Annotated in this window: 51 protein-coding genes and 1 riboswitch (1 of these 52 only partly in view); of the genes, 24 read left to right on the top strand and 27 right to left on the bottom strand. The window is 69.5% G+C overall.

The window, feature by feature from the left end:
• The 14 genes from corA to Taqua_RS04790 form a co-directional block, all read left to right on the top strand.
• A protein-coding gene (gene corA, locus Taqua_RS04855; protein WP_144325249.1) for a magnesium/cobalt transporter CorA crosses the window boundary here: on the top strand, positions 1-191 show its 3' portion. Its footprint begins 796 nt before the window's first position; 191 of the gene's 987 nt are visible here — the last part of the coding sequence; its start codon lies off the left edge, out of view; its stop codon occupies positions 189-191.
• Positions 192-325: 134 nt separating this feature from the next.
• Entirely contained in the window at positions 326-2,743 is a 2,418-nt protein-coding gene (locus tag Taqua_RS04850) for an adenosylcobalamin-dependent ribonucleoside-diphosphate reductase (protein WP_144325247.1), read from the top strand.
• Positions 2,744-2,962: 219 nt separating this feature from the next.
• Positions 2,963-3,082: riboswitch (guanidine-I (ykkC/yxkD leader) on the top strand.
• Between the two features lie 46 nt (positions 3,083-3,128).
• On the top strand, positions 3,129-4,127 hold the full coding sequence (locus Taqua_RS04845; RefSeq protein ID WP_144325245.1) for an ABC transporter substrate-binding protein: 999 nt from the start codon (positions 3,129-3,131) through the stop codon (positions 4,125-4,127).
• Positions 4,128-4,135: 8 nt separating this feature from the next.
• Positions 4,136-4,945, top strand: a complete 810-nt coding sequence (locus tag Taqua_RS04840; RefSeq protein ID WP_144325243.1) for an ABC transporter permease — start codon at positions 4,136-4,138, stop codon at positions 4,943-4,945.
• Positions 4,946-4,947: 2 nt separating this feature from the next.
• Complete coding sequence (locus Taqua_RS04835) at positions 4,948-5,796, top strand: ABC transporter ATP-binding protein (RefSeq protein ID WP_144325241.1); 849 nt, start codon at positions 4,948-4,950, stop codon at positions 5,794-5,796.
• Positions 5,797-5,824: 28 nt separating this feature from the next.
• Entirely contained in the window at positions 5,825-6,562 is a 738-nt protein-coding gene (locus tag Taqua_RS04830; protein WP_144325239.1) for an urea amidolyase associated protein UAAP1, read from the top strand.
• Positions 6,563-6,596: 34 nt separating this feature from the next.
• Positions 6,597-7,271: an urea amidolyase associated protein UAAP2 gene (locus tag Taqua_RS04825; protein WP_144325237.1), complete on the top strand. Its 675-nt coding sequence runs from the start codon at positions 6,597-6,599 to the stop codon at positions 7,269-7,271.
• 76 nt (positions 7,272-7,347) lie between these two features.
• Positions 7,348-10,986 carry an urea carboxylase gene (gene uca / locus Taqua_RS04820; RefSeq protein ID WP_144325235.1) on the top strand — a complete coding sequence of 1,213 codons (3,639 nt, stop codon included), beginning with the start codon at positions 7,348-7,350 and terminating at the stop codon, positions 10,984-10,986.
• A gap of 31 nt (positions 10,987-11,017) precedes the next feature.
• Entirely contained in the window at positions 11,018-12,829 is a 1,812-nt protein-coding gene (gene atzF, locus Taqua_RS04815) for an allophanate hydrolase (protein WP_144325233.1), read from the top strand.
• Positions 12,830-13,066: 237 nt separating this feature from the next.
• Entirely contained in the window at positions 13,067-14,455 is a 1,389-nt protein-coding gene (locus Taqua_RS04810) for a cytochrome c (RefSeq protein WP_144325231.1), read from the top strand.
• 4 nt (positions 14,456-14,459) lie between these two features.
• On the top strand, positions 14,460-15,683 hold the full coding sequence (locus tag Taqua_RS04805; protein WP_144325229.1) for a hypothetical protein: 1,224 nt from the start codon (positions 14,460-14,462) through the stop codon (positions 15,681-15,683).
• A 34-nt stretch (positions 15,684-15,717) separates the two neighbouring features.
• On the top strand, positions 15,718-16,143 hold the full coding sequence (locus tag Taqua_RS04800; RefSeq protein WP_221933916.1) for a c-type cytochrome: 426 nt from the start codon (positions 15,718-15,720) through the stop codon (positions 16,141-16,143).
• 11 nt (positions 16,144-16,154) lie between these two features.
• A complete protein-coding gene (locus Taqua_RS04795; protein ID WP_246094624.1) occupies positions 16,155-17,525 on the top strand; it encodes an FCSD flavin-binding domain-containing protein in 1,371 nt (456 codons plus the stop codon).
• A 17-nt stretch (positions 17,526-17,542) separates the two neighbouring features.
• Entirely contained in the window at positions 17,543-18,274 is a 732-nt protein-coding gene (locus tag Taqua_RS04790) for a c-type cytochrome (protein WP_144325227.1), read from the top strand.
• On the opposite strand, the gene Taqua_RS04785 is transcribed toward Taqua_RS04790, so the two are convergent.
• Positions 18,271-19,479, bottom strand: a complete 1,209-nt coding sequence (locus tag Taqua_RS04785) for a sigma 54-interacting transcriptional regulator (protein ID WP_144325225.1) — start codon at positions 19,477-19,479, stop codon at positions 18,271-18,273. The two genes, Taqua_RS04790 and Taqua_RS04785, sit on opposite strands and share 4 nt — an antisense overlap.
• A gap of 206 nt (positions 19,480-19,685) precedes the next feature.
• On the opposite strand from Taqua_RS04785, the gene Taqua_RS04780 reads away from it, so the two are divergent.
• Genes Taqua_RS04780 through Taqua_RS04770 form a run of 3 tightly spaced genes read left to right on the top strand, consistent with a single transcriptional unit; the run spans position 19,686 to position 21,535 of the window.
• Positions 19,686-20,075, top strand: a complete 390-nt coding sequence (locus Taqua_RS04780; RefSeq protein WP_144325223.1) for a DUF6858 family protein — start codon at positions 19,686-19,688, stop codon at positions 20,073-20,075.
• Positions 20,076-20,094: 19 nt separating this feature from the next.
• A complete protein-coding gene (locus Taqua_RS04775) occupies positions 20,095-21,084 on the top strand; it encodes an arsenic resistance protein (protein WP_144325221.1) in 990 nt (329 codons plus the stop codon).
• 49 nt (positions 21,085-21,133) lie between these two features.
• Positions 21,134-21,535 carry a group II truncated hemoglobin gene (locus Taqua_RS04770; protein ID WP_144325219.1) on the top strand — a complete coding sequence of 134 codons (402 nt, stop codon included), beginning with the start codon at positions 21,134-21,136 and terminating at the stop codon, positions 21,533-21,535.
• On the opposite strand, the gene Taqua_RS04765 is transcribed toward Taqua_RS04770, so the two are convergent.
• The 12 genes from Taqua_RS04765 to Taqua_RS04710 form a co-directional block, all read right to left on the bottom strand.
• Complete coding sequence (locus Taqua_RS04765; protein WP_144325217.1) at positions 21,510-22,112, bottom strand: hemerythrin domain-containing protein; 603 nt, start codon at positions 22,110-22,112, stop codon at positions 21,510-21,512. The genes Taqua_RS04770 and Taqua_RS04765 overlap by 26 nt on opposite strands.
• Positions 22,109-22,738, bottom strand: coding sequence for a nitroreductase family protein (locus Taqua_RS04760; protein ID WP_425472581.1), 630 nt, complete (start codon positions 22,736-22,738; stop codon positions 22,109-22,111). Before Taqua_RS04760 ends, Taqua_RS04765 begins: the two co-directional genes overlap by 4 nt.
• Positions 22,739-22,774: 36 nt before the next feature.
• Complete coding sequence (locus Taqua_RS13465; RefSeq protein WP_144325214.1) at positions 22,775-22,990, bottom strand: hypothetical protein; 216 nt, start codon at positions 22,988-22,990, stop codon at positions 22,775-22,777.
• A gap of 47 nt (positions 22,991-23,037) precedes the next feature.
• The gene (locus tag Taqua_RS04750) at positions 23,038-23,493 is read right to left on the bottom strand and encodes a hypothetical protein (RefSeq protein ID WP_144325212.1); all 456 of its coding nucleotides are present in this window, start codon (positions 23,491-23,493) and stop codon (positions 23,038-23,040) included.
• Between the two features lie 32 nt (positions 23,494-23,525).
• A complete protein-coding gene (locus tag Taqua_RS04745) occupies positions 23,526-24,809 on the bottom strand; it encodes an NnrS family protein (protein WP_246094623.1) in 1,284 nt (427 codons plus the stop codon).
• A gap of 9 nt (positions 24,810-24,818) precedes the next feature.
• Entirely contained in the window at positions 24,819-26,021 is a 1,203-nt protein-coding gene (locus tag Taqua_RS04740) for an NAD(P)H-dependent flavin oxidoreductase (protein ID WP_144325290.1), read from the bottom strand.
• 76 nt (positions 26,022-26,097) lie between these two features.
• Positions 26,098-26,919 (bottom strand): peptidylprolyl isomerase, encoded by an 822-nt coding sequence (locus tag Taqua_RS04735; RefSeq protein WP_068607849.1) that lies wholly within the window; start codon positions 26,917-26,919, stop codon positions 26,098-26,100.
• Between the two features lies 1 nt (position 26,920).
• Positions 26,921-27,625 (bottom strand): respiratory nitrate reductase subunit gamma, encoded by a 705-nt coding sequence (gene narI, locus Taqua_RS04730; RefSeq protein WP_144325210.1) that lies wholly within the window; start codon positions 27,623-27,625, stop codon positions 26,921-26,923.
• Between the two features lie 21 nt (positions 27,626-27,646).
• On the bottom strand, positions 27,647-28,324 hold the full coding sequence (narJ, locus tag Taqua_RS04725) for a nitrate reductase molybdenum cofactor assembly chaperone (protein WP_143969044.1): 678 nt from the start codon (positions 28,322-28,324) through the stop codon (positions 27,647-27,649).
• Between the two features lie 27 nt (positions 28,325-28,351).
• Positions 28,352-29,884 carry a nitrate reductase subunit beta gene (gene narH / locus Taqua_RS04720; RefSeq protein ID WP_144325208.1) on the bottom strand — a complete coding sequence of 511 codons (1,533 nt, stop codon included), beginning with the start codon at positions 29,882-29,884 and terminating at the stop codon, positions 28,352-28,354.
• Positions 29,885-29,923: 39 nt separating this feature from the next.
• A complete protein-coding gene (locus Taqua_RS04715; protein WP_143969045.1) occupies positions 29,924-33,709 on the bottom strand; it encodes a nitrate reductase subunit alpha in 3,786 nt (1,261 codons plus the stop codon).
• Positions 33,710-33,734: 25 nt separating this feature from the next.
• Positions 33,735-35,093 (bottom strand): MFS transporter, encoded by a 1,359-nt coding sequence (locus tag Taqua_RS04710; RefSeq protein ID WP_144325206.1) that lies wholly within the window; start codon positions 35,091-35,093, stop codon positions 33,735-33,737.
• A gap of 257 nt (positions 35,094-35,350) precedes the next feature.
• On the opposite strand from Taqua_RS04710, the gene Taqua_RS04705 reads away from it, so the two are divergent.
• Genes Taqua_RS04705 through Taqua_RS04695 form a run of 3 tightly spaced genes read left to right on the top strand, consistent with a single transcriptional unit; the run spans position 35,351 to position 37,875 of the window.
• Positions 35,351-36,616: an MFS transporter gene (locus tag Taqua_RS04705; RefSeq protein ID WP_144325204.1), complete on the top strand. Its 1,266-nt coding sequence runs from the start codon at positions 35,351-35,353 to the stop codon at positions 36,614-36,616.
• A 3-nt stretch (positions 36,617-36,619) separates the two neighbouring features.
• Positions 36,620-37,567 (top strand): sodium-dependent bicarbonate transport family permease, encoded by a 948-nt coding sequence (locus Taqua_RS04700; protein ID WP_144325202.1) that lies wholly within the window; start codon positions 36,620-36,622, stop codon positions 37,565-37,567.
• The gene (locus tag Taqua_RS04695; protein ID WP_144325200.1) at positions 37,564-37,875 is read left to right on the top strand and encodes a P-II family nitrogen regulator; all 312 of its coding nucleotides are present in this window, start codon (positions 37,564-37,566) and stop codon (positions 37,873-37,875) included. Before Taqua_RS04700 ends, Taqua_RS04695 begins: the two co-directional genes overlap by 4 nt.
• A gap of 28 nt (positions 37,876-37,903) precedes the next feature.
• On the opposite strand, the gene Taqua_RS04690 is transcribed toward Taqua_RS04695, so the two are convergent.
• From Taqua_RS04690 to Taqua_RS04650, 9 genes are all read right to left on the bottom strand, one after another.
• On the bottom strand, positions 37,904-38,644 hold the full coding sequence (locus tag Taqua_RS04690) for a response regulator (RefSeq protein ID WP_144325198.1): 741 nt from the start codon (positions 38,642-38,644) through the stop codon (positions 37,904-37,906).
• Positions 38,641-40,587, bottom strand: coding sequence for a type IV pili methyl-accepting chemotaxis transducer N-terminal domain-containing protein (locus Taqua_RS04685; protein WP_144325196.1), 1,947 nt, complete (start codon positions 40,585-40,587; stop codon positions 38,641-38,643). Before Taqua_RS04685 ends, Taqua_RS04690 begins: the two co-directional genes overlap by 4 nt.
• 43 nt (positions 40,588-40,630) lie before the next feature.
• Entirely contained in the window at positions 40,631-41,383 is a 753-nt protein-coding gene (locus Taqua_RS04680; protein WP_144325194.1) for a 5'-methylthioadenosine/adenosylhomocysteine nucleosidase, read from the bottom strand.
• A gap of 25 nt (positions 41,384-41,408) precedes the next feature.
• A complete protein-coding gene (locus tag Taqua_RS04675; RefSeq protein WP_144325192.1) occupies positions 41,409-43,124 on the bottom strand; it encodes a long-chain-fatty-acid--CoA ligase in 1,716 nt (571 codons plus the stop codon).
• A 104-nt stretch (positions 43,125-43,228) separates the two neighbouring features.
• Complete coding sequence (locus Taqua_RS04670; RefSeq protein ID WP_144325190.1) at positions 43,229-43,750, bottom strand: GlcNAc-transferase family protein; 522 nt, start codon at positions 43,748-43,750, stop codon at positions 43,229-43,231.
• 120 nt (positions 43,751-43,870) lie between these two features.
• Positions 43,871-45,601, bottom strand: coding sequence for a phosphoenolpyruvate--protein phosphotransferase (gene ptsP / locus Taqua_RS04665; RefSeq protein ID WP_144325188.1), 1,731 nt, complete (start codon positions 45,599-45,601; stop codon positions 43,871-43,873).
• On the bottom strand, positions 45,598-45,867 hold the full coding sequence (locus Taqua_RS04660) for an HPr family phosphocarrier protein (RefSeq protein ID WP_144325186.1): 270 nt from the start codon (positions 45,865-45,867) through the stop codon (positions 45,598-45,600). Before Taqua_RS04660 ends, ptsP begins: the two co-directional genes overlap by 4 nt.
• Positions 45,868-45,910: 43 nt before the next feature.
• The gene (locus tag Taqua_RS04655; RefSeq protein ID WP_144325184.1) at positions 45,911-46,318 is read right to left on the bottom strand and encodes a PTS sugar transporter subunit IIA; all 408 of its coding nucleotides are present in this window, start codon (positions 46,316-46,318) and stop codon (positions 45,911-45,913) included.
• A gap of 9 nt (positions 46,319-46,327) precedes the next feature.
• The gene (locus tag Taqua_RS04650) at positions 46,328-46,909 is read right to left on the bottom strand and encodes a hypothetical protein (RefSeq protein WP_144325183.1); all 582 of its coding nucleotides are present in this window, start codon (positions 46,907-46,909) and stop codon (positions 46,328-46,330) included.
• Between the two features lie 26 nt (positions 46,910-46,935).
• Between Taqua_RS04650 and Taqua_RS04645 the strand changes: the two genes are divergently transcribed.
• The gene (locus Taqua_RS04645) at positions 46,936-47,376 is read left to right on the top strand and encodes a thioredoxin family protein (protein ID WP_144325181.1); all 441 of its coding nucleotides are present in this window, start codon (positions 46,936-46,938) and stop codon (positions 47,374-47,376) included.
• Positions 47,377-47,382: 6 nt separating this feature from the next.
• Here Taqua_RS04645 and Taqua_RS04640 read toward each other — a convergent pair whose 3' ends face one another.
• The 4 genes from Taqua_RS04640 to Taqua_RS04625 are packed head-to-tail and all read right to left on the bottom strand — an operon-like array spanning position 47,383 to position 54,125.
• Entirely contained in the window at positions 47,383-48,345 is a 963-nt protein-coding gene (locus Taqua_RS04640; protein WP_144325179.1) for a diguanylate cyclase domain-containing protein, read from the bottom strand.
• Positions 48,332-49,552 (bottom strand): response regulator, encoded by a 1,221-nt coding sequence (locus Taqua_RS04635; RefSeq protein WP_144325177.1) that lies wholly within the window; start codon positions 49,550-49,552, stop codon positions 48,332-48,334. The genes Taqua_RS04640 and Taqua_RS04635 overlap by 14 nt, the downstream gene beginning before the upstream one ends.
• Positions 49,553-49,570: 18 nt before the next feature.
• Positions 49,571-53,713: a PAS domain S-box protein gene (locus Taqua_RS04630; RefSeq protein ID WP_144325175.1), complete on the bottom strand. Its 4,143-nt coding sequence runs from the start codon at positions 53,711-53,713 to the stop codon at positions 49,571-49,573.
• 19 nt (positions 53,714-53,732) lie between these two features.
• A complete protein-coding gene (locus tag Taqua_RS04625) occupies positions 53,733-54,125 on the bottom strand; it encodes a response regulator (RefSeq protein WP_185969557.1) in 393 nt (130 codons plus the stop codon).
• Positions 54,126-54,206: 81 nt separating this feature from the next.
• Here Taqua_RS04625 and Taqua_RS04620 point away from each other — a divergent pair, with 81 nt between their 5' ends.
• Positions 54,207-54,701 carry a TlpA family protein disulfide reductase gene (locus tag Taqua_RS04620; protein WP_144325171.1) on the top strand — a complete coding sequence of 165 codons (495 nt, stop codon included), beginning with the start codon at positions 54,207-54,209 and terminating at the stop codon, positions 54,699-54,701.
• 24 nt (positions 54,702-54,725) lie between these two features.
• Here Taqua_RS04620 and Taqua_RS04615 read toward each other — a convergent pair whose 3' ends face one another.
• Complete coding sequence (locus Taqua_RS04615; protein WP_144325169.1) at positions 54,726-55,172, bottom strand: c-type cytochrome; 447 nt, start codon at positions 55,170-55,172, stop codon at positions 54,726-54,728.
• A gap of 116 nt (positions 55,173-55,288) precedes the next feature.
• Here Taqua_RS04615 and Taqua_RS04610 point away from each other — a divergent pair, with 116 nt between their 5' ends.
• Both Taqua_RS04610 and Taqua_RS04605 read left to right on the top strand, forming a co-directional pair.
• Complete coding sequence (locus tag Taqua_RS04610; RefSeq protein ID WP_144325167.1) at positions 55,289-55,966, top strand: cytochrome b/b6 domain-containing protein; 678 nt, start codon at positions 55,289-55,291, stop codon at positions 55,964-55,966.
• A 43-nt stretch (positions 55,967-56,009) separates the two neighbouring features.
• On the top strand, positions 56,010-56,592 hold a 583-nt coding region (locus Taqua_RS04605; protein WP_185969556.1), incomplete at its 3' end, for an AAA family ATPase.

Below are 56,592 nucleotides of genomic sequence, written 5' to 3'. Positions count from 1 at the left end.
TCATCAAGATCTTCTCAGTGGCCAGCGTGGCGCTGCTGCCGCCCACGCTGATCGCCAGCATCTACGGCATGAACTTTCAGTACATGCCCGAGCTGGAGTGGCGCCTGGGCTACCCGTTCGCGCTGGCGCTGATGGTGGCCAGCGCCGTGGGGCCAATGCTGTACTTCCGCAAGCGCGGCTGGCTCAAGTGAGCGGGTGAGGGGGCCGGGCGCCGCCGGCATCGACCGTTGGGAATAGGCCAACGGAAGGATGCGCCGGCGTGGCCAGATCGTGCCGGCGGGTGTCCAATAGGGCCTGTCGTCAACCGGCACCTCGCCCGATCGCCATGGACCGCTGTCTGCCCCCCGACCCCACGCCGCCGCTGCCGCCCCAGCCCATCAGCCAGGACGTGCTGCGGGAGAAATACCTCAAGCCCGGCGAACGGGGACTGGACGATCTGCTCGACCGCGTGGCGCACGCCCTGGCCACCCCCGAAGCTCCCGAGCAGCAGGCGCAGTGGGCAGCGCGCTTTCGTCAGCATCTGGCGCAGGGGGCGGTTGGCGCCGGACGCATCATGAGCGCCGCCGGCACCGGCATCCAGGCCACCCTCATCAACTGCTTCGTGCAGCCCGTGGGCGACTGCATCCAGGGCATGGACGACGACGGCTACCCCGGCATTTACGAGGCGCTGCGCGAGGCTGCCGAGACCATGCGCCGCGGCGGCGGTGTGGGGTACGACTTCTCGCGCATTCGCCCGCGCGGGGCGCGGGTGCGCGGCACCGCCTCCACCGCCAGCGGCCCGTGCAGCTACATCAACGTGTTCGACCAGTCGTGCGCAACGGTGGAAAGCGCCGGCGCCCGCCGCGGCGCGCAGATGGCGGTGTTGCGCATCGACCACCCCGACGTGCTCGACTTCATCACCGCCAAACGCACGCCGGGTCGGTGGAACAACTTCAACGTCTCGGTCGCGGTGCCGGATGCCTTCATCCAGGCCGTGCAGGCCGACGCCGAGTGGGAGCTGGTGCACCGCGCCGAGCCGTCCGACGAACTCAAAGCCGCCGGGGCGGCGCGAAAGGCCGATGGCCTGTGGGTGTACCGCCGCCTGCCGGCGCGCGAGCTGTGGGACACCGTCATGCGCTCGGCCTACGACTTTGCCGAGCCGGGCGTTCTGTTCCTCGACACCATCCAGCGCGACAACAACTTGCGTGCGGTCGAGCACATCGAGGCGACCAATCCCTGCGGCGAGCAACCCCTGCCCGCCTACGGCTGTTGCTGCCTGGGGCCCCTGATTCTGCCGCGCTTCGTGCGCCATCCGTTCGGGCACGGTGGGGCGGCTCGGTTCGACTTCGACACTTTTGCGCAAGCGGTGGCGGTGCAGGTGCGGCTGCTGGACAATGTGCTGGACGTGACGCACTGGCCGCTGCCGCAGCAGCAGGCCGAGGCGCGCGCCAAGCGCCGCATCGGCGTCGGCTTCACCGGGCTGGGCGATGCGCTGATCATGCTCGGGCTGCGCTATGACCGTGACGAAGGCCGCGCGATGGCCAGCCGCATCGCCCGAACGATGCGCGACGCGGCCTACCGCGCCTCGGTGGCGCTGGCGCGCGAAAAAGGGGCCTACCCCCTGTTCGACGCCGATGCCGTGCTGGCCGAAGGCACCTTCGCCAGCCGCTTGCCCGACGAATTGAAGGCGGCCATCCGCGCCCATGGCCTGCGCAACAGCCACCTGCTGTCGATCGCGCCCACCGGCACCGTCAGCCTGGCGTTCGCCGACAACGCCTCCAACGGCGTCGAGCCGGCCTTCGCGTGGACCTACACGCGCCGCAAGCGCGAGGCCGACGGCAGCGTGCGCGTCTACGAGGTGCAGGACCACGCCTGGCGTCTGTACCGGGCGCTGCATGGACCGCAGACCCCCTTGACCGAGGCCTTCGTCAGCGCCTTGGAGATCGCGCCCACCGACCATGTGGCGATGATGGAGGCGGTGCAGCCCTACATCGACTCGGCCATTTCCAAGACCGTCAACGTCCCGGCCGACTGCCCCTACGAGGCGTTTCGCGACCTGTATCTGCACGCCTGGCGCGCCGGCCTCAAGGGGCTGACCACCTACCGGCCCAACGCCATCGTCGGCGCCGTGCTGAGCACCTCTGGAGAACCCGCCGCGACGGCACCGGCGACCACGGCGACCGACCCGATGCGCGCGGTGATCGAGAAACGTCCGCGCGGCGCGCTGGAGGCCGTGGCCGAAAAAGTCGAATACTGGACCGCCGAGGGCCCCAAGACGCTGTATCTGGTGGTGTCGTTCCTGCCGGTGACGCAGGCCGATGGCACCCCGCGCAGCCGGGCCATCGAGTTCTTCATGCCGGTGGGCCAAAGCGGCGAGTCGCAACAGTGGATCTCGGCCAGCATGCGGCTGCTGTCGCTGGCGGCGCGCGGGGGCTTCCTGGAGCGGGCGCTGGCCGACATGCGCAAAGTGGTGTGGGACCGCGGCCCGGTGCGCCTGGGCGAGCGCGTGCGCGAGGACGGCGCCCGCGTGCCCCTGTGGCACGACTCGGAGGTGGCCGCCATCGCCTACGCGATCCAGCAGATCATCGAGCGCAAAGCGCGCCCGGCCACTCCCCCGAATGCGCCCGGCGCGGCCGCCGCGATCGGCGCAACGCCCGCACCCCTGCCCGGGCGCAAATGCCCCGAGTGCGGAGCGCGCGCCGTCATCCGGCGCGATGGCTGCGACCACTGCACCGCCTGCGGGCACATGGGCGCGTGCGGTTGAGGGCCTGACCGATGTGTGCCCGGCCTTGGTGCGCATGCACCAGAGCCGCACATGTTCCGTGCCAGGGAAGGCATCATCACCACCTGAGTCGTGACGAGGCTTCGGCCTCCCCTTGGAGGATTCCGCGTGGCTTTCGCGGGCGGGTCGGGCTCTGCACCCCATGGGCCTACAGTTGGCATGGGGATTGCATGCACCGATGATGCGCGGGGGCGGACGACGCCCCAAGACCGCTAGGGTTCCGATCGCGCCGCTGTTCCGGCGGCCGGTGCCTGGTCCGAGAGCGGTCGGCCGCGGCTGGGTGCAGCCGGGGCTACACGGCGGGACAAAAGCCCGGGAGGTCGCAGCGACACGTTCGCCCTGCGCCCTTCCCATCCAGGAGCCCGCCATGCCTCTGCCCACCTTCGCACGCCGCACCTTCGTGACACTGGCCCTTGCGGCCGCCGCCTTCACCGCTCCCCTGGCCGCACAGGCCACCGTCCGCGTCGGGGTTTCCGACTGGCCCGGCTGGGTGGCCTGGTACGTCGCCGAGCAGAAGGGCTTCTTCAAGAAGCACGGCGCCGATGTCAAGCTGGTCTGGTTCGCCAACTACACCGACTCGATCGCCGCGCTGTCGGCCGGCCAGCTCGACGCCAACTCGCAGACGTGGAGCGACACGATGGCGCCGCTGGCCAAGGGCGTGCCGCTGAAGGCGATCCTGGTCAACGACAACTCGGCCGGCAACGACGCCATCATGGTCGGCCCGCGCATCAAGTCGTTCGCCGACCTGAAGGGCAAGAAGATCGCACTGGAGGAGTTCAGCGTCTCGCACTTCCTGCTGACGGTGGCGCTGAGCCGCCACGGCCTGACGCTGAAGGACGTGCAGGTGGTCAACCTTGCCGCCGGCGATGCGGCCGCCGCCTTCATGGCCGGCCGCGTGGACGCCGCAGTGGTGTGGAACCCGTGGATCGCGCGCATCGAGGCCAGCGGCAAAGGTAAGGCCTTGTTCACCTCCAGGGACCTGCCCGGCATGATCCCGGACCTGCTGGTGGCGCACGACAAGGCGCTGAAGGACCCCGCCAAGCGCAAGGACTTCATCGGCATGGTACGCGCCTGGTACGACGTGCAGGCCTTCATCCGCGCCAACCCGGCCGAGGCGGCGCAGATCATGGCCAAGGTGGTCGAGATGGACCCGAAGGAGTACGCGGTCTTCCTGGCCGGCACGCGCTTCTTCGACCAGGCCGACAACCTGAAGGCCTTTGGTCCGGCCAGCGAGCCGACCTCGCTGCTGGCGGTGGCGCCGACCATCGTGCGCTTCCTGCAGGACAACAAGCTGATGGAAGGCAAGGTCGATCCGGCCAAGGGGCTGGACGCCTCGCTGGTGCGTGACGTCGCGGGGGCCAAGTGAGCGCACCCATGCCTTCATCCGGCCGGCGCCGCAGCGCCTGGCGACTGCGCGCCCCGATCGGCCGCCGCGCGTACTGGTGGTACGCGAGCCTAGGCCTGCTGGTGCCGCTGGCGCTGTGGTGGGCACTGGCGGCGCTGCAGGTGGTCGACCGCGTGTTCCTGCCCTCGCCGCTGGACGTGGCCGCGCGGCTGGTGACTTGGTGGCGCGAGGATGGGCTGCTCGGCGACCTGCTGATCAGCGTCTACCGCGTCGGTGCCGGCTTCGTGCTGTCGGCGGTGATCGCGCTGCCGCTGGCGCTGCTGATCGGCACCTTCCGCCCGGTGCAGGCGCTGCTGGAGCCGCTGACCGACTTCATCCGCTACATGCCGGCGGTGGCCTTCATCCCGCTGGTGATGCTGTGGGTCGGCATCGGCGAAGCGTCCAAGATCGCCATCATCTGGATAGGCACCTTCTTCCAGATGGTGCTGATGATGGCCGAGGACGTGCGCCGCGTGCCGATGGCGCAGGTGGAGGCGGCGCAGACCATGGGCGCGCGCACCGGCGAGATCATCCAGTGGGTGATCCTGCCGGCGGCCAAGCCGGCGCTGCTGGACACGCTGCGCGTGACGATGGGCTGGGCCTGGACCTACCTGGTGGTGGCCGAGCTGGTGGCGGCCAACTCCGGGCTCGGCTACGCCATCCTGAAGGCCCAGCGCTTCCTGCAGACCGACAAGATCTTCGTCGGCATCCTGCTGATCGGCGCCATCGGGCTGGTGATGGACCAGCTGTTCCGCTGGGCGCACCGGCGCGCCTTCCCGTGGCTGTACCTGAGGGGCTGAGCATGGCGGCCGAAATCGAGATCCGCGCGCTGGGCAAGTGGTTCGGCGAGGGCGCCCGGCGTGTCGAGGCGCTGCGCGCGATCGACCTGGACGTGGCGCACAACGAGTTCGTCACGCTGGTGGGCGCCTCGGGCTGCGGCAAGTCCACGCTGCTGCGCGTGCTGGCCGGCCTGGAGACCCACGACGAGGGCACCATCCACGTCGGCGGCCAGCCGGTGCACGGGCCGGGCGCCGACCGCGCGATGGTGTTCCAGCACTACAGCCTGTACCCGTGGCTGACGGTGGAGGACAACGTCAAGTTCAGCCGCCGCCTGCGCCACGGGCGCGAGAACCTCACGCTGGCCGACGTGGAGGCCGCCTCCGGCCGCGCCGATGCGCTGCTGGCGCTGATGGGGCTGGCCGGCGTGGCGCGCGCGTGGCCGAACCAGCTCTCCGGCGGCATGCAGCAGCGCGTGGCCATCGCGCGCGCGCTGATGGGACGCCCGCGCATCCTGCTGATGGACGAGCCGTTCGGCGCGCTGGATGCGCAGACGCGCGAGGTGATGCACGACCTGATCCGCCACGTGCACCGCGTCGAGGCCACCACCATCGTGTTCGTCACGCACGACGTCGAGGAGGCGATCTACCTGGCCGACCGCGTCGTCGTGCTGGCGCCCCGCCCGGGGCGCATCGACACCGTCTACCCGGTGCCGCTGCCGGCGCAGCGCGACCCGGACATGAAGCACGCGCCGGAGTTCCTGGCGCTGAAGAAGGAGATCCTGGCGCGCATCCGCGCCACCTCCGGCATGAAGACCGACCAGGGCCTGCTCGAGCGGCTCAACGGCGCCGCCGAGCCGGCCACCAGCCCCTGATCCACCGCCCAACGACGAGGTTTGCCCGATGGCCCAGCACCTGCATCCCCTGCCCCCCGAGCGCTTCCTGTGGGAGGAGCGCCTGCCCGGCGGCTGCCACTGGTCCGGCGTGATGCGCCGCGGCAGCGCGCTGCGCCTGACCGACCTGGACGGCCGCGCCAACGTGGCCGCCCTGTTCTTCAACGCCGACGAGAAGCTCGAGCGCTACAACATGGCCGACACCCTCAAGGCGCAGCACACCGCGTACCTGACCGCCGGGCACGTGTGCTACTCCGACATGGGACGGGTGCTGTGCTCGATCGTGCGCGACACCAGCGGCTGGCACGACACCGTCTGCGGCGTGGCCGACGCCGCGCTGGTGCGCGCCAAGTACGGCGTGGCCACCTACCAGACACACCGCAACGCGATGCACCGCAACGGCCGCGACGGCCTGCTGATCGAGCTCGGCAAGTGGGGGCTGGGCAAGCGCGACCTGGTGCCCAACGTCAACTTCTTCAGCCGCGTGATGGCCGACGAGGAAGGCCGCCTGACCTTCGACCTCGGCCACGGCAAGGCCGGGGCCTGCGTCGACCTGCGCTTCGAGATGAACGTGCTGGTGGTGCTGTCGGCCGCGCCGCACCCGCTGGATCCGCGCCCCGACTACGCCCCCGGCGACGTGATGCTGACCGCCTGGCGCGCCGACCCGCCCGGGCCGGACGACCGCTGCCGCAACCACTGCCCGGAAAGCCAGCGCGGCTTCTACCTGACCGAGATCCTGTTCCGCTGACGGCGCGGCCACCGCGCCCCCAGGAGCCTGAACCATGACCGCATTCCAACTCGTCGAAAGCCCGCTCGATCCCGCCACGGCCGTCTTCGACGCCGTCGTCGAGGCCGGCGACTACTGGATCCACCCGGTGCGCCGCGGCCAGACGCTGCGCATCGTCGACCTCGAGGGCAACCAGGCCGTCGACACGCTGTTCTACAACCTGCACGACCCGCAGGAGCGCTACTCCGCCGCCGACACCGTGCGCGCGCAGCAGGCGCTGTACCTCACCGCCGGCAGCCGGCTGATCTCCAGCGAGGGCAACGTGATGCTGACCATCACCGCCGACACCTGCGGCCGGCACGACACGCTGGGCGGCGCCTGCGCCTGCGAGAGCAACGCGGTGCGCTACAGCCTGGACAAGAAACCGATGCACGCCTGCCGCGACAGCTTCCTGCTGGCGCTGGCGCACTGGGACGGCGACGGCACCACCGGACCGCTGACCAAGCGCGACATCACCAGCAACATCAACTTCTTCATGAACGTGCCGGTCACGCCGCAGGGGCGGCTGACCTTCGCCGACGGCGTCTCGGCACCGGGCAAGTACGTGGAGCTGCGCGCCGAGATGGACGTGCTGTGCCTGATCTCCAACTGCCCGCAGCTCAACAACCCCTGCAACGCCTACAACCCGACCCCGATCCGCGTGCTGATCTGGGACGCCCCATCGACCTGAGCCCCCTGCAACCCCGCTGCGGGACGGCCCGCAGCGCGACCCCGACGCCGGCGGGACGGCCCGCCCCGAGGAGCGCATGTTCGACACGGTGCTGATCGCCAACCGCGGCGCGATCGCCTGCCGCATCATCCGCACGCTGCGCCGCATGGGCATCCGCAGCGTGGCGGTGTACTCCGAGGCCGACCGCGACAGCCTGCACGTGCGCCAGGCCGACGTAGCGCTGCCGATCGGCCCGGCGCCGGCGGCGCAGAGCTACCTGCGCATCGAGCGCATCCTGAAGGCCGCGCGCGACGCCGGCGCGCAGGCCATCCACCCGGGCTACGGCTTCCTGTCGGAAAACGCCGCCTTCGCCGAGGCGTGCGCCGCCGTGGGGCTGACCTTCATCGGCCCGACGCCGCAGCAGATGCGCGCCTTCGGCCTGAAGCACACCGCGCGCGAGCTGGCACAGGCCCACGGCGTGCCGCTGCTGCCCGGCTCCGACCTGCTGGCCGACGCCACGCACGCGCTCGCCGAGGCCGCGCGCATCGGCTACCCCGTGCTGCTGAAGAGCACCGGCGGCGGCGGCATCGGCATGCGGCTGGTGCGCGCGCCGGACGAGCTGCGCGAGGCGTTCGATGCCGTGCAGCGACTGGCGCGCGGCAACTTCCGCGACGGCGGCATCTTCCTCGAGAAGTACGTCGAGCGCGCACGTCACATCGAGGTGCAGATCTTCGGCGACGGCCGCGGCCACGTCGTCGCGCTGGGCGAGCGCGACTGCTCGGTGCAGCGCCGCCACCAGAAGGTGCTGGAGGAGACCCCCGCCCCGGGGCTGCTGCCAGCGCAGCGCCGCGCGCTGCTGGAGGCGGCCGAGCGCCTGGGCCGCGCGGTCGGCTACCGCAGCGCCGGCACGGTGGAGTTCGTGCTCGACGCCGACAGCGGCGCCTTCTATTTCCTCGAGGTCAACACCCGGCTGCAGGTGGAGCACGGCGTCACCGAGGAGGTGCTCGGCATCGACCTGGTGGAGTGGATGGTGCGCGAGGCCGCCGGCGAGCTGGATCTGGCCGGCTGGACGCCGCAGCCGCGCGGCCACGCGATCCAGGCACGCGTCTACGCCGAGGACCCGGCGCGCGACTTCCAGCCGTGCGCCGGGGTGCTGACCGAGGTCGTCTGGCCCGACGGCGTGCGCGTGGAGACCTGGGTCGAGCGCGGCACCGAGGTGCCGCCGCACTACGACCCGATGCTCGGCAAGGTCATCGCGCTCGGCGCCGACCGCGCCGAGGCGCTGCGCCGGCTCGACGCGGCGCTGGCCGCCACGCGCCTCGCCGGCATCGAGACCAACGTGGCCTACCTGCGCCGCATCCTGGCCGACGCGACGTTTGCCGCCGGCGCGGCCACCACGGGGCTGCTGCGCACGCTGCCGCACGCGCAGGACGGCATCGAGGTGCTGGAGCCGGGGTTGCAGACCACCGTGCAGGACTGGCCGGGGCGACTGGGCCTGTGGGCGGTCGGCGTGCCGCCGTCCGGCCCGATGGACGCGCTGGCGCTGCGGCTGGCCAACCGCCTGGCCGGCAACCCCGAGGGCAGCGCGGCGCTGGAGATGACGCTGACCGGCCCGACGCTGCGTTTTCACCGCGCCTGCGTGATCGCCCTGGCCGGCGCCGACATGGGCGCCGAGCTGGACGGCCGGCCGCTGGCCAACTGGAGCCGCCACGCCGTGCCGGCCGGCGCGACGCTGCGCCTGGGCGCGGTGCGCGGCCCCGGGGCGCGTGCCTATCTGGCGGTGCGCGGCGGGCTGGACGTGCCCGAGTACCTCGGCAGCCGCGCCACCTTCACGCTCGGCCAGTTCGGCGGCCACGCCGGCCGCGCCCTGCGCGGCGGCGACGTACTGCACCTCGGCCCGGCGCCGGCGCGGGACGAGGACGGATTGCCGGCCAGCGTGCCGCCGGCCCAGCGACCGGCCTACGGCCGCCACTGGACGCTGGGCGTGCTGTACGGCCCGCACGGGGCACCAGACTTCTTCACCGACGCCGACGTCGAGATGCTGTTCGCCACCGACTGGGAGGTGCACCACAACTCCAGCCGCACCGGCGTGCGCCTGGTCGGCCCCAAGCCCCAGTGGGCGCGGCCGGACGGCGGCGAGGCCGGCCTGCACCCCTCCAACATCCACGACAACGCCTACGCCATCGGCGCCATCGACTTCACCGGCGACATGCCGGTGATCCTGGGCCCCGACGGACCGAGCCTGGGCGGCTTCGTCTGCCCGGCGGTGGTGGTGCAGGCCGAGCGCTGGAAGCTCGGCCAGCTGCACCCCGGCGACACGGTGCGCTTTTTGCCGCTGACGGCCGACGAGGCCGCCGCGCTGCAGCAGGCGCAGGATGCCTTCGTCGCCACGCTGGGCGCCCCGCCCCCGGCGGGCCCGACGTCGCCGAAGCCGGCGCCGCGCCAGGACACCCGGCTCGCCACGCCGATCCTGCTGCAGCACCAGCCGCCGCAGCATCCGGTCGGCATGGCCGTGCGCCAGTCCGGCGACGACTACCTGCTGGTCGAGTACGGCGAGCAGGTGCTCGACATCGGGCTGCGGCTGCGCGTGCACGCGCTGATGGAGGCGCTCGAGCGCACCGGGCTGCCCGGCATCCTCGATCTGACGCCGGGCATCCGCTCGCTGCAGGTGCACTACGACCCCGCGCGCCTGCCGCGGCGGCGGCTGCTGGACGAGCTGGCCGAGCTGGACGCGGCGCTGGGCGTCATCGACGACTGGGAGGTGCCCAGCCGCATCGTGCATCTGCCGCTGTCGTGGGACGACGCCGCCACCCGGCTGGCCATCGAGCGCTACATGCAGACCGTGCGCCGCGACGCGCCGTGGTGCCCGTCCAACCTCGAGTTCATCCGCCGCATCAACGGGCTGGACTCGATCGAGGACGTGCGCCGCATCGTCTTCGACGCCCGCTACCTCGTGCTCGGCCTCGGCGACGTCTACCTCGGCGCGCCGGTGGCCACGCCGCTGGACCCGCGCCACCGGCTCGTCACCACCAAGTACAACCCGGCGCGCACCTGGACGCCGGAGAACGCCGTCGGCATCGGTGGCGCCTACCTGTGCATCTACGGGATGGAAGGCCCGGGCGGCTACCAGTTCGTCGGCCGCACGGTGCAGGTGTGGAACCGCTGGCGCGACGCGCGCCACGGCGCCACCGCCTTCGAGCCCGGCCGTCCGTGGCTGCTGCGCTTCTTCGACCAGATCCGCTTCCATCCGGTCAGCGAGGAAGAGCTGCTGGCGCTGCGCGCCGACCTGCCCAGCGGCCGCTACACGCCGCGCATCGAGCCGACCACCTTCAGCCTGCGCGCCTACCGGGCGTTCCTGGCCGAGCACGCCGGCTCGATCGCGGCCTTCAAGGCGCGCCAGCAGGCCGCCTTCGAGGCCGAGCGCGAGCGCTGGCGCACGCTCGGGCTGGATGCGCCGATGGAGGCCGCCGCGCTGCGCGACGTCGCCGTCGACACCGAGCTGGACCTGCCCCCGGGCGCGCGCGTCGTCACCAGCCACGTCGCCGGCAGCGTCTGGAAGGTGGAGGCGGCCCCCGGAACGGTGGTCGACGCCGGCCAGACGCTGGCGGTGGTCGAGTCGATGAAGATGGAATTCGCCGTCACCGCGCCGCACGCCGGCCGCGTGCACCGCGTGCTGTGCCGCGAAGGCGCCACCGTCGCCGCCGGCCAGGAACTGGTGGTGCTGGTCGACGCCTGAACCCACGCCCCCGCGAGGAAAGGACACCCCGATGCTGCCCCCACTGAACCTGCCGCGGCTGCGCGCCGCTTACCTGGCGCGCGAGCTGACCCCCGTCGACCTCGTCGAGCGCCTGTGGGAGGCGCTCGAGGCCGAGGGCGACGCCCACGGCATTTGGATCACGCGCGTCCCGCGCGAGGCCCTGCTGGCGCGCGCCCGCGCCCTGCTCGACCTCGACCCGGCCGCGCTGCCCCTGTACGGCGTGCCGTTCGCGGTCAAGGACAACATCGACGTCGCCGGTCTGCCCACCACCGCCGCCTGCCCGGCGTTCGCCTACCAGCCGGCGCGCCACGCCACGGTGGTGCAGCGGCTGCTGGACGCCGGCGCGATCCTCGTCGGCAAGACCAACCTCGACCAGTTCGCCACCGGGCTCAACGGCACGCGCTCGCCGTACGGCGTCTGCCGCAACGCCTTCGATCCAGCGTGGATCTCGGGCGGCTCCAGCTCCGGCTCGGCGGTGGCCGTCGCGCTCGGGCTGGCCAGCTTCGCGCTCGGCACCGATACGGCCGGCTCCGGCCGCGTGCCGGCGGCCTTCAACCACCTGGTCGGCCACAAGCCGACGCGCGGCGTCATTCCCGCCTCCGGGGTGGTGCCGGCCTGCCGCACGCTGGACTGCGTGTCGATCTTCGCGCTGACGGCGGAGGACGCCGCGCAGGTGCTGGCGGTGGCCGCCGGGCCGGACGGCGAGGACCCGTACGCGCGGCCGCTGGCAGGGCTCGGCGGGGACTTCGCCGCGCGGCCCGGCTGGCGGCTCGCCGTGCCGCGCGACGAGGATCTGGCGTTCTTCGGCAACACGGATGGCGAACGGCTGTGCCGGCAGGCGGTCGAGCAGGCCCGCGCGCTGGGTGCCAGCTGCGTCCCGTTCGACCTGCGGCCGTTCCTGGAGGTGGCGCGGCTGCTGTACGAAGGCCCGTGGGTGGCCGAGCGCCACGCGGCCATCCGTGCCTTCTTCGACGCCCACGCCGACCAGGTGATCGAGCCGGTGCGCAGCATCATCGACGGCGCGCGCCGCCACGACGCCACCGACGCCTTCGAGGCCCAGTACCGCCTGCAGGCGCTGCGGGTGGCGTGCGACGCGCTGTGGGACCAGGCCGACGCGATGCTGCTGCCCACCGCCGCCCGGCCGCACCGCATCGACGCGATGCAGGCCGACCCGGTGCGGCTCAACAGCGAGCTCGGCCGCTACACCAACTTCGTCAACCTGCTGGATCTGGCCGCCACCGCGGTGCCGGCCGGCCTGCAACCCGACGGATTGCCGTTCGGCGTGACGCTGATCGCGCCGGCGCACCACGACGCCGGGCTGCTGCGGCTGGCGGCCCGGCTGCACCGGCGCCTGGCCGACACGATGGGCGCCACCGGCTGGCCGCTGCCGCCGCAGCCCGACGAGGCCCTGCTCGCCGCGCTGCCGAGCGGGATGGTGCAGGTGGCCGTGTTCGGCGCCCACCTGTCCGGCCTGCCGCTCAACGGCCAGCTGCGGGAGCGCGGGGCGCGGCTCGTCGCCGAAGCCCGCACCGCCCCGCGCTACCGCCTGTACGCGCTGCCGGACGGTCGCCGGCCCGGCCTCGTGCGGGTCCGCGAGGGCGGCCAGCCGATCGCGTGCGAGGTGTGGGAACTGCCGGCGACGGCCTTCGGCTCCTTCGTCGACCTGGTGGCCGCGCCGCTGGCCATCGGCAAGGTCGAGCTGGACGACGGCCGCTGGGTCAACGGCTTCGTCTGCGAGGCCGCCGGCGTCGAGGGCGCCACCGACATCACCGCCTGCGGCGGCTGGCGCGCCTGGCTGGCGAGCCGGGCCGCGGCGATCTGACAACCCAATCCGTCTGCCAAATACGGCAGCAATGTCTGCCAACCTAAAGCAAAAAGACCGGAGCCCGCACGGCCGAAGTCGCGCACGTCGAGAGGTTGGCCCAGACGGCGGTTGATACAGATCAACCGCCGATTTGGCACGCTTTTTGTAACGGGATCCGGTATCCGGACGATACCCGTCGCGGTATGGAACGGCATCCCCCGCTTCCAGCCCGTCCCGCAACAGGAGCAAGGACCCATGGACCTCATCGGCTTGTACCCGACCTGGCTCGACACCAGCGTGGGCAGCGGATGGATCGTCGGCCTCATCGCCACGGCCCACGTGCTGTTCTCCCACACCTCGGTGGCGGCCGCGATCTTCTTCGCCTGGCTCGTCAACCATGCCTACCGCACCCACCAGCCCGGGCTGCTGGAATTCGTGCGGCGCTACGGCATGTTCCTGCTGGTGTTCAGCTACGTGCTGGGCTCCATCACCGGCCCGGGCATCTGGTACTCCACCACCGTGGCCAGCCCGCGCGGCATCTCGGCGCTGATCCACAGCTTCGTGTGGATGTGGGCCACCGAGTGGGTGTTCTTCGTCATCGAGATCGCCGGCGTCTACCTGCTGGTGTACCTGGTCGGCAAGGTCGACGTGCGCACGCACACGCGCATCGCCGTGATCTTCGGCCTGGCCTCGTACACGACGATGCTGATCATCGTCGGCATCCTGAGCTTCATGATGTGGCCGGGCCGCCCCGAATGGGCCGAGACCGGCGGCGTGCTCAACGCCTTCTACGGCGGCAACACCTTCGCGCACCTGGGCATGCGCACCGCCTTCATGTTCACCATCATGGCGGTGGTGGGCGGCATCGTGGCGGCACGCTTCGAGGACGCCGAGCTCAAGCGCCGCGTCGCGCGCACGCTGTCGGTGGTCGGCATCGTCTCGGCGCTGGCCGGCGTGGCGATGCTGCAGTGGTACCTGAGCACGCTGCCGGAGACCGCCGCGATCGTGCTGGAAAACCGCCTGCCAGAGCGCTTCCCGCTGATGCTGGGGGTCGCGGTGGGCGGCACGGTGCTGTACTTCGCCCTGACCTGGGCGCAGCCGCGCCTGCTGATGCCAGGGCTGGCCGCCGCGATGACGGTGGCGATCCTGGTGGTGGGCCTGTGGCCGGAGGAAGTGGCGCGCGAGTCGGTGCGCAAGCCGTGGGTGGCCGGGCAGTACGTCTACTCCAACCAGATCGTCGGGCGCGACGTGCCGGGCATGGGCGTGAAGTCCGAGATCCCCAAGCTCGAGGCGCACGGCTGGCTGGCCACGCACGCCTTCATCCCGCAGGAACTGCGCACCGTGCGCGACGGCAACCGCGTCGAGGCCGGCCGGGCGCTGGCGCTGGCGGCGTGCTCCAACTGCCACTCGCTGTCGGCCACCGGCATGCGCCCGCTGGCGCGCTACTTCAGCCCCACCGCCAGCGAAGGCGAGGTCGCCGAATACCTGCAGGCGGCGCTGGCCAGCGGCAACACGCTGTACATGCCGCAGATCCCGCTGCGCGCCGACGAGGCGCAGGCGCTGGCGGCCTACATCCTGTCCACCCTGCCGGGCCGCGCCACCGCCACCGCGGCGGCCACCGCCCAGGCCCCCGCCAAGGAGTGATGCCATGACCCCGGAAATGCTCTACGCGCTGCGCGACCAGGCCGGGGTGCCCTCGCACCCGGTGCTGTTCCTGATCCTGGGCGTGCTGACGTTCGCGCTGCACATCGCGGCGGTGCAGGTGATGCTGGGCGCCTCGGCGCTGACGCTGCGCGGCGCCTTCAGCGCCGAGACGCACTGGCGCCGGCTCGCCGCGGCGATGCTGACCACGGCCAAGATCGCCGTCTCGGTGGCGATCGTGCTGGGCGTGGCGCCGCTCCTGTTCGTGCAGGTGATCTACGACCCGTTCTGGTACACCTCCAACGTGCTGTCGGCCTGGTGGGTGATCGGCTTCATCGTCGCGCTGATCGGCGGCTACATGGCGATGTACCTGTTCTACTGGCGCAACCACGACCTGGTGCGCGACGGCGCGCGCGGCACGGCGTGGATGGTGCTGTCGGTGGCGCTGCTGCTGGTCGGCTTCATCGTGCACAGCCTGACCAACCAGATGCTGTTCCCGGAGGCGTGGATGCAGTGGTACGCCCCGGGCGGCGCGATCGACCCGAGCGGCCGCAGCCTGCACTACTGGAACCTGCCGCGCTTCGGCTTCTTCATCGCGCTGTCGGCGCCGGTGACCGGCGCGTGGCTGTACGCCTACCGCCGCTACCTGATCGGCGCCGGCGAGGGCGACGCGGTCTACCTCGACTGGGTGCGCGCGCTGGCGCAGCGCCTGATGGTGGCCGGCGGCGTGGTGGCCGTGCTGCTGGGCGCGCTGTGGATGGCGACGCTGCCGGCCAAGATGGCGTGGTTCGCCACCTCGCCGTGGGTGTGGCTGGCGCTGGCGGCGCTGCTGGCGGTGGTGGCGCTGCCGCTCGTGCTGGGGCCGCAGCTGGACCGGGGCTTGTGGGGCTACGGCATCTTCGGCGCCGGTGCGGTGGCGCTGATCGTCGTCGGTGCCGCACGCGAGGCGCTGCGCTACGTCACCCTGCTCGGCACGCACGGCTACGACGCGCTGGACTACCGCATCCAGATGGACTGGTACAGCACCGTGCTGTTCTTCGTCACCTTCGCCGTCGTCGGCGGCGTCACGCTGGGCTACCTGCTGACGGTGGCGTGGCAGGCCGGCCAGCAGCGCCAGGGCACCTACACCCCGGGGCCGCGCGTGACGGCGCTGGGCCAGTGGTCGGTGCGGCTGCTGGTGCTGTGGACGCTGGCGTACTTCGGCGTCGGACTGTGGGTGTGGCTGCGCTGAACGGCCAGCGCCCCCGCCAAGGAGTGAGCAAACCATGAGCGAACGCAAACAACCCGCCTGGCGGCGCACGTTGTGGCCGGTGCTGCTGGCCGCCGGGCTGACCAGCGTCGGCGTGGCGGTGGCCACGGTGGCGCAGAAGACCGCCGCCTCCGCCAGCGCCCCCACCGCCCCCGCAGCGGCGGCGGCCGCCCCCAGCCCGCTGAATGTGGCCAGCGACGAGCCGCTGCGCGGCGACGTGATGGCGCACAGCTGCGCCGCCTGCCACGGCACCTACGGCCAGCTCGGCGACGAGGCCTTCATGCCGCTGGCCGGCATGCCGGTGGAGCAGTTCGTGCGCACGATGAAAGATTTTCGTGACGGCAAGCGGCCTTCCACGCTGATGGGCCACGTGGCGCGCGGCTTCACCGACGCGCAGCTGCTGGCGATGGCCGAATTCTTCGCAGCGCAGAAGCCGCTGTAAGGGGGATAACCATGACGACCCTGCATCCCGCCACCGGCGGCGCCACGCGCCGCGCCTGGATGGGCCAGGCGCTCGGCCTGCTGGCCGCGGCCACCGCGCCGACGCTGGCCTTCGCCAACGAGAAGGCGCGCATCGTCATCGTCGGCGGCGGCGTCGGCGGCGCCACCGCGGCCAAGTACCTCAAGCTCTTCAACCCGGCGCTCGACGTCACCGTGATCGAGCGCAACCCGATCTACATCCGCCCCTACGGCTCGTCGGAGGTGCTGACCGAGCACATCACGATGCGCGACCTGGAGGTGCGCTACGACACGCTGCGCGACAAGTACGGCATCCGCTTCGTGTTCGACGCCGCGGTGGCGCTGGATCCGGTGGCGCGCGTCGTCACCACCGCCGGCAAGCAGCGCATCGGCTACGACCGGCTGATCGTCTCGCCGGGCATCGAGCTGCTCTACGACGCCTACCCCGGCTACAGCGAGCAGGTGGCGCGCACGGCGGTGCCGTCGGGCTGGATCCCGGGCGAGCAGACCGCGCTGCTGGCGCAGCAGCTCAAGGCCATGCGCCCGGGCGGCGTGTTCGTGCTGGCCGCCCCGCCGAACCCCTACCGCTGCCCGCCAGGGCCTTACGAGCGCGCGGCGCTGGTCACCGAATGGCTGCTGCAGCGCAACCCCACCGCCAAGGTCATCATCGCCGACCCGAAGGATGCCTTCGTCACCGACGAAACGATGATGCTCGGCTGGAACCGCCTCTACGGCTTCAACCTGCCCGAAGACTACGCCAAGAAGATGGCCGACAAGGTGGAGTTGAAGACCCACAGCAAGCCGAGCATGATCAGTTGGATCCGCGGCAAGGACGGCGGCCGGCCGCTGAAGCTCGACGCCAGGCGCATGCGGCTGGAAACCGAGGGCGAGACGATCCAGGCCGACGTCATCAACATCATCCCGCCGATGCGCGCCGGGGCGATCGCGCGCACCTTCGGCCTGACCGACGGCAGCGGCTTTTGCCCAATCGAACGGCGCACGTTCGCCTCGACGCTGGTGCCCCACGTGCATGTCATCGGCGATGCCAGCATCGCCGATGCGATGCCGAAGAGCGGTTTTTCCGCCAACACGCAGGCCAAGGTGGTGGCGCGCGCCATCGTCGAGGAGCTGGCCGGCCGCAAGGCGCCCGAGCCGCTGTGGGAAAACACCTGCTACGCGCTGGCCGGCAAGGATTACGGCCTGTTCGTCGCCGACGTGTTCCGCATCCTGCCCGACGGCAAGATCGGCCGCGTCAACGGCAAGGAGCGCTACCTCCCGCTGGACGCCTCACCGGTGCAGATCCGACTCGGCGCGCGCTACCAGCAGGCGTGGCTGCGCACCTTCACCCAGGACTGCTTTGCCTGATGCGAAAGGAGCGCACGATGCGACGCACGATCCCTTCCCTGCTGGCGGCTGCGCTGCCGGGCATCGGCGCCGCCGCAGGCGCCGCCCCCGCCGCGCACGAGGCCGCCCCCACCTCCGCCTGGACCAGCGCCAGCCTGCGCCAGGCGCTGGCCGCGCTGCCGCCGGGTGACGCCAAGCGGGGCGAGCAGGTGCACCGCCAGATGTTCTGCGCCTCCTGCCACGGCGAGGTTGGCGTGGCGCCGACGCTGAACTGGGCCCACCTGGCCGGCCAGAAGGCCAGCTACACCGCCAAGATGCTGTTGGACTACCAGCAGGGCCGGCGGCTGGAAACCGAAGGCGCGCGCCTGATGCGCGACGTGGCGCAGATGATGACGCCGCAGCAGATCGCCGACGTGGCGGCCTACTACGCCAGCCTGCCGCTGCCGCGCGACGACGGCACGCCGCGGCCCGCGAGCAGCGTCACGCGCGCCCAGGCCGAGCAGCTGGTGCGCAAGGGCGACCCGCAGCGCCTGATCACGCCGTGCGCGAGCTGCCACGGCGTCGGCGGCCAGGGCGGCAAGCTAGAGGCACCGGCGCTGGGCGGCCAGAACCCGGTCTATTTCGTGCGCACGATGCTGCACTACCACGGGGGCGAGCGCCACAACGACGTCGCCAAGGGCATGCGCTTCTTCGCCGAGCGGCTCAGCCGCGCCGAGATCGAGGCGCTGGCGGCCTACTACGCCGACCTGCCGGCGGCGCGGCGGCGCTAAGGCGACGCCGCCGCGGCGGGCCCGGGCGCCTCACCGAGCAGCCCGTGGGCCTTGAGCTTGCGGTAGAGCGTGCGCTCGCTGATGCCCAGGCGCGCCGCCAGCGCCGCGCGGCTGCCGTGGTGCGCCTGCAGCGCGCGGCGCAGTGTCTCACGCTCGCGCTCGCGGCGGGCCGTCGGCAGCGGGGCTTCGTCCGGCGCCTCCGCCTCCAGGCCATCAGACCCGGCCGGCGGCGCCACCGTCGCCGCCGCGCTCGCCGGGGCGGCCCGCCGGCCGGCGGCCAGCGCCTCCTCCACGTGCTCCGGCAGGATCTCGTCGCCGTCGCACCACAGCGCGGCGTGCTCCAGCACGTTGCGCAGCTCGCCCACGTTGCCCGGAAACGGGTGCGCCATCAGGCGCTGCAGCGCCTGCGGGTGCAGCGTCAGGCGCAGCTCGGTGCTGCCGACGCGCCGGTAGGTGCCGGACTCCAGCAGCCGCAGCAGCTTGACCTGCATCGGCGGCGGGATGTCGCCGACCTCGTCAAGGAACAGGGTGCCGCCATTGGCCGCCTCCACCAGGCCGATCTTGGTGTGCGTCGCGCCGGTGAAGGCGCCTTTCTCGTGGCCGAACACCTCGGACTCGAACAGCGTCTCCGGCAGGCTGGAGCAGTCCACCACCACCAGCGGGCGCGAGGCGCGCGGGCTGCCTTCGTGGATGGCGCGCGCCACCAGCTCCTTGCCGGTGCCGGATTCGCCCAGCAGCAGCACGCTGGCCTTCGCCGAGGCCACGCGCGCCACGCGCGCCAGCATGCGCTGGAACGCCGGCGAGCGGCCCACCAGCGCCGCCCCCTCGTCGCCGCGCGGGCGCACACTGGGCAGCGTGGCCACCTTCTCGACGAAGCCGTGCAGCCGACCCTGCGCATCCGGCAGCGGCGTCAGCTCGATGTTGACGTACTCCTCGCCCTTGGGCGTGTGGTGCAGGTGCAGCACCCGCTCGCGCCCGCCGGAGCGCAGCGACTGCGCCAGCGGGCACGACTCGCCGGCCTGGTCGCACGGCCGGTCGAAGTGGTGCGACACCTCGTAACAGCGCCGCCCGACCACCTCGTCGTTCGGGCTGAACGCCAGCCGGTAGGCGCTGTTGGCCGCCAGGATGCGGTAGTCCCGGTCGAACAGGATGTGCGGCTCCGGCAGGCTTTCCAGAAAGGCGGCGAGTTCGGGCAGCGCGTCCATGGTGGCGAGTGGATGTCTGCCATGATTGTCAGTCAAAACCGCGTCGGTCACGGCGCGCGAGGGCTTTTGGAGGCCACAGCGCCGGCCGACAGGGCGGTGCCCCGAGCGAAGACGGCTGGCACGGCTTGTGCAGAAACACGGCGCTTGGCACGCGGACGCCGCATCCGGCGCCCGCCGCCTCTCCATCGGTTCACCTGGCATCCACCATGAAATCGCTGCACTTTCAAGAGAAATACCCCATCACCGTGCTCGACCTCGACAAGCGCGAGACGACCTACCGCAGCGCGGAGGAGATCGCGGCTTACTTCCGCCAATGCATCGAGCGCACGCCGCGCGTGACCTACCTCGGCACCTTCGACCACCTGGCGCACACGCGCGCCATCGGCGGCGAGGTGGCCCCCGACATCCAGGCCGCCGTCAACGTGCTGTTCTGCTTCGGCCACGCGCTGCCCAACCCGCAGGTGCTGGCGGTGCGTCCGCGCTCGATCGGCATCGCCGACACCGGCTCGCACTTCGTCATCAGCTTCATGGACGCGCCGATGAAGCCCGCCAACGACGCCATGCAGGCGTGGGCGCTGGCGCTGCGCAACGCCTGACCCGCACCGGAGGCCGCCCATGTGGACGCCGCTGCAGTGGTTGCAGAAAAACCTGGTCTGGAGCATTCCCGGCGCGATGGCGCTCGGCCTGCTGCTGGGGCCCTGGCTGCCGGAGCCGGCGCTGCGCGCGCTGATCCTGCCGCTGACCTTTCTGATGGTCTATCCGATGATGGTCGGCGTCGATCTGCGCGAGCTGCTGCGGCCCGGCGGGCTGCGGCTGCAGGGCGTGACGCTGGCGGTCAACTTCGTGCTGCTGCCGGCCATCGGCTACGCGCTGGGCCTGCTGTTCTTCCCCGAGCAGCCGATGCTACGCCTAGCGCTGCTGCTGACCGCGCTGCTGCCGACCTCGGGCATGACCATCTCGTGGACCGGCATGGCCAAGGGCAACGTGCCGGCCGCCGTGCGCATGACGGTGATCGGCTTGCTGGCCGGCTCGCTGCTGGCTCCGCTGTACCTGCGCGCGCTGCTCGGCGCGGTGGTGCCGGTGCCGCTGCTGCAGGTTTTTGCGCAGATCGCGCTGATCGTGCTGCTGCCGCTGGCACTTGGCACCGCCACGCGCCGCTGGCTGGTGGCGCGGCATGGCGAGGCGGCGTTCAAGCAGCGGCTCGCGCCGCGCTTCGCGCCGCTGTCCACGCTGGGGGTGCTCGGCATCGTCGCGGTGTCGCTGGCGCTCAAATCCAGCGACATCGTGGCCCACCCGGCGCAACTGCCGGCGCTGCTGGTGCCGCTGCTCGTGCTCTACGGCGTCAACTTTGCGCTCAGCACGGCGCTGGCGCGCGGGCTGTTCGCCCGCGGCGACGGCATCGCGCTGGTCTATGGCACCGTCATGCGCAACCTGTCCATCGCCCTGGCCATCGCGATGGGGGTGTTCGGCGCCGCCGGTGCCGAAGCCGCGCTGCTGATCGCGCTGGCCTACGTGGTGCAGGTGCAGGCGGCCGCGTGGTACGTGCGGCTGACGCCGCGTCTGTTCGGCCCCGCGCCCGAAGCGGGTGTGCAGCGCGTCGCCTGACCCGGCCCGGACGCTCCCCGACCGGCCCCTTCCCGTGGAGGACTTCACCATGAACCACGCCCCCACCACCCCCTACGCCGCGCTCGGCGGCGAGGCCGCCGTGCGGCGCCTGGTCGACCGCTTCTACGACCTGATGGACGAGCTGCCGGAGGCCTACGCGGTTCGCAAGCTGCACCCCGACAGCCTGGACGGCGCGCGCCAGAGCCTGTTCGAGTTCCTCTCCGGCTGGCTGGGCGGCCCGCCGCTGTATGTGCAAAAGCACGGCCACCCGCGCCTGCGCATGCGCCACCTGCCGTACGCCATCGGCCCGCGCGAGCGCGACCAGTGGATGCTGTGCATGCGCCTGGCGCTGGCCGAGGAGGTGGCCGACGAGGGCCTGCGCCACGCGCTCGGCGAGGCGCTGCAACAGCTGGCCGATCACATGATCAACGTGGCACCCGCGACGGCTTGAGTGCCATCGCCCTCGCGGGGGGAGCACCGATTGCCCGGCGAACCATCATGTCCTCGGACATGACCGCCCGATCGGCGGCGGTCATGGCATGTTCGGCTGCCACGAAGACCTCGCCCTCCTCGGTGGCAATGTGGCACTCGTAGCGCCGCACGAAGCGCGTCAGGCATTCCCGATCATCGCTGGACCAGCGCCAGCCCGCGTCGCCCACGGCTGCCTGCAAGCGCAACAAGACCGGGCGCAACTGTGCCCAATCATCTGCCATGGCAGCATGATCCGCCTGCAGGCGCTGCACCAGAGCGTCTAAGCGTGCGTCGCACATCGCGCGCACGCGCGGAAAGACGTGCAGCTCCTCATCCTCGTGATGCAACGGGGCCGCCCGATCGAAGTAGCGCTGGACCTGGGCAGCGGCCTGCGCTGAGGAAGTGTCGGCGCCGTGGCCATCCACATGAGCCACCAACCGCTGCAGCAAATCGAGCGTGCGCTCGACCCGGTCGTGGCAGGCCCGCAACCACTCGAACGGATGCTCGTGGTCTGCTTGTGGCTCCTTCCCGCCCCCGACCCAAACCGGACTGGTCATGACACCCCCCCGATAGGTAAGCTCGGTGTCCAGACCGAAAACAGCTGCGCCGGCGCCGGACGGGCACGCGGAGCGCGCGCCTGGCACACCGTGCCGATGCTCAGGAAGCACACCGGCATATCGGCATCGGACAGCGCAAATGCCTGCCGCAACACGGCCGAATCCAGCGCCTTGCCGCTGGTCAGCGCCGACCCGTAGCCCATCGCCATGGCCATCAACATGATGTTTTGCACGGCGCAACCCGCACTGATGAGCCGCTCGCGCACAGGCACGTCCTCGGTACGCGGGCGGGCATCGACAACCAGCAACCACAACAGCGGAGCACGGCGCGCTTTCTCGCGGGCCTGAGCCTGCTGCTCGGTGGTCGCCGCCGGGTCGCGCTCCCGCAAGGCCTGGGCGAACACGTCCCCCAGTGCCTCGCGGGCAGCGACCGGCACGTCGATGAACCGCCAAGGCAGCAGCTGTCCATGGTCAGGCGCGGCGGCCGCCGCGGTCAGCAACCGCTCGATCTCGGCGCGGCTTGGCCCCGGAGCCACCAATCGCTTGGGCAGAACGGTCTGGCGTCGGGTGATCCACTCCAGCGCCCAATCGGCGCCCTCCACACAGAGGCCCACAGCGGGCGCCACGAGTGGTGCGTTGTCCATATTCCTCCTCGGAATCTCTCAAGTCCGGACATGCCGGAGTTTGAAGCGGTTGATCTGCTGACGCAACGCCTGAACCTGGTCGTCCAGCGTTTTGACCGCCGCCGTGTTTTCTTCGACCAGCGCGGCGTTGCTTTGTGTCACATCGTTGAGCTGCTCGATGGCCTCGTGGACCTGCGCATCGTGCATGCGCGCCAGCACATGGTGTAAGCGCTCCTGCATGGGGTGGATGTGCATCAGCAAATCGGCCACCTCGTCCCGCCCATGTACCTCGGCGGTGACGGTCAGATCGCCCTGGGCAGTAGCACTGGTCGCGCGGTGCGCCTCGGACACGCTGTGGCGCGCCGAGGCCACGAGCGCCGCACCGAAGCAAAATCACTGCGAACACCAGCACGGTGGTCGCCCCCGCCGTGACGATCAGCCCCCACATCGCGCTCTGACGCCACCGAGGCGCCCCCCAACAGCCAGTGCGTCAAGCCTAGATGGGTCCGTTTGGCGAGGATGGCGTCGCCGATGGTGCGCGCCACATCGGTCCCCCGCTTCGCAATCACGGCAGCGTTCCATTCCCGCCAGCGTTGTTGAACCCGCAAGCCCAGCGCGGCCATCAACGACAGGACAAGCATCGCCCCCTTCAACATCAGCTTGGCACGCAGGCGCAGCCGGCCCAAGATGCCCTGAACCGGCCGAACCCACATCGGCAAGCCGCGCGCATCCACGTACTCGAGTGTCGAAGGCCTCATGGTTCACCCCATCCTGTTCATCCATCGGGGTGTCAGCCCGGACGGCCATCGGGTCGCGGCCGGCCATACCACGACAGCAGTCGCACGCCCCATGGCCCGAGCGCGCCCAACCACACCAGCATCGCCAACAGCAGGCCCAAGGATTCGTTGGGCCACGCGGCACTGCCGACACGCAGCACGACCGCCAGCTGCAGCGCCCAGAAGCCCCACCAAGTCGCGTCATCGGCCAACAGCTTGCGCCCCCCGTGGCCACAGGAGACGCGCGTGACCATGGCGTACAGGATCGACCCCACAAAGCCCATCGTCAGCGCATGCCAAGCCCCCAGGCCGAGCAATGGCACCCCCTGCCGCAGGCCCAGCAACTGGGCGGCGCCCAACAGGCAATAAGCCAGCCCCAGCCACAGCACCCCCAGATGCAGCATGGCGAGCAACCGAATGCTCAACGCCTGGACCAGCCCCCACACGAGGGCCAGCCACAACACGATGCTGCCCACCACCAGTTCGAACAGACCGCGGCTGAGCATCCACCCCCGCGAGGGCCCCTGCCCCTGCAGCCAGCCGCCCCACTCGAAAGTCGCCTCCGCCACCGCGGCCGCCAACAGCACGATCAGCACCCACCATGGACGCCAGACCTCGACCATCGGCAAGGCGCTGGAGGTAAAAAACGGAACCAATCGATGCAACGCCGCGACGAACACGGGGATCACGTACAGCCAGACCGCCGAGCGCACCACCACCAGGGCCAGAGGAATCGCTTCGCCCATCAGGGCGAGTGCCAACGCGACCAGATGGACCACCCCCATCCACGCAGCCACCGCAATGATGGCGGCATGCCAGCGGTCCTCCACCCGGCTGCATCGCAGCAAAACCGTGAAGCGCGCCGCCACCCACGCCTGCCCGGTCGCGGCCAGTGCCAGCCCAGGCACGGCCCACCCCATGCCCCAGTGCCCACCAAACAACCATGCCAGCCAGCCAGCCAGCTGCAGCACCACCGGCGGCAGCAGTGCCTGCGCGGGTGGCGCAGCCACCGCCAGCCATTTGGGCCCGGCGGTAAATTGGAAACCAGCCACGAACAGCGGGATGAAACCCAGCGTCATCACCACCCCGTGCACCAGAATGGGAGCGAGCCGCAACGATGGCAACCCCAATGGCCACACGCGCAACAGCAGCATCCAACCCCACCACAGCGACGCAACGAGCAAGACTGCCATCGCCGCCGCAAACCCCAGTCGGTGCGGTGCCTGCCACAGCGTGCGCCAATGCCAACGGTCATCGTGCGGTGCGGCCGGTGGAAACGGGGAGATGCGGGCGGGCACGGTGCCTCCTCAGCCAGCCGCCGCATCCGCCACTGGCTGGCCGAGCAGCCAGCGCAACAGATCGCGCACGGGGCGAATCGCCTCCCCAAACGGCAGCCGCCCGGCCCCGCGAAAAAACAGTCCGCGCGCCACGTCACCCTGTAACGCATGGCCCAGCTGCTGGTCGATGCAGAACTGCCCCATCTCGGGTACGCCATCGCGCAACCCACACCGCGCCAAGCAGTCAAAACCCATGTTGCAGCGGCGTTTGGGGTGGGCCATGGCCTGCATCCGCGGCTCCAGGCGCAGGTATTTTTCCAGCCACGGTGTCCGCACGGCACGGGCCGGCAGGCCGGCGACGCTGGTGAACTCCACCACGTCCTCGGGTCGAGCGCTCACCAACACCCGCTTGAACGCTTCGGCCGCATCGGATTCGGCCGTGACCGCAAAGGCGGTGCCGAGTTGGACGGCTGCCGCCCCCAGTCCTTGCAGGCGCCGGACATCGTCGTGGGTGGAGATGCCACCCGCAGCGATGATCGGTATGTCTCGCTCGATGCCTTCGCGCGCCAGGAATGCCAACACCTCTGGTATCGCGACGTCGAAATCGAAACGCCGATCGGTCAGATCGGCCACCCGGGCCGCCCCGAGATGTCCGCCGGCCAGTCGGGGATGCTCCAGGACGATGGCGTCGGGCAGACGCCCGCGTTTCATCCAGCGCCGCACCACCACCTGCACCCCACGTGCATCGGACAGAATGGGAATCAGCGCCACCCGCGGGTGGTCCTGCGCCAGCTCGGGCAGGTCCAGCGGCAGCCCTGCCCCCACCACGATCGCATCGGCCCCGCTGGCCAGGGCCTGCCGGACGTAGTCCGCGTAGGCCGACAAGGCGCGCATCACGTTGACCGCGATCACGCCATGCCCTGCGGCCAGGCGACGGGCGCGGCGGATCTCGCGGTCCAATGCCTCCAGATTGGCGGCATCGATGCGGGCGCGCACGTCCGGGGCCTTGTGGTCCAGGTGGCTGGTTTGCGCCATGAGGTCCGGATGCAGTCGGCGCAGGTCGACGGAGGAAATGGTTCCCACGGCGCCGGCCGCAGCGACGGTGCCGGCCAAGCCTCCAGCCGACACCCCCACGCCCATGCCCCCCTGCACAACGGGCAGCAAGGTGCGGCCGCCCAAGTTCAGCGGCCTCAGGCCACTGTCGGCCAGCCAGCGGCGGCTCTGTGGTGGCATCCCGATCGGGCCGGTCTGCGGCACCACGTCGGGCATCGGGTTGGGGGTGAGGTGGGAATTCATCCAGCACCCCTGTTCACTGCAGCAGCGGCCCGTCAGAAGCACCCAGATCGACCCCACAGACACGGGCGTCCGCGGCCAGCCGGTGCAGATAGTGTCGCAGCGCCACCGCACGGGCGCGCAGTGACAGGTCGCGTTCGATGCGCGGGCGCGCCTCCTCGAAAGGAATGCGCTTGCCTGGCCGGCGCCCCATGACACGCACGATGTGCAAGCCAAAGCGGGTGCGCACCAGACGCGGATGCACCCCCAGGGCCAGAGAGGAGTCCTGCTGATAGAACAGTTCATTGGCCAGTTCGGGAGCACAGTCGGCCGGCCCGATCCAGCCCAGATCGCCCCCCTGCGCGCCGCTGGGGCAATTGGACAGTTCGGCCGCCATCTGCTCGAAACGCCCGGGCGGCGCATCGGGACGCAAGAGCTCGAGCAGCGCCTGCTCGGCGCGGCGGGTGAGCGCATGCACATCCACCCGAGGGGTGACCGCAAACAGGATGTGCCGCACATGCAACGCCTGTCCCTCGACGAAGCGGCGACGGTTGGCCTCGTAATGGCGGCGGCAGGCCGCCTCGTCGGGCTCTGGCGTCTGCAGCTCGCGCGCGAGCAGGGCGTCGATGGCGGCGTGCTCCTGTGCCTCGAGCTCCGGAGCAACGGCAACCAGGCGTGCCGGCAGCAGTCCGGCAGCGACGGCGCGCTGCCGCAGCAACTCGCCCCAGGCACGCTCGCGCAGTTCTTCCGGCGTCAGGGTCTCGTGCGGCCCGTGCAGGGCGACGCCATTGATGCTGGCCCCGCCGGGCCCGGCTTCGGCCCCGGTTGACGGGGAGGAGGAGATCAGGCGCGCCTGCATGTCACCGCCCTCCGTGGGTGCCCAGCCGCCGGCTGCGCACGATCTGGTACGGGCGCCACAGGTACGCCACTGAGGCGAACCCGCTCCACACATGCACCAACCGCGTGAACGGGAAGATCAGAAAGATCGTCATGCCCAGAACCATGTGGACCTTGAATACCCATCCGACGTCGGCCACCAGCTCGGCCGTGCCGGAACGGAAAGTCACGATGCGCTGCGCCCACTCGTCCAGCATCAACATCACGCTGCCGTCCAGATGCTGGGCCGAGAAGGGGATGGTTGCCAGACCGAGGGCAAACTGCGCCCACAACAACCACAACAACACGATGTCGCTGGTGCGCGAGGTGGCGCGGATACGGGGATCGGTCAACCGACGGTGCAGCAGCAGCGATACCCCCACGAACCCCAACACCCCAAAGAGCCCACCCGACACCATGGCCAGCACCTGCTTCGTGCCCGCGCTCATGAACGGCTCGTAGACGAAGTGCGGAGTCAGCATGCCCACCGTGTGCCCGAAGAACAGGAACAAGATGCCGGCATGGAAGAGGTTGCTGCCCCAGCGCAATTGCCCGGCGCGCAGCAACTGCGAGGAATCGCTCTTCCAGGTGTACTGGTCGCGATCGAAGCGCAGCAGACTGCCAAGCAGAAAAACGGTCAGACAGATGTAGGGATAGACGCTGAAGAAAAAGGCATTGAGCGCGTTCATGGCCTGCTCCGCTGAAAGACATCACACGACGGACGCCGTCGCCTCGGATCGACGGCGAACGAATCGAATCGGCCGCTCGCTGCCCGACGCGGCCGAGCTGGGACAACCGCCAAAAGCCTGGGGTTCGGACCAACTCGCATCCAACGCCGGCTCATCATCCGGCTCGGCGGGCTCGACCCGCTGGCCACACGCTTCCAGCACCGCGATCAACACGTCCGCATAGGCGCTGCGCCGGCGTTGCAGAGCGCCGATCAGGGCATTGACGATGTGCGCCACCTCGCCGACCAGGCCACGGGCGACGTCGGCTGGCTGCGTCGAGGCAAACTCCAGCAACACGGGCAAATGGTCCGGCAACTCGTGGCTGTGCAGGCGCAGACCGGCCGCCTCGTAGGTCTGCAACAGATCGATCATGGCCGGCCCCCGCTCGCGCGAGTCGCCATGCACATGCTCGAACAGATGCAGCGACGTGCTGCGCCCGCGATCGAAAGTCTCGACGTACTCCGCCTCGACTTCGTAGCCGTCCCTGTGCAGCCATGCGTCCACCCAGGCCCGCAGGCGCCGCAACCGCTCGGTGGGCACGACGCCCTCTGCGGCGAGGGCTTGCACGGCTTGGGGCGCAAGAGCACGGGTCTCCTGATCGGGATAGCGCAACAAGAAGGCCAGCGCACGCAGGGTATAGGTCAGTCGTGGGGTTTTCATGGTCGTCTCACTCCGTGGGGGGCGGGCTCAGGCCTCGACCTTGATGGGGATGGTGCGTTTGCGCTGACCACCGAACAGACTGGTCTCGGTCTGCCCCTCGGAGCAGCCGTTGCCAAACGAAAAGCCACAGCTGCCTCTCAGGTCGAAGGCGTCCTCGGCGTATTCGCGGTGGGTGGTGGGGATGACGAAGCGGTCCTCGTAGTTGGCGATGGCCATGATGCGGTACATCTCCTCCACCTGGACGGGGGTCAGATCCGCCTCGGTCAGCACGAGGCGGTTTTCCACCCCCTCGACGTGCTTGGCCCGCTGGTAAGCCCGCATGGCCAGCATGCGCCGCAGCGCCAGCACCACGGGACGTGTATCGCCCGCCGTCAGCAAATTGGCCAGGTACTGTACGGGGATGCGCAGCTGCTCGACGTCCGGCAGCTCGCCATGGGCCCCGATATGCCCGGCATTGGCCGCGGCCGAGATCGGTGACAGCGGCGGCACGTACCACACCATCGGCAGTGTGCGGTACTCGGGGTGCAGGGGCAGGGCGACCTTCCAATCGATCGCCATCTTGTAGACCGGGCTGCGGCGCGCCGCCTCCAGCCACGCCTCGGGCACACCATCGGCCCGCGCCTGCGCGATCACCTTCGGGTCGTTCGGGTCCAGAAAGATGTCAAGCTGCGCCCGGTACAGATCGCGCTCGTTCTCGACGCTGGCGGCCTCGGCGATGCTGTCGGCGTCGTACAGCATCACCCCCAGGTAGCGGATGCGGCCGACGCACGTCTCCGAACACACGGTGGGCTCCCCGGCCTCGATGCGGGGATAACAAAAGACGCATTTCTCGGCCTTGCCGCTTTGCCAGTTGTAGTAGATCTTTTTGTACGGACAGCCCGAGACGCACATCCGCCAGCCGCGACACTTGTCCTGATCGATCAGAACGATGCCGTCCTCCTCGCGCTTGTAGATCGAGCCGGAGGGACACGACGCCACGCAAGCCGGGTTGAGGCAGTGCTCGCACAGCCGCGGCAGGTACATCAGGAACGTGTTCTCGAATTGGCCGAGCATGTCCTTCTGCACCTGATCGAAACCGCTCAGATTGGCGTCCTTGCTGCGTTTGGCAAACTCGCCACCGAGGATTTCCTCCCAGTTCGGCCCCCACTCGATCTTGTCCATGCGCTGGCCGGTGATCAGGCTGCGCGGGCGCGCGGTGGGTGCCGCCTTCGACGACGGTGCATGGTGCAGATGCTCGTAGTCGAAGGTGAACGGCTCGTAGTAGTCGTCGATCTGCGGCAGGTTGGGGTTGCTGAAGATCTTCATCAACAGCGACCATTTGCCGCCCTGGCGCGGCACGAGTGCGCCATCGGAACGGCGCTTCCAGCCCCCGTTCCAGCGGTCCTGGTTCTCCCATTCCTTGGGATAACCGATGCCGGGCTTGTTCTCGACGTTGTTGAACCAGGCATATTCCATCCCGGGACGGTTGGTCCACACGTTCTTGCACGTCACCGAACAGGTGTGGCAGCCAATGCACTTGTCGAGGTTGAGCACCATTGCGATCTGGGCGCGCACTTTCATGGTGGTTCTCTCCTGGGTTCGTTGCGCGGGAATGGCGCTTCAGGCCTGCACGGCGTCGCGACGCTCACCGTCGAGCCAGTCGATGCGGCGCATCTTGCGCACGATGACGAACTCGTCGCGGTTGGTGCCGATCGTTCCGTAGTAGTTGAAGCCGTAGCTGAACTGGGCGTAGCCGCCGATCATGTGTGTGGGCTTGAGCACCACGCGCGTGACCGAGTTGTGGATGCCACCGCGGGTGCCGGTGATCTCGGAGCCCGGGGTGTTGATGATCTTTTCCTGCGCGTGGTACATCATCACCATGCCCGGCATGACGCGCTGACTGACGACGGCGCGCGCGGCGATGGCCCCGTTGACGTTGAACAGCTCCACCCAATCGTTGTCGGCAATGCCCGCACGGCGGGCATCGTCCTCGGACAACCAGATGACCGGCCCGCCGCGGTTGAGGGTGAGCATCAACAGGTTGTCGCTGTAGGTGCTGTGAATGCCCCACTTTTGGTGCGGCGTGATGAAGTTGAGCAAGATCTCCGGATGGCCGTTGGATTTGCGCGCCATCAGCTCGTCTACCGCCTTCATGTCCACCGGCGGACGGTAGCTGCTGAAGTTTTCGCCAAACGCCGTCATCCAGGGGTGGTCGAGGTAGAACTGCTGGCGACCGGAGAGGGTGCGCCATGGGATCAGCTCATGCACATTGGTGTAGCCGGCGTTGTACGAGACCTTCTCGCTCTCCAGTCCAGACCAGATCGGCGAGCTGATGATCTTGCGCGGTTGCGCCTGGATGTCGCGGAACCGAATCTTCTCGTCCTCCCGATGCAGCGCCAGGTGGGTGTGGTCGCGCCCGGTCACCCTGGACAGCGCCTCCCACGCCTTCACCGCCACATGGCCGTTGGTTTCGGGCGCCAGTTGCAGCACCACCTCGCAAGCGTCGATATCGGTGTCGATGCGCGGGCGGCCCTGGGTCGGGCCGTCGGCCTGTACGGCACCGTTGAGTTCGGCAAGCTGGCGCACCTCCTCCTGCGTCGGCCACGCCATGCCTTTGCCGCCGTTGCCCAGTTTGTCCATCAGCGGGCCCAAGGCCGTGAAGCGCGCGTAGGTGTTGGGGTAATCGCGCTCGACGACTTGGATCTGGGGGGCCGTCTTGCCCGGCACCAGCTCGCATTCGCCACGCTTCCAGTCGCGCACATCGAAAGGCTGCGCCAGCTCCGCCGGTGTGTCGTGCAGCAGGGGCAGCAAAACGACCTCCTTCTCCACCCCCAGGTGTCCCTGGGAAGCCTCGCTGAATGCCTTGGCAAATCCCTTGAAGATCTCCCAGTCGCTGCGGCTCTCCCAAACGGGATCGACCGCCGCCGACAACGGATGGATGAAGGGGTGCATATCGCTGGTGTTGAGGTCGTTCTTCTCGTACCAGCTCGCCGTCGGCAGCACGATGTCCGAGTACAGACAAGTCGTACTCATGCGAAAGTCCAGCGTCACCAACAGATCCAGCTTGCCCTCCGGGGCCTGGTCACGCCAGACGACCTCCCGCGGGCGTGCAGCGGGATCCGACAGCTCGCCCCCTTGCACACCATGCGTGGTGCCCAGCAGATGCTTCAAGAAGTACTCGTGCCCCTTTCCACTGGAGCCGAGTAGGTTGGAGCGCCAGACGAACAGGTTGCGCGGCCAGTTGTCCGGGTGATCCGGGTCCTCCCAGGCCATGCGCAGCTTGCCGGTGCGCAGCCCCTGCGCCACGTAGTCCTTGGGATCCATTCCCTGAGCGGCCGCATCGCGGGCCACCTGCAGCGGATTGGTCTGCAGCTGCGGATTGGCAGGCAGCCAGCCCATGCGGGCCGAGCGCACGTTGTAGTCGATGAACGAACCCTTCCACTGCTCGCGATCCGCCAGCGGCGACAGAATCTCGTCCACCCCCAGGCGCTCGTAGCGCCACTGATCGGTGTGCACATAAAAGAAGCTGGTGCTGTTCTGGTGGCGCGGTGGCCGCACCCAGTCCAGCGCGAAGGCCAGCGGCGTCCAGCCCGACTGCGGGCGCAGCTTCTCCTGCCCCACATAATGCGCCCAGCCACCCCCGCTTTGCCCGATGCAGCCGCACAGCATCAGCATGTTGATGATGCCGCGGTAGTTCATGTCACTGTGGTACCAGTGGTTCATGGCCGCACCGATGATCACCATCGACTTGCCGTGCGTTTTGTCCGCGTTGTCGGCGAACTGGCGTGCCACGGCAATGGCCTGCTCGCGCGGCACACCCGTGATGCGTTCCTGCCACGCCGGGGTGTAGGGGGCGTCGTCGTCGTACGAGGCGGCGCCCGTGTCGCCCGGCAGGCCGCGCGGCACGCCGTAATGCGCCGCCGTCAGGTCGAACACGGTGGCGACGAGGGCGTGGCGCTCCTCGCCCGCCTTGCCGAGCTTGATGCGACGCAAGGGCACCGTGCGCAGCAGCACATCGCCGTCCTGCGGATTGGCGGCAAAGTGCGGGTTGTGCACCCCGCCGAAGTACGGGAATGCCACCTGCCCCACGTCGTATTGCGCCCCCTGGCCCTCCATCACGCTGAGCTTGAGGCGCACCTCGCGGCCGTGGAGGGCCTCCTTGTTCTCCAGGTTCCACTTGCCCAGATCGCTGCGCCCCTCCGGCCCCCACCGGAAGCCGACCGATCCGTTGGGCAGCACGACCTTGTCCGCCTCGTCGAAGGCGACCGTCTTCCACTCGGGGTTGTTGTCCTGGCCGAGCTTGCCGTTGAAGTCGCTGGCGCGCAAATAACGCGCCGGCACCAAGGCCCGGCGTCCGTCGGGCAGGCTGTGCTCTTCCAGCAGCACCAGCAGCGGCAGGTCGGTGTAGCGGCGCACATAGTCGTCGAAATAGGTGCTGCGCCGCTCGACGTGGAATTCGCGCAGGATGACGTGGCCCATCGCCATCGCCAGCGCCGCGTCCGTGCCTTGCTTGGGATGCAGCCACAAATCGCAAAGCTTGGAGATCTCGGCGTAGTCGGGCGTGATCGCCACCGTCTTGGCGCCCTTGTAGCGCACCTCGGTGAAGAAGTGGGCGTCCGGCGTGCGCGTCTGCGGCACGTTGGATCCCCAGGCGATCAGGAATGTCGAGTTGTACCAGTCGGCGCTCTCGGGCACGTCGGTCTGCTCGCCCCAGATCATCGGGCTGGCAGGCGGCAGGTCGCAGTACCAGTCGTAAAAGCTCATGCACACGCCACCGATGAGCGACAGATAGCGCGTACCCGCGGCATAACTGATCATCGACATCGCCGGAATGGGCGAGAAACCCACCACCCGGTCCGGGCCGTAGCGCTGGATGGTGTAGACATTGGCCGCGGCGATGAGCTGGTTGACCTCCTCCCAGGTGCTGCGCACGAAGCCGCCCAAGCCGCGCTGGCTCTGCCACTCGCGGCGGGCATCGGGGTTCTGCACCACGCTGGCCCAGGCATCGACGGGGCTTTTGGCCACGGTGAGCGCCGCGCGCCAGTGTTTGAGCAGCGCGCCGCGCACCATGGGGTACTTGACCCGGTTGGCGCTGTACAGGTACCAGCTGTAGCTGGCCCCACGCGCACAGCCGCGAGGCTCGTGGTTGGGCAGATCTGGCCGGGTTCGGGGGTAGTCGGTCTGCTGCGTCTCCCACGTCACGATGCCCCCTTTGACATAGATCTTCCACGAGCACGACCCGGTGCAGTTCACCCCATGCGTGCTGCGGACGATCTTGTCGTGCGCCCAGCGGTCGCGATAGGCGGCCTCCCAGGTGCGATCCTCGGCGGTGGTCACGCCATGCCCATCGGCGAAGGACTGGGTCGGCAGCGCAAAATGCGTCAGGCGGTCGAGAAAGTGACTCATCGGTGTGCTCCTGGTTATCCTGGGCTCAGCAGGGGTTGGCGGCGCCACGGCGGGCATACATCCACCAGTTGAGCGCGACGTTGAAGGCAAAGAAGGCCGCCAGCCCCCAAAACACCGGTGTGGCGGCTTTGTAGGTGGCAAAGGCCCAAGCGAACAGCATTCCGAACAAGAAGGGCCCATAGGCCGCCACGGCGGCGGTGAAGCCGATCACGCCACCAGCCTGGCGAGGCGCAAACAGCATCGGCATTTGCTTGAAGGTCGACGCATTGCCCACCCCGGCAAAGAAGAACAGGGTCAACATGCCGGCAACGAACATCGGGAAGCTCTCCAGCCCCGTCGGCTGCGTCAAGGTGGTCACCCACAGGGCCGCGCCCAGCATGCCCAGACCCGCCCAGTGCGTCACCCGCGCCCCGCCCAACTTGTCGGACAGCGGCCCGGCCACCACGCGTGAGGCCGAACCCACCAGCGGCCCCCAGAACGCCCAGGCGAGCGGATCGGGCGCCCCGGGAAACTGGCCATAGATCTGCTTGATGAGCAGGGGGAACGTCGCCGACAGCCCCGAAAAACAGCCGAACGTCATGATGTAGAGCGACGTCATCGACCAGGTATGGCGGGAGCGGAAGATGTCGAATTGCTCGGCGAAGTTGGCCTTGACCGGCACCGACTTGAGCAGCAGCCACGCCGTGATACCGAAGACGGCGACCACGGGGATCATGACGGCGGGCGCGTTCTGCAACCAGACCTGGCTGGTCACCCCTCCCTTGACCAGCGTCTGGCTTCCCCCCATCCAGGCCGCGCCCCCCAGCAGCGGGAAGCTGATCACCCACGGTGTCAGAAACTGCACGATCGACACCCCGAAGTTGCCGATGCCCGCCTGGATGGCCAGGGCCGTACCTTGCAGCCGTTTGGGGAAAAACAGACTGGTCGAGGGCATGAAACTGGAGAAGTTGCCCCCGCCCAGCCCGGCCAGAAACGCCAGCGACATCAACACCCAGTACGGCGTGGTCGGGTTTTGCACGGCGTAGAACCAGCCCACCAGCGGGATCAGCAGCGAGAGCGTGGACAGGCTCACCACGTGGCGCGTGCCCACCATCGGCGTCAAAAACATGTGCACCAGGCGCAAGGTGCCCCCGGCCAGGCCCGGCATGGCCGCCAGCCAGAACAACTGGGTGGAGGAGAACTGAAAGCCGATCTGCGGCAGGCGCACCACCAGCGCCGACACCAGAAACCACGCCATGAAGGCCATGGTCAAACACAGAGTGGTGACGGTCAGTGTGCGCCAAGCCAGGCCGGAGGCGCCGTTGCGCCAGAACGCATCGTTCTCGGGCTCCCAGCGCTCCAGCCAAGTGCCATCCTGGGTGGTGGGACCGGTCGTCGTGGTCATGGAAATTCCTTCTCGGGTCGTATCAGGACAGCACGCACTGTGCCTGCGTCGGCCAGCCCTGCCTATCCACCGATCGGCACCCTCCCCCGCTTCCGATGGGCGATGCCCATCGGGTGCGCATCCTCCGTTCGGAGGATGGCGATGGCCAGACCCGTCCTCCGGATGACCGTCCGCGCCTCCCCGTCCGGTGGATAGGCAGCCCGCCATCGGCTGCCTACAGTGCCTGCCATCCCTACACGGTATGGAGGACGCTTGTCATGACCCCCTCCCCCACCCCCCACAGCCGCCAGGCCTGGTCGGTGCTCGTCGTCAGCACGCTGGCCTTTACGGTGTGCTTCATGGTCTGGATGATGTTTGGCGTCATCGGGATTCCGCTGAAAAAAGAGCTCGGACTCAACGCCACCCAGTTCGGGCTGCTCACCGCAACGCCGGTGCTCACTGGCTCGCTGGTGCGGGTGCCGCTGGGCATCTGGACCGACAAATACGGGGGGCGCATCGTCTTCACCCTGTTGATGGCGGTAACGGTGCCGGCCATCTGGCTCATGGCTTACGCGACCGAGTTCTGGCACTTTCTGGTGATTGGCCTGTTCGTCGGTCTCGCGGGCGGGTCGTTCTCGGTGGGCACCCCTTACGTCGCGCGCTGGTTCCCCAAGCAGCGCCAAGGCATGGCCATGGGTATCTTCGGTGCCGGCAACTCCGGTGCGGCGGTCAACAAATTCGTCGCCCCAGCCCTGGTGGTGGCCTTCGGTTGGACCATGGTGCCGCAGGTGTACGCCGCCGTCATGCTGGGTACGGTCATCCTCTTCTGGCTGTTCAGCCACCACGATGCATCCCACCTGGTCCCGAGCCACACACGCTTCGTCGATCAGCTCAAGGCCCTGAAAGACCCGACCGTGCTCAAGTACTGTCAGTACTACAGCATCGTGTTCGGTGGCTACGTGGCGCTGTCGCTGTGGATGGTGCAGTACTACGTCGGTGAATACGGACTGGACATCCGCGTCGCCGCGCTGTTGGCGGCGTGCTTCTCGCTGCCGGGCGGCGTGCTGCGTGCCATCGGCGGCTGGCTGTCCGACAAGTACGGTGCCCACACCGTGACGTGGTGGGTCATGTGGGTGAGCTGGATCTGTCTGTTCCTGCTCAGCTACCCGCAGACCGATTTCACCATCCAGACGGTGGAGGGTCCGAAGACCTTCCACATAGGGCTCGACGTCTACACCTTCACCGCGCTGATGTTCGTGCTGGGCATCGCCTGGGCATTTGGCAAGGCCAGCGTGTTCAAGTACATCTCGGATGAGTATCCCAAGAACATCGGCACCATCTCCGGCATCGTCGGGCTGGCCGGCGGCATGGGCGGCTTCATTCTGCCGATCCTGTTCGGCGCGCTGCTCGATGTGACGGGCATCCGCTCCAGTGCCTTCATGCTGATGTACGGCGTGGTCTGGGTTTCCCTGATCTGGATGTACCTGACCGAGGTGCGTCGGCATGACGTCCTGAAGCACAACCCCGACGCCCGGAGTGCCTAAACCATGGCGATCGTGGACCCGGTGGTGGGTTTCTTCGTGCTGGGCCTGATCGCGGGCTTGCTGCGCTCGGACCTGAAGCTCTCCGGCGGGTTGTACGACACGCTCACGATCTACCTGCTGATCGCCATCGGCCTCAAGGGCGGCTTCGAGTTGGCCAGCAGCGACGTAGGCGCATTGATCGTGCCCACGCTGGTCATCGTCGCCGCGAGCGCCGTCACCCCCATGGTGGCCTACCAGGTGTTGCTGCGCCTGGGTCGGCTGCCCCATGCCGACGCGGCCTCGATCTCGGCGCACTACGGCTCGGTGTCGGTCGTCACGTTTGCGGTCGGTGCGTCGTACCTGGGCCGCCAGGGCTTGGGCTATGACGGCTACATGTCGGTGTTCCTGGTGTTTTTGGAGTTCCCGGCCCTGATCGTCGGGGTGTTGCTGGCCAAGGGCCTGAAGGCCGATGCCGCCTGGCGGCGCCTGGCCCATGAGGTACTGACCGGCAAGGCGATCGTGCTGTTGCTGGGGGCACTGGTGATCGGCTGGGTCTGGGGCCGTGACGGGGGCGCGGCCCTGGTGCCGTTCTTCGAGGGGTTGTTCAAGGGTTTTCTGGCACTGTTTCTGTTGGGCATGGGCGTGACGACGGCGGCCCGCCTGGCCGACCTGCGACGGGTGGGCCTTTTTCTGGTCGGCTTTGGTATCCTGATGCCCATCGTATCCGCCGCGGGGGGCGTGCTGGTGGGCTGGCTGCTGGGCCTTCCGATAGGCAACACCCACCTGCTCGCGGTGCTGTACGCCAGTGCCTCGTACATCGCCGCGCCGGCCGCCATGCGCATCGCCATCCCGGAAGCCAACCCGGCGCTGTCGATGGGGGCGTCGCTAGGGGTGACTTTTCCGTTCAACGTGGTGGCAGGCGTGCCGTTGTACTTGGCCATGACCCAAACCTTCTACCGGACGATGGCATGAACACTGCGGGCTGCGTTCCCTCGCCGCACTACGGCGTCGTCGTGGTCGTGATCGCCGAGGCGGAGCTGGAATCCGTCCTGTGCGACGACATCCTGGCGGCCGGCGCAAAAGGCTACACGGTCAGCGAAGTGCGCGGGCGCGGCAACCGTGGCCTGCGCGACGATCGGCTGCTGTTGTCCAACAATGTGCGCTTCGAGGTGCTGTGCGACGAAGCCACGGCGCGCAGCGTTCTGGACACCGTGCTGGGCCGCTACGGCCGGCATTACGGCATCGTCGCGTACGCACTGCCCACCTGGACGCCACCGTAACGGGCGGGCAGTCCCCATCCTGCCGGGTTCAACCCAACCCGTGGTTGACGGCCACCACCGCGGCCTGCACGCGCGAGGTCACGTGCAGCTTGCGCAGAATGTGCTGCACATGGATTTTGACCGTGGTCTCGGCAATGTCGAGCGCGCGCGCGATCATCTTGTTGCTCTGCCCGCGGGCGATCAGCGCAAGGATCTCACGCTCGCGCTCGGAAAGAGCCTCCAGCGCGGACGGCGGTGCGGGGGCGGGCGCGGGTGGCGCTGATGGTGTATCCCCCGCGACAGGCTCCACCGACGCCACGGCCCGTGCGCCATCGCGGCACGACGGCTCCGCCATCGCGGGCTCGGGTTGGCGCATCAGCGTCACCAGCTTGTTGAGCATCGGCGGGCTGATGACGGAGTCGCCCGCCACGACACGCTCCACGGCGTCGCAGAGCTGGTCGAGCTCGGTGGTCTTGAGTAGATAGCCGTCCGCCCCGGCTCGCAGCGCGGCGGCCAGATCCTCGGCTTCCTCGCTGACCGTGAGCATGAGAATGCTGGCACTCGGCGCCGCCTCGCGCAAAGTCCCGATGGCCTCGACCCCGCGCACACCGGGCAAATGGTTGTCGAGCAGAATGACGTCGGCGTCGGCCTCGCGCAAGTGGCGCAAGGCCTCGCCCACGTCCCCCGCCTCGCCGCAGACTTGCAGGTGCGGTGCCTGGCCGAGCAGCGCACGCAACCCCCGGCGGAACAGGGGGTGGTCATCCACCAGCAACAAACGGATCGGTCTCATGGAACGCAAGGGACGGTATCGGGCGCGCGGGGGGGTTGCGGGTCGACCGGGGTCGGGGACCGCTCCTGCACTGCAGCATCCACCGGCACGCTCAGCTCCACCGCGGTTCCCTGTCCCGGCGCCGAATGCACCGTGAGCCGGGCGCCGATGGCGGCAGCGCGCTCTTGCATGATACGCAGTCCGATGTGGGTTTCCTGTGTGTGATGCACGGGGTCGAACCCCACACCGTCATCGCGCACGACGAAGCGCCACGGCGCCCCCTTATGCACATGCACGACGACCGAATGGGCTCGGGCGTGCTTGCGCACGTTGGACAGCGCCTCTTGCACCACATGCAGCACCTGCAATTGCACATCGGGCGGCAGGTCCACGGCTCCGCCATGCACCTCTACATGCGCGGTCAGGCCGGTTTGGTGCCGAAACTTGGTCACGGTCTCGTGCAGGGCAGTCACGATGTCGCCGTCGTGCGTGCGGGTGCGAAAGTGCATCAGCAGCTCGCGCACATCGACCAGGCTTTCCTCCAGCCCGGTTTGCAACTCGGCCACATGGCCCTCTGCCGCTGCGGAATCTCCACGTCGCAAAGCGCCCTGCAGCAGTTGAACCTGGATCTTCAGGAACGCCAGCGACTGGGCGATCGAGTCGTGCAGCTCCCGTGCCAGAAAGTTGCGCTCCTGCGCCACGGCCGCCTCACGCTCGAGCGCATGCACGCGCAGCCCCTCGACGGCATTGGCCAATTGTCCCGCCAGGGCATCGAGCAGTTCGCGCTCGCCCTCGTGCAGGGCGAGCGCGTGCCGGTAGAACAAATTGATCTCGCCCAGCACGCGGTGCTGCAGGCGCACCGGCACGCTGACCATGGTGCGAAACCCCAGGCTGGCGCAGTGCACGGCATCCGAGGCGTCGCCGCGCTCGATCGGGATCACACGGGTGCGTTGCTCCAGGTGCGCACGGCCACACTCGCACTGGCCACAGGGCAGCACCTGCTCGGCCGCGACGATCTCGCGCGGCATCTGATGCTCGGCCAGGAGCATATACCCGTGCAACGCGGGATCGGCCCAGCGCAGAATCACGGCATCCGCGCCGACGCGTTGGCGCAGCCGCTGCACAAATCCGTCGGAGAGCGTCTGCAGCGAATCCGTGTCGCTCAGGAACAGGCTCATGTCATATAAGGCCTGCAGATTGGCCCGCTTGGCCTCCAGATCCCGCGTCTTTTCGGCCACTTTGGCCTCGAGCTGGCCATACAGGTCCTGCAATGTCGCCGCCATCTGGTTAAAGCCGCTGGCCAGCTGGCCAAACTCGTCCCCGCTGGACGCTGCGACGCGCGTGGCGAAGATGCCGCGCTGCAGGTCCGTCATGGCCCGTGCCAGCCGGGTCAGCGGCTGCATCACATAGCGCTGCCCTGTATACAACATGAACACGGCACCGGCCACGGCAAAGGCGATCATGGCGAACTGCAGCAGATTCAGGATGCGGGTCAACCGGGACAACTCCGACTCGATGGCCAGCACCAGTTCGTCCACCTGCGCAACGAGCATTTCGGCGATGGCAAACGCGACGCCGGCGTTGGTGGGATCAGGCGGCGCTTGCGGATCCCACAAATGACGCTGCCGGTTCCAGGTGGCCTCGACGGCATCGAAGCGCTCCCGAATCAGTGGCGTCCAGGGGACGAAGAGCGGGCGCTTTGGATCCCCCGCACGCAAACGCTCCAGGCTGCCCACCAGCTCCTGCACCAGCGCCTCGCGGCGCTCGGCCGGCACGGACAGCGTGCGCGCCGCATCCAGGCGCCAGACCTGCATGCGCAGGCGACCGGCCTCGTTGACGGCGGCTGCCCCGCCTTCGAGCTGCCACGTCACCCACAGCGTGACCCCGATCGAAGCGGTCACGGCCAGCAGCAACCACAAGCCGGCGTACACCAGCTTGGTGGCGATCGTCGTGGTCGCTCGCATCGGCGCAAGCTTAGCAAGCCCACGCCACACCGTACACCCCGGTTCAGAGCAGATTGAGCGCCTTGCGTACGATGCGCGCACTGTAGTGGCGCGCCACGTCGCGCATGAAGGCCTGAAAGTCCACGTGCGCCTCGTCGTCGGCGCGGTCGGACAACGTGCGCACCGCGGCAAACGGCGTGCCGTAGTCCCAGCAGACCTGGGCCACGGCGGCGCTTTCCATGTCCACCGCCAGGGCCTCGGGCAGCGCCTCGCGCAGGGCCTGCGACTCGGCCGCGCTGGTGATGAAGCGGTCGCCACTGACGATCAGCCCGCGGTGCACCGTGGGCCGGTGCAGCCCCAGCGCGCGCAACGTCTCGGCGCTGACCAGCTTGGGCAGCCAGGTGACGGCGTCGCGCGCAGCTTCGGTGAGCACCTGCACCAGCACCGCGTCGGCGGCAAAGCGGCTCGTGCCGGTGCCAGGCACCTCCCAGCGCGGAAACAGCGGTGCCGCGCTCAGGTCGTGCTGCAGGCAGTGCGTGCCCACCACCACATCGCCCACCGCCACCCCCGGCGCCAAGCCGCCGGCCACACCGGTGAACAGCACGTACTGCGGCGCGAAACGCTCGTGCAGGATCGCCGCCGTCGTGGCGCCAGCCACCTTGCCGATGCCGCTGAGCACCGCCACCACCTCGTGCCCCTGCAGGTGCCCAAGCCAAAACTCCCGCCCGGCGACGCGCTGCACGCGCTCATCGGGCATCAGGGCCAGGATTTCGGCCAGCTCTTCGTGGACGGCGCTGATGACGGCAATGCGGGCCATGGCTGCAAAGGGGCTCGATCAAGGGTCAGGACGCGGGTTTGTCCCGCAATTCTCGCCGCAAAATCTTGCCCACGGGCGTCTTGGGTAGCTCGGTGCGGAACTCGATCACCTTGGGCCGCTTGTAGCCGGTCAGGTTGGCCGCGCAGTACTCGCGGATGTGCTCCTCGGTCAGATTGGGGTCTTTGCGCACGACGACCAGCTTGACCGCCTCGCCCGAGTACTCGTCCGGGATGCCCACCGCCGCGCACTCCAGCACGCCCTCCATCTGCGCCACCACGTCCTCCACCTCGTTGGGGTAGACGTTGAAGCCCGACACCAGGATCATGTCTTTTTTGCGGTCGACGATTCTGAAGTAGCCGCGCTCGTCCATCACCCCGATGTCGCCGGTGCGGAAAAAACCATCGGCCGTCATCACGCGCGCCGTCTCGTCCGGGCGCTGCCAGTAGCCGGCCATGACCTGCGGCCCGCGGATGGCGATCTCGCCCGGCGTGCCCACCGGCACCTCGTTGCCCTCGTCGTCGATGCACTTCATCTCGGTGCTGGGGATCGGCACCCCGATGGTGCCGGAAAACGCCTTGGCCGTGACCGGGTTGCAGCACACCGAGGGGCTGGTTTCGCTCAGGCCGTAGCCCTCGCAGATCGGGCAGCCGGTGCGCTCCAGCCAACGCTTGGCCACCGCCGCCTGCACCGCCATGCCACCGCCCAGCGACACGCGCAGGTTGCGCCAGTTGACGGTGTCGAACTCCGGGTGGTTCAGCAGCGCGTTGAACAGCGTGTTGACGGCCGGAAAGCTGTGGAACGTGTGCTGGCGCAGCTCCTTGAGCACCGCCGGGATGTCGCGCGGGTTGGGGATCAGGATCGTCTTGCCACCGGTACGCATGCCCAGCATCATGTTCACCGTGAAGGCAAAGATGTGGTACAACGGCAGCGCGCACACGGCGGTGGGCTGCTCGCCGGGCGGGATGGTCTTGCGCGCCGGCGCCTCCCACGCCTCGGATTGCAGCACGTTGGCGATCAGGTTGCGGTGCAGCAGCACCGCGCCTTTGCTGACGCCGGTGGTGCCGCCAGTGTACTGCAGCACCGCCACGTCGTTGGGGCCCACCTCCGGGCGGCGGTAGGTGCCCTTGCGCCCGCGCGCCAGCGCTGCGTTGAAGCGCACCGCCTGCGGCAGCTCAAACGGCGGCACCAGCTTTTTGACGTGCCGCACCACGGCGTTGACGATGAGGCCCTTGACCCCCAGCAGGTCGCCCATCGACGCCAGCACCACGTGCTGCACCGGCGTGTGCGCCAGGCACTGCTGCAGCGTGTGGGCAAAGTTTTCGATGATGACGATGGCCTTGGCGCCGCTGTCATTGAGCTGGTGCTCCAGCTCGCGCGCGGTGTACAGCGGGTTGACGTTGACCAGCACATAACCCGCGCGCAGGATGGCCGCCACCGCCACCGGGTACTGGATACAGTTGGGCATCATCACCGCCACGCGCTCGCCGCGGGCCAGCCCCAACCCCTGCAGGTACGCCGCCAGCGCACGCGACAGCTCGTCCACCTGCGCGTAGGTCCAGGCCTTGCCCAAAAAGCTGTACGCCGGCCGCGCCGCGTACTTGGCAAAGCTGTCCTCCATCAACGCCACCAGCGACGGGTACTGGCTAGCGTCGATGGTGGCCGGCACCCCTTCGGGGTACTGCTGCAGCCAGGGTTTGTCGGCAGCGGTCACGGGACGGGTTTCGCTGCTGGCACTGCTCATGAGACCTCCTCTGACGTCAAGCTGACAATCGCCCCATTATGGCGCAGGCCACCCCGGGCACAAGCGGGGGTTAGGGAAAATACGAACGTTCGTTCGTGTTTACGTCATGCCTCACAAAGACGCGGCCGCATCGTGCGCGACGTGAAGTCCACCCCCGCCAACACCTCGAAGTCGGCCAGCGGCCGGTCCGTGCCCAGCCCGTAGCGGTCGATCTGCGCCAGCGCGGCCGGGTCGGTGGGCGCTTGGCCCGCCAGCAGGTGGCGCACCCGCGCGAAAGACAGGGCGTTGAGCCGCGTCCAGTCGCGGTTGTCCTGCCAGTGCTTGGGGCGCCCGCGGTCGTGCGTGTAGTCGTGGTACAGCAGCACGTCGTTGGGGGCGTACACGTCCCAGCCGTGCGTATACAACCGCGCCGACAGCGTGGACTCCTCGCCGTGGAAGTACAGATGTGGGTCGTACGGCGTCAGGCGGCCATCGACCATCGGCAACCCTGCGGTCACGCCCTCCGCGCTGTTGGTGCGCCCGTGGGCGCGCGCCACGACGAGCAAACACGCCAGCAACGGGTCGGGCTGGCCCACGGGGGGCGGGGTGGGTGCAACCGGCGCCGCAGGGCTGGCGGACTCGGCCATGCCAAGGTCTCCTGATGGGACAGCCCGGCGCTGGGCCGGGCGTGCGGCGACGCCGCCCACCACCACCCGCCACGCCGGTATGAAGTGATGAAAATGAGTGTAACAGCGTTGCGGGCCGCTTCAGCCCACCAGCAGCGCCGCCGGCTCGTCGCTGGCCACCACCTGTTGCGCCCACGCCTGCAGCTTGCGTGTGTCGCTGCGCAGCACCTGCTGCTTGACCGGCAGGATCTGTGTCGGGTGCATCGAAAAGCTGCGCAACCCCAGCCCCAGCAGCAGCCGCGTCAGCGTCACATCACCAGCCATTTCGCCACAGACGCTGACCGGCTTGCCCGCCTCGCGCGCGGCGGCGATGGTGTCGGCCACCATGCGCAGCACCGCCGGATGCAGCGGGTCGTACAGGTGCGCCACCGACTCGTCGACACGGTCGATGGCCAGCGCGTACTGGATCAGGTCGTTGGTGCCGATCGACACGAAGTCCACGTGCGGCAGGAACATGCGCACCGCCAGCGCGGCGGCGGGCACCTCGATCATGACCCCCAGGCGCACCGGGCCATAGACGGCGCCCCGGTGGTCGAGCTGCTCGCGCGCCTTGGCCAGCATCGTGTGCACCTGGCGGATTTCACGCAGGTGCGCCACCATCGGGATAAGGATGTTGACGCGCCCGTGGGCCGCCGCGCGCAGGATGGCGCGCAGCTGCGTCAGGAACATGGCTGGCTCGGCCAGGCTCCAGCGGATCGCGCGCAGCCCCAGCGCCGGGTTCAGGTGCTCGTCACGCCGGTGGTGGTCCAGCGGCTTGTCGGCGCCGACGTCGACGGTGCGGATCGTCACCGGCAGCCCGTGCATGCCCTCCACCGCGCGGCGGTAGGCGTCGTACTGTTCCTCCTCGTCGGGCAGGTGGCCGCCGCGCCCCATGAACAGAAATTCGGTGCGAAACAGGCCCACGCCCACCGTGCCGACGGCCAGTGCCGGCAGCGTGTCCTCCGGCAGCTCGATGTTGGCCAGCAGCTCGATGCGCTGCCCGTCCAGCGTCACCGCGGGGGTGTTCTTGATGCGGGTGAGCTTTTCGCGCTCCACCTCGCCTTGGCGCTGCTTGTAGCCGTACTCGGCCAGCATCATCGGCGTGGGGTTGACGATCAGCACGCCCGCGTCACCGTCGATGATGACCAGGTCGTCTTGCTGCACCCACTGGCTGGCGTTGCGCACGCCCACCACCGCGGGGATTTCCAGGCTGCGCGCCACGATCGCCGTGTGGCTGGTGCGGCCACCGACGTCGGTGACGAAACCAGCAAACACGCCGTGCTTGAAGTGCAGCATGTCCGCCGGCGAGAGGTCGTGCGCCACCAGCACCAACGCCTCGCCCTCGGCGCTGGGGGTGGGGGCGTGCGCCAGCGGCGACGGTGCGCCTTGCAGCACGCGCAGCATGCGCTCCACCACCTGCTCCAGGTCGGCCCGGCGCTCGCGCAGGTAGGGGTCTTCCATCTCGTCGAACTGGCGCGCCACCACCTCCAGCTGCGCGGTCAGCGCCCACTCGGCGTTGTAGTGGCGCTCGCTCACCCAGTGCTTGACGCCCTCTTGCAGCTGCTCGTCTTGCAGCAGCATCAGGTGCACCTCCAGCAGCGCCGCCAGCTCGGCGTGGGCGCCCACCCCGTCGTGCGCCAGGCCGTGACGAAGCCGCTGCAGGTCGTCGATGACGGTGTCGCGCGCGCGGCGCAAGCGCGCCATCTCATCAGAAACCTGCTCGGGCGCGATGAAGTAGTGCGCCACGTCCACCCGGCTGGCCGCCGCCAGCACCGCGCGGCCGATGGCCACGCCGCGTGACACCGCCTGCCCGTGCAGCGTGAAGGTGGTCATTCCCCTTCTCCGAATCGGTCGGCGATCAGCGCCAGGATGGCCTGCATCGCCTCGTCTTCCTGCGGTCCGTCGGTTTCGATCTCGACCGTGCTGCCCAGCCCAGCAGCCAGCATCATCACCCCCATGATGCTTTTGGCGTTGATGCGCCGGCCGGCGCGGCTCATCCACACTTCGCACGGGTAGCTGGCCGCCAGTTTGGTCAGTTTGGCCGCGGCGCGCGCGTGCAGACCGAGCTTGTTGCAGATGGTGGCGCTTTGCTTGAGCATGGTGAACCGCGTGGAGCTTGTGGATGGACGCAGGGCGGGTGCGTTACGGGGCGGGCGGGGGCGGGCTGGGCGGCACCAGCGGCATCACCCCCTGCGTGCCGCCGTTGGTGGCGCGCACCACCAGCGCGTCGATCGGTTCGTGGCGGTAGGTGACGGCGCGCAGCAGCATCGGCAGGTTGACGCCGGCCACCACGCGGGTGTGCGCGCCGTCGCCCAACTGGGCGGCGACGTTGCCGGGGGTCGCGCCCACAAGGTCGGTCAGCACCAGCGTGTCGTCGGCGCCGTGCAACGCGATCAGCGCGCGCGCCTGCGCCAGCGTGACCTCGGGCGGCTGGTCCGGGGGCACGTCCAGCGCATCGACCACGCGCTGCGCCTCCGGGAAAACGTGCAACACGCACTGGCGCAGGGCCGAGGCCAGCGGCGCGTGGGCGATGACGAGAATAACGTTCACGGTCTGTGATTATGGGCCAGCGGCGCGCCACGCGACGGCGCCCCAAAACGCCTCGGCCTGCGCCTGCGGCAGCGGCTGCGCCCCGCCGTAGACGGCCGCCTGCAGCAGCCAGCCGCCGCGCGCGCTGTAGTGCAGTTGCGCCAGCACCGCGCGGCCGTCCGGCGCCTGCCCGTGCCCGCGCACACAGCGCTGCTGCGCAGCGCCGCGCGCCTGGCAGGGCTGCTCGAGCCAACCCGGCGGCAGCGCGTCACCCTCGGGCGCCACCCCCAGCGTGGCCCAACTGGCGCGCAGCCAGTGGGTCATCGCCTGGGTGGCGGCCGCCTCGTGCGGCAGGCGCGCTTCGGCCAGCACCCAGGTGCGCCCGTCCGCCGTGCAGCTCAGCACCCGCAACGGCACCGGCGGCTGCCCGGGCCCCAGCAACGGCACGGCGCGCTCGCCCTGTTCGGGCTTGCACGGCAGCAGCGCCTGCACCGGCGCGCTCAGTGGCGCGGTGCGCCAGTCCAGCGCGGCGCTGCACGACACCAGCACGGCGCCCAGCAACACCGCGCCCCCCCGGGCCGCACGGATCTTCGATTCGTCGCACAATCGCATACCACCATCGTAGCCGAGGTCGCCGCATGAGCACCGCCACCCCCACCGCCACCGCACTGGGCGCCGATGCCCTGCCGACCCCTGCTTCGCTGCCGCAGGCGGCGGCCGCCGCGCGCGCGCAGGGCGAACCGCTGGTGGTGATGGTGACGCTGCGCGGCTGCGCGTTTTGCGACATCGTGCGGCGCCACCACCTGCTGCCGATGCTGCGCCGCGGCGAGGTGCATGCGGTGCAGGTGGATATGCTGGACCGCAGCACGGCGCTGCAGGGCTTCGACGGCCAGCCGACCACCGGCTACGCGCTGGCGCGGGCGTGGCGCGTCAGCGTGGCGCCCACGCTGTTGTTCGTCGACGAACGTGGCCGCGAGCTGGCCGAACGTCTGGAAGGCATGGGCCTGGCCGACTTTTACGGACCGTACCTGGAGCAGCGTTTGCAGCAGGCGCGCCAGCGGCTGCGCGCGCGGCGCTGAGGCGCGTCAGCCGCCCTCCTGGCCCAGCACGGCGGCGCACACCCGTGCACGGCCCAGGCGCTTGGCCTCGTACAACTGGGCGTCGGCCAAGCCCAGCAGCAACGCCGGTTGCCACCCGGGGTGCGCCGGGCCGCGGCGTGTGGCCACGCCCATGCTGGCGGTCAGCACGCCACCGACGGCCCCTTGCCGGTGGGGAATGCCCAGCGCCCGCACCTCGGCCAGCAGCGCCTCGGCCAGCGCGCGCGCGTCGTCGGCGTCGGTGTCGGGCAACAGGCAGGCAAACTCCTCGCCACCGTAGCGCGCCACCAAATCGGTGCTGCGGCGCACGTGCTCGCGCAGGCATGCGGCCACAAGGCGCAGCGCATCGTCGCCAGCTTGGTGCCCGTAGAGGTCGTTGTAGGCCTTGAAGTGGTCGACGTCGACCAGGATCAGGCTCAGCGCCGAGCCGTGGCGCTGCGCGCGCGCCCACTCGATGGCCAGCCGCTGGTCGAGCTGGCGCCGGTTGGCCACGCCGGTCAGTCCATCGACGTAGGCCAGTGTGCGCAACAGGTCCGTCTGGAACTTCAGCGTCAGATGGGTGCGCACCCGCGCGCGCACGACGCTGGGGTTGATGGGCTTGGGGATGAAGTCCACCGCGCCGGCTTCCAGGCAGCGCGTCTCGATATCCTCGCCGCCGCGCGCGGTGACGAAAATCACCGGGATGTCGGCCGTGTCGCGCTGCTGGCGCAGGCGCGCCAGCACCTCGAAGCCGTCGAGGCCGTCCATCACGACGTCGAGCAGGATCAGGTCGGGCAGCTGCTCGCTGGCGACCTTGAGCGCCTGCTCGCCGCCGGTGGCCATGAACAGTTGGTACTCGCCCGCCAGCGTGCGGTACAGCACCTGCAGCTGCACCGGCTGGTCGTCCACCAGCAGCAGGCGCGGCTTGCGCGCCGGCCACGCCGACGGCGGGGTGTGTTCAGGTGCCACCATCGCCTTGCCCCACGCCGTCCAGCAGCGCCTGCGCGGCAGCGCGCGCGGCCTCGAAGTCCATCGCTTCCATCGCCTGGTGCAGCGGCGCCCAGCGCGGGTCGCCCGCCACGGCGGCGTCGGCCATCAGGCTGTCGTGCAGCTCCAGCGCCTCCATGTCGCTGGCGGCCAGCAGCGTCACCAGGCGCTGCAGCGTCTCGCGCCAGCGCGCCGGGTCGGCCGCCTGGGCCTGCTCGGTGGCCGCCGCTGCAGTCGGCTCGGGCGGCGCCAGGCCACGCGCCACCAGCTGCGCCAGCACCCGTTGCAAGGCCTGTGCGCTGGCCTGCAGCTCCTCGGCCAGCGGCGGCCACCACGGCGGCACGGCCTGCGCCTGTGGGGCGCCGTCGGCCAACGCCTGTTTGACGGCCCGCTCGGCCTCGGCGGCACGCGCGGCCAGCCGCGTGGCACCGACGGTGGCCGCGGTGCCTTTGAGCGTGTGCAGCAGCGCCGCCAGCGCGGCATCGGGCGCTTGGCCAAGCTTGGCATCGAGCTGCGCCTGCGTGTGCGGCAGGCCCTGCACAAAGCCACGCACGATGCGCTGGTACAGCAGCGGGTCACCGCCCAGCCGCTGCAAGGCGCCGGGCACATCGACCCGGTCAGCGTCCGGCCACGGCTCAGCCAACGCCTGCGCGTCGACGGCGGGGGCCTGCGGCGTTGGCGCTGCGGGGGCATCAGTGTCGCCCCGCACGGCGTGCGGCGCCCAATGCAACAGCACGCGCACCAACTGGTCGATGGCAAACGGTTTGCCCACATGGTCGTTCATACCCGCCGCCAGGCACGCTTCGCGGTCGCTGGCCATGGCGTTGGCGGTCATCGCGACGATGGGCAGCGCGGTCAAGCCCAGCTGGGTGCGGATGGCCTGCGTGGCCTGCAGGCCGTCCATCACCGGCATTTGCATGTCCATCAGCACCACGTCCCACGCCTGGGGATGGGCCATGAGCTGGTCCAGCGCCGCCTGGCCGTGCTCGGCCACGGTGACCTCGGCGCCTTCGCGTTGCAGCAGCTCGCGCGCCACTTGCTGGTTGATGACGTTGTCCTCCACCAGCAGCACGCGCATGCCGGCCAGCCGCCGCGCACCCGCCACGGGCGCCGGCGCCGGCGTGCCGTGGGCGCTGGCGTGCGCTTGGCGCACCGCCCCCAGCAGCATCGAGGCGGTGACGGGCTTGACCACAAAACCGTCCAGCGCCGCCTACCGCTCGGGCGGCACGTCGGCCAGCACCTCGCGCCCGCTGGCGGTGACCATCACCACCGCCACGCGCGCGGCCAGCGCCGGGTCGCCGCGCAGCGTTTGCGCCAGCGCCAAGCCATCCATGCCGGGCATGGCCCAATCGACGAAGACCACGTCGTACGGCACCGCGGCGCTGCGTACACGCTGCTGCGCAGCCTCGGCGTCGGCCACGGCGTCGCAGGTCCAGCCAAGCTGGTGCACCGCCGCGCACAGCAGCTCGCGCGCCTGCGGGTGGTCGTCCACCACCAGGCAGCGCAGGCCCAACAACTCCGGCGGCACGCCGTCGGCGGCCAGCGCGGCGGGCACCTCGCGCGCCACCGGCAGCTCGACTTCGAAGGCAAACGTGCTGCCCTGCCCGGGGGTGCTTTGCACGCCCAGGTCGCCGCCCATCATTTGCACCAAACGGCGGCTGATGGCCAAGCCCAGCCCCGTGCCGCCGAAGCGGCGCGTGGTGGCCGCCTCGGCCTGCTGAAACGGCGTGAACAGGCGCGCTTGTGCCTCCGGCGCGATGCCGATGCCGGTGTCGATGACGGCGATGCGCAACCGCACACGCTGGCGGCCGTCGGGGTCGGTGTGGCGCTGCAACAGGCGCGCCTGCACGGTGACGCTGCCGCTGGGCGTGAATTTGATGGCGTTGCCGGCCAGGTTGATGAGCACCTGCTGCAGCCGCATCGCGTCGCCCACCAGCACGCGCGGGATGGCGGGGTCGAGGTCGTACAGCAGCTCCAGCCGCTTGCCTTTGAGGCTGGCGGCCATGATGGTGGCCAAGTCGCGCCACAGGCGGTCGATGGCAAACGGCTCGGGGTCCAGCTCCAGCTTGCCGGCTTCGATCTTGGAAAAGTCCAAGATGTCGTTGAGGATGCCCAGCAGCGACTTGGCAGCAGACTCGGCCTTTTCGGCGTAGTCGCGCTGGCGCGCATCCAACGCCGTGCCCAGCAACAATTGCAGCATGCCCAGCACGGCGTTCATCGGCGTGCGGATTTCGTGGCTCATGTTGGCCACGAACTGGCTCTTGGCGCGGCTGGCGTCCTCCGCCGCGCGACGGGCGTTTTCCAGCTCGGTGACGTCGTAGCGCAGGCCCACGTGCAGGCCGCTGGCGGTGTTGCGCTCGACGATGCGCAGCGCTTGGCCGGTTGGAAGGTGCACGACACGGTCGGTGGTGCCGGCACGAAAGTCGGCCAGCCGCTGCTGCAGCCACGCCTCGGGTTCGGCGCCATCAAGGTCGATGCTGCGCCGCTCGACGCCGGTGCGGATGAAGGTCTCAAACGTCACGCCGGGCTGCAGGATGTCGGTCAGCACCGCGTGCATCTGGTAGAAGCGGTCGTTGGCCCACAACAGCCGCTCCTGGGCATCGAACACCGACAGCGCCGCCCCCGCCGCGTCCAGCGCGCTGATGAGCAAGTCGCGGTTGTCCTCGGCGGCACGGCGGGCGTTTTCCAGCTCGGTGACGTCGATGCGAAAGCCCACCGTGTAGCCTTCGGGCGTGCGCCGCTCGACGATGCGCAGCACCCGCCCGTCGGCCAGCCGCTGGACGAAGTCGTCGTTGGCGGCGCGGTGGCGCTGCAGGCGCTCGGCCACCCAGGCGTCCACGCGCCCCACCGCCTCGGCATATTGACCACGTTCAGCGCCGTAGCGGATGATTTCTTCGAACGTGCGCCCTGGCTCCAGCATCGGCGCCGACACGGCGTAGATCTGCCGGTAGCGCTCGTTGCAAAACACCAGTCGGTCGTGCTCGTCGTACAGCGCAAAACCGTCGGGCAGGGTCTCGATGGCGCTGCGCAACAAGGCCTCGGCGCGCGCCGCCGCTTCCTCGGCCACCTTGAGGTCGGTGATGTCCAGGGTGGTGCCGTACACCTCGCGCGCGCGGCCTGCGGCATCACGCTCGAACACCTGGCCACGCGCACGCACCCACATCCAGTGGCCGTCGGTGTGGCGCAGACGCAGCGTGTACTCGAAGCTGTCGCTCAAACCGTCGGCGTACACCTGCAGCGCCAACATCGCGCCGGGCAGGTCGTCCGGGTGCACGTGCTCCACCCAGACCGCCTCCGCCAGCCGCAGCGGGCCAGCCTCCGGGCGCCCCACCAGCCGCAGCCAGCGCATATCGACCTCGATCTCACCGCTGTCAGGCTGCCACACCCAGGTGCCTGCGCCGGTGGCGCGCACGATATTTTCCAGCCGTCGGCGGCTGGCCGCCAGCGCCGCCTCCACCTGCTTGCGTGGCGTGATGTCGAAGCAGATCGACAGGTGGCGCTCGATGTGCTCCTGCGCGTCGAACAGCGGCGCGACGATGCTGTCGACCCAGTACAGGCGGCCGTCCTTGGCGCGGTTGCAGATTTCGCCTCGCCACGCCCGGCCGCTGCGGATCGTGCGCCAGAAGTCGTCCCAGAACGCCGCGTCGTGGTGGCCGGAGTTGATGATGTTGTGTGGCGCGCCAATGAGCTCGTCGCGGGCGTAGCCGCTGATGGCGCAAAACGCCTCGTTGACGTCGACGATGGTGCCGTCGGGTGCCACTTGGCTAACGATGGCGTGCTCGCTCACGGTGCGCATCAGGCCTTGGGCTTCGGCCAGCGCAGCCTGCAGGCGCTCTTGCGTGCGCACGCGCTCGGTAACGTCCACCTCCACCGCCATGAAGCCGGTGCACACACCGGCCGCATCGTGCAGCGCAATCAACTCGATGTTGACCCAATACCGTCGCTCATCCTTGGCGCGGTTGAGGATGTCGACCTCACAGCCCTGGCCGTGCTGCACCGCCGCGCGCAACGTGGCCACCGCCGCCGGGTCGGTTTCGGGGCACTGCAGCAACCGCCCCGGAATTTGCCCCAGCAGCTCGGCGCGCGTGTAGCCGGTCAGTTGCTCGCAGGCGTCGTTGACCCATTCGACGCGCCCGGCGCGGTCGGCGATGATGATGCCGTTGTGCGTGTGGCGCGCCACCAACGACAGGCGCTGCACGTCGCTTTGCAGCAAACGCAGCTGCTCGCGCTCGGCGCGGCGCAGGCGAAACACCGCCATCGTCGACCATCCCGCCAACAACGCCACCGGCAGCGCACCCACGCCGACGATCGCCGCCGCCACCGGCTGCCACTGCCGCTCCAGCGCCGGCGTGCTGCGCACCCCCAGCTCGTAGCGCCGCCCGGCCAGCTCGACGCTGCGCTGCGCGCCCGCCCACGCGCCATCCAACCCGTTCTGCCCCGCCAACCCACGCTGAACGCCACCGTGGCGGTCACTGTCCAACAGATCCACGCCGCGCGGCCCATCCAGCACCACAGGTTGTCCTGGTGGCGCGTCGCTGGCTGCGCGCGGTGCCTCGGGATCGATCCAGTGCCAGTCGTAGCGCTCGCCGGTCAAGCCGGCTTGGCGCGCCAGCGCCTGCGCCGGCACCCCCAACACGGCAAACCCTTGCAGGGCCTCCCAACGCTGCTCGACGCTGGCGGGCGTCCACCCGCCACGGTACATCGGCAACACGAGCAACAGCCCGTACTCGTCGCGCGCGGTGTTGGCCAGCCACAGCGGCGCGGTCACCACGAGCTCACCGGTGGCCGCCGCCTGCTGCATGGCCTGCCAGCGCAGTGGGTCGCTGGCCAATTCCAACCCGATCAGGTGTTCTTGCCCGCTCGGTTCGATCCAATCGATCAGGTAACGGTCGCGCGCCGGGTCGTCGTGGGGGCGCAGCAACCGGTAGCGCACCTCCACCGGCAGACCACGTCGGCGGGCCTGAGCCAGCCAATCCGCCACCTCGCCCGATGGCACCCGGCGCACAAACGCCAATCCGCTGGTGGCCGGGTAGCGCTCGGGCAGCCCCAGCGGCCCCACGTACGCGCGCGCCGCGCGCCAGTCGGCCTCGGGCTGGGCATGCAGCCAGCCACGCACCCCCAGCAGCAGCGCGCCGTAACGGTCGAACGTGGCTTGCAACCGCGCTAGCGCACCGTCAAGTTCGTGGTCCAGGTAGGTTTGCAGCTCGGTGCGGGCACGCTGCTGCAGCCAGACCGACACGCCCAACCCCAGCGCCAGCACCAGCAGCGCCGCCAGCACCGCCACCCACCCGGGACCGCCCCAGCGAAGGCGCTCCAGCACCGCGTCGTGGTCGACGGGGACTGCACGCGCCATGGACCGCCCCCTCGCCCGCTCACTTCACCACACGGGCCAACTCCGCCGCCAGCCGCTGGCCATCCAGCGGCTTGGCCACGTAGCCATCAGCCCCCGCCTCGAGCAGGCGGCGCCGATCCTCCGGCATGTCGTAGGCGGTGACCATGATGACCGGTGTGTGCCGCAGGCCCGCTTCGCGCTGCCGCAGCAAGGCCAACGCTTCGATGCCGTCCATGCCTGGCATCGTCACGTCCAGCAGCACGACGTCGAACCTTTGCGCCTGCAACGCCTCCAACGTTTTGTGGCCGTCAGTGACGAGCACGCCGCTGTGCCCCATGTCGCGCAGCAAGCGCGCCGCCAGGCGCAGGTTGAGCGGGTTGTCATCGGCCACCAACACGCGCAGCGACCGCATCGCAGAGGGGTTCGTGGTCATGGCGCCATCGTACCCGCAAATGCCGGTTGACCAAGCATGCGCCGCGTTGCGTTGGACCCACATCACCGGATAATTGGCACGATGAACATCCGATTGCGCCCCTGGCTGTTGGCCGCACCGTTGCTGGCCCCGCTGGGCACCCTGTGGGGGTGTTCCAGCGCGGAGCGCGCGCCGGCCTCGACCTTCCACCTGCTGGATGGCCGCACCCTGACCTCGGCCGAGCTGCAGGGCAAGGTGCTGCTGGTCAATTTTTGGGCCACCACCTGCGCCACCTGCGTCAAGGAGATGCCGCTGCTGGTGCAAACGCACCAGCGCTTCGCGGCCCGCGGCTTCGAGACCATCGCGGTGGCGATGAGCTACGACCCGCCGGAATGGGTGGCCAATTTCACGCGCACCCGCCAGCTGCCGTTCCTGGTCGCCCTCGACAAGGACGGCACGTTGGCGCGCGACTGGGGCGACATCAAGCTAACCCCTACCACCTACATCGTGGACCGGCAGGGGCGCATCGTCAAACGCTACGTGGGCGAGCCCGAGCCAGCCGCGCTGCACCAACTGCTGGAGCAACTGCTGGCCTGACGCGCGCCGCTCACGCCCGCTGGATCACTCGCGGTAAGCGTCGTGGCAGGCTTTGCAGGTGGCCGCGGCGTCACCAAAGGTCTTTTTGATGGCGTCGAGGTTGCCCGTGCGCGCCGCCGCATCGAGGTCGGCCACGGCCTTCATCATCTTGTCCGCACCGGCGCGCACCTTGCCCATCTCCATCCAAGCTTCGGGTTTGGTGCGGCTTTTGACCTTTTCGGTGTCGGGCGTGAAGCCCGCCCACGGCAGCTTGGACAGCGTGACCACCAGCGCCGCGTTTTCCTGCGCCACCTTGGCGTCAAACGGGGCCTTGCCCTGCACCATCGCACCGATGCGGCCGAAGTGCGCCGCCATCACGGTGAACGCCGCCTGACGGTATTTGACCGCGTCTTCGGGTTTTTGGAACTGCGCGTGGGCACCCGCACTCAACACCAAGGCTATGGCCGCCACGGCCAGCGAACGCATTTTCATGAAAAACCTCCTGCAAAACGGTTGGAGACGGTACGGTGGCGTACACCGTACAGTGTATGCTGATGCACGCCGCCGTGCTCGGTTCCCCGCACCCCCAATTTGACCATCTGACCGCCATGCGTAACCCGTCGCCCCCTGCACTGGTTCCCGTCCGGATTTGGGACCTGCCCACCCGCTTGTTCCATTGGCTGCTCGTGCTGGCCGTCGTGGGCTTGATCATCACCGGCAACCTGGGGGGCAACTGGATGGTGTGGCACGCCCGCCTGGGCCTGACGGTGCTGGCGCTGCTGGTGTTTCGCGTCGCCTGGGGCCTGGTGGGCGGCCGCTGGTCGCGCTTTGCCAGCTTTGCCTACAGCCCACGCAAGTTGATCCACTACCTACGTGGCCGCGCGGCCGCCAACGGTGTTGGCCACTCGCCGTTGGGCGCGCTGTCGGTGTGGGCCATGCTGGCGGTGCTGACGGTGCAAGTCGGCACGGGCCTGGTCACCGACGACGAAATCGCCTTCACCGGCCCGTTGGCGCGCTTGGTCGAGACCAGCACGGCGCTGGCCGCGACCGCCTGGCACAAAGGGCCTGGCAAGCTGGCGCTGCTGGCGCTGATCGGCCTGCACGTGGTGGCGATCGTCGTGTACCACCTGCGCGGCAAGCGGCTGGTGCCACCGATGCTGCACGGCGACAAGCTGCTGCCCCCGGGCACCCCGGGCAGCCGCGACGACGCACGCCAGCGCCTGCTGGCCCTGGTGTTGGCGTTGGGCTCGGGCGCACTGGCGGTGTGGGTGGGTTCGCTCGGATGAGGGGGCGCTTGGTCGGCACACGCGGTCACGCTAGCATCACGGCATGGACCAACGCCGCAAGCTGCCGATCGGCATCCAGACTCTGCGCGACATCCGCGACGGGGGTTACTACTACGTCGACAAGACGCCGCTGGTGGCGCAGCTGGCCAACAGCGGCAAGTACTACTTCCTGTCGCGCCCGCGGCGCTTTGGCAAGTCGCTGCTGATCGACACCATTGCTGCGGCCTTTGCCGGCCAGCGCACGCTGTTCGAAGGCGGCGCCGCCGCCGTGGCGCTGGGGGTGGATGCAGCGGCTGCCCAGCGACCGCGGCTGTTTCTGGCCGACCACTGGGACTGGGGCCGGCGCCACCCGGTCATCCGCCTCAGCTTTGCCGAAGGGCGACTGCAGCAAGCCGACAAACTCGACGCGCACATCCACCATCAGCTCAGCGCCAACGCCAGGACGCTGGGCATCGAGCTGCCTGATGCAGGCCACGACCCGCACATTCGGTTCCACGAGCTCATCACCCGCGCCGCCGAGGCGCACGGCCAACAGGCCGTGGTGCTGGTCGACGAATACGACAAGCCGATCCTCGACAACCTCGAAGCCCCTGAGGTCGCGCGTGCGATGCGCGAGGGGTTGAGAA

Source organism: Tepidimonas aquatica (assembly GCF_007556585.1).
Classification (GTDB): Bacteria; Pseudomonadota; Gammaproteobacteria; order Burkholderiales; family Burkholderiaceae_C; genus Tepidimonas; species Tepidimonas aquatica.
This window is presented reverse-complemented; position numbering and strand designations above follow the sequence as displayed.

Excerpts from the sequence above, each read along its gene's own strand:
- Taqua_RS04850 (WP_144325247.1), top strand. The coding sequence starts at position 326 with ATGGACCGCTGTCTGCCCCCCGACCCCACGCCGCCGCTGCCGCCCCAG.
- Taqua_RS04845 (WP_144325245.1), top strand. The coding sequence starts at position 3,129 with ATGCCTCTGCCCACCTTCGCACGCCGCACCTTCGTGACACTGGCCCTT.
- Taqua_RS04840 (WP_144325243.1), top strand. The coding sequence starts at position 4,136 with ATGCCTTCATCCGGCCGGCGCCGCAGCGCCTGGCGACTGCGCGCCCCG.
- Taqua_RS04835 (WP_144325241.1), top strand. The coding sequence starts at position 4,948 with ATGGCGGCCGAAATCGAGATCCGCGCGCTGGGCAAGTGGTTCGGCGAG.
- Taqua_RS04830 (WP_144325239.1), top strand. The coding sequence starts at position 5,825 with ATGGCCCAGCACCTGCATCCCCTGCCCCCCGAGCGCTTCCTGTGGGAG.
- Taqua_RS04825 (WP_144325237.1), top strand. The coding sequence starts at position 6,597 with ATGACCGCATTCCAACTCGTCGAAAGCCCGCTCGATCCCGCCACGGCC.
- uca (WP_144325235.1), top strand. The coding sequence starts at position 7,348 with ATGTTCGACACGGTGCTGATCGCCAACCGCGGCGCGATCGCCTGCCGC.
- atzF (WP_144325233.1), top strand. The coding sequence starts at position 11,018 with ATGCTGCCCCCACTGAACCTGCCGCGGCTGCGCGCCGCTTACCTGGCG.
- Taqua_RS04810 (WP_144325231.1), top strand. The coding sequence starts at position 13,067 with ATGGACCTCATCGGCTTGTACCCGACCTGGCTCGACACCAGCGTGGGC.
- Taqua_RS04805 (WP_144325229.1), top strand. The coding sequence starts at position 14,460 with ATGACCCCGGAAATGCTCTACGCGCTGCGCGACCAGGCCGGGGTGCCC.
- Taqua_RS04800 (WP_221933916.1), top strand. The coding sequence starts at position 15,718 with ATGAGCGAACGCAAACAACCCGCCTGGCGGCGCACGTTGTGGCCGGTG.
- Taqua_RS04795 (WP_246094624.1), top strand. The coding sequence starts at position 16,155 with ATGACGACCCTGCATCCCGCCACCGGCGGCGCCACGCGCCGCGCCTGG.
- Taqua_RS04790 (WP_144325227.1), top strand. The coding sequence starts at position 17,543 with ATGCGACGCACGATCCCTTCCCTGCTGGCGGCTGCGCTGCCGGGCATC.
- Taqua_RS04785 (WP_144325225.1), bottom strand. The coding sequence starts at position 19,479 with ATGGACGCGCTGCCCGAACTCGCCGCCTTTCTGGAAAGCCTGCCGGAG.
- Taqua_RS04780 (WP_144325223.1), top strand. The coding sequence starts at position 19,686 with ATGAAATCGCTGCACTTTCAAGAGAAATACCCCATCACCGTGCTCGAC.
- Taqua_RS04775 (WP_144325221.1), top strand. The coding sequence starts at position 20,095 with ATGTGGACGCCGCTGCAGTGGTTGCAGAAAAACCTGGTCTGGAGCATT.
- Taqua_RS04770 (WP_144325219.1), top strand. The coding sequence starts at position 21,134 with ATGAACCACGCCCCCACCACCCCCTACGCCGCGCTCGGCGGCGAGGCC.
- Taqua_RS04765 (WP_144325217.1), bottom strand. The coding sequence starts at position 22,112 with ATGACCAGTCCGGTTTGGGTCGGGGGCGGGAAGGAGCCACAAGCAGAC.
- Taqua_RS13465 (WP_144325214.1), bottom strand. The coding sequence starts at position 22,990 with ATGCACATCCACCCCATGCAGGAGCGCTTACACCATGTGCTGGCGCGC.
- Taqua_RS04750 (WP_144325212.1), bottom strand. The coding sequence starts at position 23,493 with ATGAGGCCTTCGACACTCGAGTACGTGGATGCGCGCGGCTTGCCGATG.
- Taqua_RS04740 (WP_144325290.1), bottom strand. The coding sequence starts at position 26,021 with ATGCCACCACAGAGCCGCCGCTGGCTGGCCGACAGTGGCCTGAGGCCG.
- Taqua_RS04735 (WP_068607849.1), bottom strand. The coding sequence starts at position 26,919 with ATGCAGGCGCGCCTGATCTCCTCCTCCCCGTCAACCGGGGCCGAAGCC.
- narI (WP_144325210.1), bottom strand. The coding sequence starts at position 27,625 with ATGAACGCGCTCAATGCCTTTTTCTTCAGCGTCTATCCCTACATCTGT.
- narJ (WP_143969044.1), bottom strand. The coding sequence starts at position 28,324 with ATGAAAACCCCACGACTGACCTATACCCTGCGTGCGCTGGCCTTCTTG.
- narH (WP_144325208.1), bottom strand. The coding sequence starts at position 29,884 with ATGAAAGTGCGCGCCCAGATCGCAATGGTGCTCAACCTCGACAAGTGC.
- Taqua_RS04715 (WP_143969045.1), bottom strand. The coding sequence starts at position 33,709 with ATGAGTCACTTTCTCGACCGCCTGACGCATTTTGCGCTGCCGACCCAG.
- Taqua_RS04710 (WP_144325206.1), bottom strand. The coding sequence starts at position 35,093 with ATGACCACGACGACCGGTCCCACCACCCAGGATGGCACTTGGCTGGAG.
- Taqua_RS04705 (WP_144325204.1), top strand. The coding sequence starts at position 35,351 with ATGACCCCCTCCCCCACCCCCCACAGCCGCCAGGCCTGGTCGGTGCTC.
- Taqua_RS04700 (WP_144325202.1), top strand. The coding sequence starts at position 36,620 with ATGGCGATCGTGGACCCGGTGGTGGGTTTCTTCGTGCTGGGCCTGATC.
- Taqua_RS04695 (WP_144325200.1), top strand. The coding sequence starts at position 37,564 with ATGAACACTGCGGGCTGCGTTCCCTCGCCGCACTACGGCGTCGTCGTG.
- Taqua_RS04690 (WP_144325198.1), bottom strand. The coding sequence starts at position 38,644 with ATGAGACCGATCCGTTTGTTGCTGGTGGATGACCACCCCCTGTTCCGC.
- Taqua_RS04685 (WP_144325196.1), bottom strand. The coding sequence starts at position 40,587 with ATGCGAGCGACCACGACGATCGCCACCAAGCTGGTGTACGCCGGCTTG.
- Taqua_RS04680 (WP_144325194.1), bottom strand. The coding sequence starts at position 41,383 with ATGGCCCGCATTGCCGTCATCAGCGCCGTCCACGAAGAGCTGGCCGAA.
- Taqua_RS04675 (WP_144325192.1), bottom strand. The coding sequence starts at position 43,124 with ATGAGCAGTGCCAGCAGCGAAACCCGTCCCGTGACCGCTGCCGACAAA.
- Taqua_RS04670 (WP_144325190.1), bottom strand. The coding sequence starts at position 43,750 with ATGGCCGAGTCCGCCAGCCCTGCGGCGCCGGTTGCACCCACCCCGCCC.
- ptsP (WP_144325188.1), bottom strand. The coding sequence starts at position 45,601 with ATGACCACCTTCACGCTGCACGGGCAGGCGGTGTCACGCGGCGTGGCC.
- Taqua_RS04660 (WP_144325186.1), bottom strand. The coding sequence starts at position 45,867 with ATGCTCAAGCAAAGCGCCACCATCTGCAACAAGCTCGGTCTGCACGCG.
- Taqua_RS04650 (WP_144325183.1), bottom strand. The coding sequence starts at position 46,909 with ATGCGATTGTGCGACGAATCGAAGATCCGTGCGGCCCGGGGGGGCGCG.
- Taqua_RS04645 (WP_144325181.1), top strand. The coding sequence starts at position 46,936 with ATGAGCACCGCCACCCCCACCGCCACCGCACTGGGCGCCGATGCCCTG.
- Taqua_RS04640 (WP_144325179.1), bottom strand. The coding sequence starts at position 48,345 with ATGGTGGCACCTGAACACACCCCGCCGTCGGCGTGGCCGGCGCGCAAG.
- Taqua_RS04630 (WP_144325175.1), bottom strand. The coding sequence starts at position 53,713 with ATGGCGCGTGCAGTCCCCGTCGACCACGACGCGGTGCTGGAGCGCCTT.
- Taqua_RS04625 (WP_185969557.1), bottom strand. The coding sequence starts at position 54,125 with ATGACCACGAACCCCTCTGCGATGCGGTCGCTGCGCGTGTTGGTGGCC.
- Taqua_RS04620 (WP_144325171.1), top strand. The coding sequence starts at position 54,207 with ATGAACATCCGATTGCGCCCCTGGCTGTTGGCCGCACCGTTGCTGGCC.
- Taqua_RS04615 (WP_144325169.1), bottom strand. The coding sequence starts at position 55,172 with ATGAAAATGCGTTCGCTGGCCGTGGCGGCCATAGCCTTGGTGTTGAGT.
- Taqua_RS04610 (WP_144325167.1), top strand. The coding sequence starts at position 55,289 with ATGCGTAACCCGTCGCCCCCTGCACTGGTTCCCGTCCGGATTTGGGAC.